Annotated in this window: 49 protein-coding genes, 2 tRNA genes, 1 rRNA gene and 1 pseudogene (1 of these 53 only partly in view); 18 read left to right on the top strand and 35 right to left on the bottom strand. The window is 67.5% G+C overall.

Annotated features, from left to right (window positions below):
• The 6 genes from CFE50_RS19225 to CFE50_RS19200 form a co-directional block, all read left to right on the top strand.
• Positions 1 to 56: transfer RNA gene (locus CFE50_RS19225), tRNA-Gln, on the top strand (it extends 19 nt beyond the left edge of the window).
• A 41-nt stretch (positions 57 to 97) separates the two neighbouring features.
• Entirely contained in the window at positions 98 to 1,039 is a 942-nt protein-coding gene (locus CFE50_RS19220; RefSeq protein ID WP_007161553.1) for a ribose-phosphate pyrophosphokinase, read from the top strand.
• Positions 1,040 to 1,300: 261 nt separating this feature from the next.
• Positions 1,301 to 1,924, top strand: a complete 624-nt coding sequence (locus CFE50_RS19215) for a 50S ribosomal protein L25/general stress protein Ctc (protein ID WP_144947607.1) — start codon at positions 1,301 to 1,303, stop codon at positions 1,922 to 1,924.
• A 34-nt stretch (positions 1,925 to 1,958) separates the two neighbouring features.
• Positions 1,959 to 2,543, top strand: coding sequence for an aminoacyl-tRNA hydrolase (pth, locus tag CFE50_RS19210; RefSeq protein ID WP_007161551.1), 585 nt, complete (start codon positions 1,959 to 1,961; stop codon positions 2,541 to 2,543).
• 42 nt (positions 2,544 to 2,585) lie between these two features.
• Entirely contained in the window at positions 2,586 to 3,686 is a 1,101-nt protein-coding gene (gene ychF, locus CFE50_RS19205; protein ID WP_007161550.1) for a redox-regulated ATPase YchF, read from the top strand.
• A 170-nt stretch (positions 3,687 to 3,856) separates the two neighbouring features.
• The gene (locus CFE50_RS19200; protein WP_286736815.1) at positions 3,857 to 4,768 is read left to right on the top strand and encodes a LysR family transcriptional regulator; all 912 of its coding nucleotides are present in this window, start codon (positions 3,857 to 3,859) and stop codon (positions 4,766 to 4,768) included.
• Here CFE50_RS19200 and CFE50_RS19195 read toward each other — a convergent pair.
• Together CFE50_RS19195 and CFE50_RS19190 are read right to left on the bottom strand one after the other, a co-directional pair.
• On the bottom strand, positions 4,741 to 5,178 hold the full coding sequence (locus CFE50_RS19195; protein ID WP_286736813.1) for a hypothetical protein: 438 nt from the start codon (positions 5,176 to 5,178) through the stop codon (positions 4,741 to 4,743). The two genes, CFE50_RS19200 and CFE50_RS19195, sit on opposite strands and share 28 nt — an antisense overlap.
• A gap of 106 nt (positions 5,179 to 5,284) precedes the next feature.
• Positions 5,285 to 6,472, bottom strand: coding sequence for an MFS transporter (locus CFE50_RS19190; RefSeq protein ID WP_286736812.1), 1,188 nt, complete (start codon positions 6,470 to 6,472; stop codon positions 5,285 to 5,287).
• Positions 6,473 to 6,573: 101 nt separating this feature from the next.
• Between CFE50_RS19190 and CFE50_RS19185 the strand changes: the two genes are divergently transcribed.
• A complete protein-coding gene (locus CFE50_RS19185) occupies positions 6,574 to 7,449 on the top strand; it encodes a LysR family transcriptional regulator (RefSeq protein ID WP_286736811.1) in 876 nt (291 codons plus the stop codon).
• A 521-nt stretch (positions 7,450 to 7,970) separates the two neighbouring features.
• Here the strand turns inward: CFE50_RS19185 and CFE50_RS19180 are convergent.
• The 8 genes from CFE50_RS19180 to CFE50_RS19145 all read right to left on the bottom strand — a co-directional run bounded on the left by CFE50_RS19180 (position 7,971) and on the right by CFE50_RS19145 (position 15,442).
• Positions 7,971 to 8,339 carry a hypothetical protein gene (locus CFE50_RS19180; RefSeq protein ID WP_145155414.1) on the bottom strand — a complete coding sequence of 123 codons (369 nt, stop codon included), beginning with the start codon at positions 8,337 to 8,339 and terminating at the stop codon, positions 7,971 to 7,973.
• Between the two features lie 104 nt (positions 8,340 to 8,443).
• Positions 8,444 to 9,352, bottom strand: a complete 909-nt coding sequence (locus tag CFE50_RS19175) for a LysR family transcriptional regulator (RefSeq protein ID WP_286736808.1) — start codon at positions 9,350 to 9,352, stop codon at positions 8,444 to 8,446.
• 54 nt (positions 9,353 to 9,406) lie between these two features.
• A complete protein-coding gene (ycaC, locus tag CFE50_RS19170) occupies positions 9,407 to 10,030 on the bottom strand; it encodes an isochorismate family cysteine hydrolase YcaC (protein WP_286736807.1) in 624 nt (207 codons plus the stop codon).
• A gap of 44 nt (positions 10,031 to 10,074) precedes the next feature.
• Entirely contained in the window at positions 10,075 to 11,670 is a 1,596-nt protein-coding gene (locus CFE50_RS19165) for an MFS transporter (protein ID WP_286736806.1), read from the bottom strand.
• An 11-nt stretch (positions 11,671 to 11,681) separates the two neighbouring features.
• Positions 11,682 to 13,523: an amidohydrolase gene (locus tag CFE50_RS19160; protein WP_286736804.1), complete on the bottom strand. Its 1,842-nt coding sequence runs from the start codon at positions 13,521 to 13,523 to the stop codon at positions 11,682 to 11,684.
• Positions 13,524 to 13,575: 52 nt separating this feature from the next.
• Complete coding sequence (locus tag CFE50_RS19155) at positions 13,576 to 14,394, bottom strand: alpha/beta fold hydrolase (protein WP_286736803.1); 819 nt, start codon at positions 14,392 to 14,394, stop codon at positions 13,576 to 13,578.
• Positions 14,391 to 15,020: an antibiotic biosynthesis monooxygenase gene (locus tag CFE50_RS19150; RefSeq protein WP_286736802.1), complete on the bottom strand. Its 630-nt coding sequence runs from the start codon at positions 15,018 to 15,020 to the stop codon at positions 14,391 to 14,393. The genes CFE50_RS19155 and CFE50_RS19150 overlap by 4 nt, the downstream gene beginning before the upstream one ends.
• On the bottom strand, positions 15,017 to 15,442 hold the full coding sequence (locus CFE50_RS19145) for a DoxX family protein (protein WP_007161536.1): 426 nt from the start codon (positions 15,440 to 15,442) through the stop codon (positions 15,017 to 15,019). The genes CFE50_RS19150 and CFE50_RS19145 overlap by 4 nt, the downstream gene beginning before the upstream one ends.
• A 285-nt stretch (positions 15,443 to 15,727) precedes the next feature.
• On the opposite strand from CFE50_RS19145, the gene CFE50_RS19140 reads away from it, so the two are divergent.
• Positions 15,728 to 16,135 (top strand): DoxX family protein, encoded by a 408-nt coding sequence (locus CFE50_RS19140; protein ID WP_286736800.1) that lies wholly within the window; start codon positions 15,728 to 15,730, stop codon positions 16,133 to 16,135.
• A 37-nt stretch (positions 16,136 to 16,172) separates the two neighbouring features.
• Here the strand turns inward: CFE50_RS19140 and CFE50_RS19135 are convergent, their stop codons facing one another.
• A complete protein-coding gene (locus tag CFE50_RS19135) occupies positions 16,173 to 17,093 on the bottom strand; it encodes a LysR family transcriptional regulator (RefSeq protein WP_241808439.1) in 921 nt (306 codons plus the stop codon).
• A 97-nt stretch (positions 17,094 to 17,190) separates the two neighbouring features.
• On the opposite strand from CFE50_RS19135, the gene CFE50_RS19130 reads away from it, so the two are divergent.
• The 4 genes from CFE50_RS19130 to CFE50_RS19115 all read left to right on the top strand — a co-directional run bounded on the left by CFE50_RS19130 (position 17,191) and on the right by CFE50_RS19115 (position 20,654).
• A complete protein-coding gene (locus CFE50_RS19130) occupies positions 17,191 to 18,417 on the top strand; it encodes an MFS transporter (protein WP_286736798.1) in 1,227 nt (408 codons plus the stop codon).
• A gap of 159 nt (positions 18,418 to 18,576) precedes the next feature.
• A complete protein-coding gene (locus tag CFE50_RS19125) occupies positions 18,577 to 19,299 on the top strand; it encodes a pirin family protein (protein ID WP_286736794.1) in 723 nt (240 codons plus the stop codon).
• Between the two features lie 211 nt (positions 19,300 to 19,510).
• Positions 19,511 to 20,098 carry a DedA family protein gene (locus CFE50_RS19120; protein ID WP_286736792.1) on the top strand — a complete coding sequence of 196 codons (588 nt, stop codon included), beginning with the start codon at positions 19,511 to 19,513 and terminating at the stop codon, positions 20,096 to 20,098.
• Positions 20,099 to 20,213: 115 nt separating this feature from the next.
• Positions 20,214 to 20,654, top strand: a complete 441-nt coding sequence (locus CFE50_RS19115) for a helix-turn-helix domain-containing protein (RefSeq protein WP_353744015.1) — start codon at positions 20,214 to 20,216, stop codon at positions 20,652 to 20,654.
• Positions 20,655 to 21,275: 621 nt separating this feature from the next.
• On the opposite strand, the pseudogene CFE50_RS22660 reads toward CFE50_RS19115, so the two are convergent.
• The 19 genes and pseudogenes from CFE50_RS22660 to CFE50_RS19020 all read right to left on the bottom strand — a co-directional run.
• A pseudogene (locus tag CFE50_RS22660) lies at positions 21,276 to 21,968 on the bottom strand (winged helix-turn-helix domain-containing protein); the annotation flags it as partial.
• Positions 21,969 to 22,149: 181 nt separating this feature from the next.
• Positions 22,150 to 23,103 (bottom strand): GlxA family transcriptional regulator, encoded by a 954-nt coding sequence (locus CFE50_RS19105; RefSeq protein ID WP_286736788.1) that lies wholly within the window; start codon positions 23,101 to 23,103, stop codon positions 22,150 to 22,152.
• A gap of 270 nt (positions 23,104 to 23,373) precedes the next feature.
• The gene (locus CFE50_RS19100) at positions 23,374 to 24,492 is read right to left on the bottom strand and encodes a metallophosphoesterase (RefSeq protein WP_241808445.1); all 1,119 of its coding nucleotides are present in this window, start codon (positions 24,490 to 24,492) and stop codon (positions 23,374 to 23,376) included.
• 98 nt (positions 24,493 to 24,590) lie between these two features.
• Positions 24,591 to 25,883: an NTP/NDP exchange transporter gene (locus CFE50_RS19095; protein ID WP_286736786.1), complete on the bottom strand. Its 1,293-nt coding sequence runs from the start codon at positions 25,881 to 25,883 to the stop codon at positions 24,591 to 24,593.
• A complete protein-coding gene (locus CFE50_RS19090) occupies positions 25,884 to 26,801 on the bottom strand; it encodes an aldo/keto reductase (RefSeq protein WP_286736785.1) in 918 nt (305 codons plus the stop codon).
• A 287-nt stretch (positions 26,802 to 27,088) separates the two neighbouring features.
• A complete protein-coding gene (gene uvsE / locus CFE50_RS19085; protein ID WP_286736783.1) occupies positions 27,089 to 28,165 on the bottom strand; it encodes a UV DNA damage repair endonuclease UvsE in 1,077 nt (358 codons plus the stop codon).
• A gap of 275 nt (positions 28,166 to 28,440) precedes the next feature.
• On the bottom strand, positions 28,441 to 29,709 hold the full coding sequence (locus CFE50_RS19080; RefSeq protein ID WP_286736782.1) for a DUF445 domain-containing protein: 1,269 nt from the start codon (positions 29,707 to 29,709) through the stop codon (positions 28,441 to 28,443).
• Between the two features lie 49 nt (positions 29,710 to 29,758).
• Positions 29,759 to 30,868, bottom strand: coding sequence for a Gfo/Idh/MocA family protein (locus CFE50_RS19075; RefSeq protein ID WP_286736780.1), 1,110 nt, complete (start codon positions 30,866 to 30,868; stop codon positions 29,759 to 29,761).
• A 279-nt stretch (positions 30,869 to 31,147) separates the two neighbouring features.
• Positions 31,148 to 32,173, bottom strand: a complete 1,026-nt coding sequence (locus CFE50_RS19070; protein WP_007161522.1) for an ABC transporter permease — start codon at positions 32,171 to 32,173, stop codon at positions 31,148 to 31,150.
• Positions 32,174 to 32,234: 61 nt separating this feature from the next.
• A complete protein-coding gene (locus CFE50_RS19065; protein ID WP_286736778.1) occupies positions 32,235 to 33,788 on the bottom strand; it encodes a sugar ABC transporter ATP-binding protein in 1,554 nt (517 codons plus the stop codon).
• Between the two features lie 442 nt (positions 33,789 to 34,230).
• Complete coding sequence (locus CFE50_RS19060; protein ID WP_027599141.1) at positions 34,231 to 35,157, bottom strand: sugar ABC transporter substrate-binding protein; 927 nt, start codon at positions 35,155 to 35,157, stop codon at positions 34,231 to 34,233.
• A gap of 128 nt (positions 35,158 to 35,285) precedes the next feature.
• A complete protein-coding gene (locus CFE50_RS19055; RefSeq protein WP_155951353.1) occupies positions 35,286 to 35,456 on the bottom strand; it encodes a hypothetical protein in 171 nt (56 codons plus the stop codon).
• Between the two features lie 111 nt (positions 35,457 to 35,567).
• Positions 35,568 to 36,662 (bottom strand): Gfo/Idh/MocA family protein, encoded by a 1,095-nt coding sequence (locus tag CFE50_RS19050; RefSeq protein ID WP_286736776.1) that lies wholly within the window; start codon positions 36,660 to 36,662, stop codon positions 35,568 to 35,570.
• 42 nt (positions 36,663 to 36,704) lie between these two features.
• Positions 36,705 to 37,715, bottom strand: a complete 1,011-nt coding sequence (iolG, locus tag CFE50_RS19045) for a bifunctional inositol 2-dehydrogenase/D-chiro-inositol 1-dehydrogenase (protein ID WP_058791981.1) — start codon at positions 37,713 to 37,715, stop codon at positions 36,705 to 36,707.
• Between the two features lie 43 nt (positions 37,716 to 37,758).
• On the bottom strand, positions 37,759 to 39,696 hold the full coding sequence (iolD, locus tag CFE50_RS19040; protein ID WP_286736774.1) for a 3D-(3,5/4)-trihydroxycyclohexane-1,2-dione acylhydrolase (decyclizing): 1,938 nt from the start codon (positions 39,694 to 39,696) through the stop codon (positions 37,759 to 37,761).
• Positions 39,697 to 39,709: 13 nt separating this feature from the next.
• Positions 39,710 to 41,209, bottom strand: a complete 1,500-nt coding sequence (locus CFE50_RS19035) for a CoA-acylating methylmalonate-semialdehyde dehydrogenase (protein WP_286736772.1) — start codon at positions 41,207 to 41,209, stop codon at positions 39,710 to 39,712.
• A 53-nt stretch (positions 41,210 to 41,262) separates the two neighbouring features.
• Complete coding sequence (gene iolB, locus CFE50_RS19030; protein ID WP_286736770.1) at positions 41,263 to 42,078, bottom strand: 5-deoxy-glucuronate isomerase; 816 nt, start codon at positions 42,076 to 42,078, stop codon at positions 41,263 to 41,265.
• A gap of 11 nt (positions 42,079 to 42,089) precedes the next feature.
• Positions 42,090 to 42,989, bottom strand: coding sequence for a myo-inosose-2 dehydratase (iolE, locus tag CFE50_RS19025; protein ID WP_286736768.1), 900 nt, complete (start codon positions 42,987 to 42,989; stop codon positions 42,090 to 42,092).
• A 25-nt stretch (positions 42,990 to 43,014) separates the two neighbouring features.
• Positions 43,015 to 44,952: a bifunctional 5-dehydro-2-deoxygluconokinase/5-dehydro-2-deoxyphosphogluconate aldolase gene (locus tag CFE50_RS19020; protein WP_286736766.1), complete on the bottom strand. Its 1,938-nt coding sequence runs from the start codon at positions 44,950 to 44,952 to the stop codon at positions 43,015 to 43,017.
• 230 nt (positions 44,953 to 45,182) lie between these two features.
• Between CFE50_RS19020 and CFE50_RS19015 the strand changes: the two genes are divergently transcribed.
• On the top strand, positions 45,183 to 46,097 hold the full coding sequence (locus CFE50_RS19015; RefSeq protein ID WP_241808458.1) for a MurR/RpiR family transcriptional regulator: 915 nt from the start codon (positions 45,183 to 45,185) through the stop codon (positions 46,095 to 46,097).
• Between the two features lie 132 nt (positions 46,098 to 46,229).
• A tRNA-Met gene (locus CFE50_RS19010) sits at positions 46,230 to 46,306 on the top strand.
• 311 nt (positions 46,307 to 46,617) lie between these two features.
• Here CFE50_RS19010 and otsA read toward each other — a convergent pair.
• Both otsA and otsB read right to left on the bottom strand, forming a co-directional pair.
• Positions 46,618 to 48,069, bottom strand: coding sequence for an alpha,alpha-trehalose-phosphate synthase (UDP-forming) (gene otsA / locus CFE50_RS19005; protein WP_241808459.1), 1,452 nt, complete (start codon positions 48,067 to 48,069; stop codon positions 46,618 to 46,620).
• 1 nt (position 48,070) lies between these two features.
• On the bottom strand, positions 48,071 to 48,829 hold the full coding sequence (gene otsB, locus CFE50_RS19000) for a trehalose-phosphatase (protein WP_027599132.1): 759 nt from the start codon (positions 48,827 to 48,829) through the stop codon (positions 48,071 to 48,073).
• Positions 48,830 to 48,956: 127 nt separating this feature from the next.
• On the opposite strand from otsB, the gene CFE50_RS18995 reads away from it, so the two are divergent.
• Positions 48,957 to 49,490: a hypothetical protein gene (locus tag CFE50_RS18995; RefSeq protein ID WP_241808461.1), complete on the top strand. Its 534-nt coding sequence runs from the start codon at positions 48,957 to 48,959 to the stop codon at positions 49,488 to 49,490.
• A gap of 13 nt (positions 49,491 to 49,503) precedes the next feature.
• Here the strand turns inward: CFE50_RS18995 and rimI are convergent, their stop codons facing one another.
• The gene (gene rimI, locus CFE50_RS18990; RefSeq protein WP_007161501.1) at positions 49,504 to 49,956 is read right to left on the bottom strand and encodes a ribosomal protein S18-alanine N-acetyltransferase; all 453 of its coding nucleotides are present in this window, start codon (positions 49,954 to 49,956) and stop codon (positions 49,504 to 49,506) included.
• The gene (locus tag CFE50_RS18985) at positions 49,953 to 50,783 is read right to left on the bottom strand and encodes an energy transducer TonB (protein ID WP_286736758.1); all 831 of its coding nucleotides are present in this window, start codon (positions 50,781 to 50,783) and stop codon (positions 49,953 to 49,955) included. The genes rimI and CFE50_RS18985 overlap by 4 nt, the downstream gene beginning before the upstream one ends.
• A gap of 171 nt (positions 50,784 to 50,954) precedes the next feature.
• On the opposite strand from CFE50_RS18985, the gene mksB reads away from it, so the two are divergent.
• From mksB to mksF, 3 genes are read left to right on the top strand one after another with little or no spacing between them, the layout of a single operon-like run.
• Entirely contained in the window at positions 50,955 to 52,217 is a 1,263-nt protein-coding gene (gene mksB, locus CFE50_RS18980) for an Mks condensin complex protein MksB (RefSeq protein WP_286736756.1), read from the top strand.
• On the top strand, positions 52,207 to 52,884 hold the full coding sequence (mksE, locus tag CFE50_RS18975; RefSeq protein WP_286736755.1) for an Mks condensin complex protein MksE: 678 nt from the start codon (positions 52,207 to 52,209) through the stop codon (positions 52,882 to 52,884). The genes mksB and mksE overlap by 11 nt, the downstream gene beginning before the upstream one ends.
• Positions 52,881 to 55,682, top strand: coding sequence for an Mks condensin complex protein MksF (mksF, locus tag CFE50_RS18970; protein WP_286736754.1), 2,802 nt, complete (start codon positions 52,881 to 52,883; stop codon positions 55,680 to 55,682). The genes mksE and mksF overlap by 4 nt, the downstream gene beginning before the upstream one ends.
• A gap of 461 nt (positions 55,683 to 56,143) precedes the next feature.
• Here mksF and rrf read toward each other — a convergent pair.
• Positions 56,144 to 56,235: ribosomal RNA gene (rrf, locus tag CFE50_RS18965) — 5S ribosomal RNA — on the bottom strand; the annotation flags it as partial.

The raw sequence follows: 56,235 nt of genomic DNA, 5'->3' as shown, positions 1-56,235 counted from the left end.
AAGGCAGCAGGTTTTGATCCTGCCATGCGTTGGTTCGAATCCAGCCGCCCCTGCCATTTTCCTTCCAAGACCCACCTCAAGCCGCAGGAACTGCAGCGTGTCCAAGATGATGGTCTTCACGGGGAACGCCAACCCCGATCTGGCACGGCGCATCGTGCGCCAGCTGCACATCCCTCTCGGTGACGTCTCCGTCGGAAAGTTCTCCGATGGCGAGATCAGCGTCGAAATCAACGAGAACGTTCGGGGCAAGGATGTCTTCATCATCCAGCCCACCTGCGAGCCGACCAACGACAACCTGATGGAACTGGTGGTGATGGCCGACGCCTTCCGCCGCTCCTCGGCCACTCGTATCACCGCAGTCATCCCCTATTTCGGCTATGCGCGCCAGGATCGCCGTCCGCGTTCCGCGCGCGTCGCCATCACCGCCAAGGTCGTGGCCGACATGCTGACCGTGGTGGGCATCAATCGGGTGCTCACCGTCGATCTGCACGCCGACCAGATCCAGGGTTTCTTCGATATTCCCGTGGACAACATCTACGGCTCCCCCGCCCTGGTGGATGACATCGAAGACCAGCGTTTCGAAAATCTGATGATCGTCTCCCCGGACATCGGCGGCGTGGTGCGTGCGCGTGCCGTGGCCAAGAGCCTGGGTGTGGACCTGGCGATCATCGACAAGCGTCGTCCCAAGGCCAACCAGTCGGAAGTGATGCACATCATCGGTGACATCCAGGACCGCACCTGCGTGCTGGTCGACGACATGGTCGATACCGCCGGCACCCTATGCCACGCGGCCAAGGCCCTGAAGGAACACGGCGCCGCCAAGGTCCTGGCCTACTGCACCCACCCGGTGCTGTCGGGTCGGGCCATCGAGAACATCGACAACTCCGTGCTGGACGAGCTGGTGGTGACCAACACCATTCCGCTGTCCGCCGCGGCCCAGGCCTGCAGCCGTATCCGCCAACTGGACATCGCGCCGGTGGTGGCCGAGGCGGTACGCCGGATCAGTAACGAAGAATCCATCAGCGCGATGTTCCGTTAGACGCGGTTCAAGACCTCGCGAGCTAGAGACAAACAAGGCGAAAAGGCCTGAGGAAGCGGAGTTTACGAAGGGTAAATGAGCATTCCGAAGGCCTTTTCAACGCAGTTTGGCCGACGCGCAGCAGGTCTTGAATTGCTTCTGGAATAGCCGCTCTGGAAGCGCCCCGTAGGCCGTGACGGTCTACCGGGGCTTTTTAGTCGGTAGGGCCGTAGAACTGGTCGCAAGTCTCGGTCTGCCGATTCCTTATCCTGGAGATTCACAATGGTTGATTTCACTCTGAATGCCGAAGTGCGTTCCGACCTGGGGAAAGGTGCGAGCCGCCGCCTGCGTCGTAATGCCGGTAACGTTCCCGCCGTGATCTACGGTGGCGACAAGGCTCCGACCTCCATCACCCTGGTCGGCAAAGACCTGGCCAAGATGCTGGAAAGCGAAGCCGCTTTCGCCAGCGTCATCACCCTGAAGGTCGGTGGCAGCAACGAAAGCGTCCTGGTCAAGGCCCTGCAGCGTCACCCCTCCAAGGGCTACGTCATGCACGCCGACTTCCTGCGCGTCGTCGCCGGTCAGAAGCTGACCGCTCACGTGCCCCTGCACTTCATGAACCAGGAAACCTCCGTGGGCGTGAAGCAACAGGGTGGCGAGATCCTGCACACCATCAACGAAGTCGAAGTTTCCTGCCTGCCGAAAGACCTGCCGGAATTCATCGAAGTCGACATGGCCAAGGTCGAGCTGGACCAGATCGTTCACCTGAGCGACCTGAACGTCCCGGCTGGCGTCGAGCTGGTGTCCCTGGCCCACGGCAGCGATCTGCCGGTTGCCAGCATCCACATGCCGCGCATCCGTGAAGAAGCTGCTGACGGCGCTGCCGAAGAAGGCGCTGCCGAGTAAGTTCTCGCACGCCTGAAAGAGAAGGGCTCCTGACATGACTGCCGTCCAACTGATCGTCGGCCTGGGTAATCCGGGCCCCGAATACGACCAGACCCGGCACAATGCAGGGGCCCTTTTCGTTGAGCGGCTGGCAGCCGCCCAGGGCGCGAGCCTGGCTGTCGACCGCAAGTATCACGGCCTCGTGGGGCGCTTTCGCCACGCGGGCAACGATGTTCGTCTGCTTATCCCCACCACCTACATGAACCGCAGCGGCCAGGCCGTGGCGGCGCTCGCCGGCTTTTTCCGCATCCCGCCGGCGGCCATCCTGGTGGCCCATGACGAACTCGACCTGCCACCCGGCACCGCGCGCCTCAAGACCGGCGGCGGCCACGGTGGGCACAACGGGCTGCGCGACATCATCGCCCAGCTCGGCAATCAGAACGGCTTCCAGCGCCTGCGCCTGGGCATCGGCCATCCGGGGCATGCCAGCCTGGTTTCCAACTTCGTGCTGGGCCGCGCACCGCGTAGCGAGCAGGACCTGCTCGACACCAGCATCGAGGCCGCCCTGGAGGTGGTACCGACGCTGCTGGACGGCGACCTGACCCGCGCCATGCAACGCCTGCACAGCCGCAAGGCCTGACCTACCCTACCCTCTTCCTTTTCTTCCGCGAGGACACACACCATGGGATTCAATTGCGGCATCGTCGGCCTGCCCAACGTCGGCAAGTCCACCCTGTTCAATGCCCTGACCCAATCCGGTATCGCGGCGGAAAACTTCCCCTTCTGCACCATCGAGCCCAACAGCGGCATCGTGCCCATGCCCGATGCGCGACTGAACGCCCTGGCGGAGATCGTCAAGCCCGAGCGGGTGATCCCCACCACCATGGAATTCGTCGACATCGCAGGGCTAGTGGCCGGTGCCTCCAAGGGTGAAGGCCTGGGCAACAAGTTTCTAGCCAACATCCGCGAGACCGATGCCATCGCCCACGTGGTGCGCTGCTTCGAAGACGAGAACGTCATCCACGTGGCCAACTCGGTGGACCCCAAGCGGGACATCGAGGTGATCGACCTGGAGCTGATCTTCGCCGACCTCGACAGCTGCGAAAAGCAGCTGCAGCGCGTGACCCGCAACGCCAAGGGCGGTGACAAGGAAGCCCTGGCGCAAAAGGCCCTGCTGGAACAGCTGATTCCCCACTTCGAGGCCGGCAAGCCCGCCCGCAGCCTAATGAAGGGCCTGGACGAAGAGCAGAAGCGCCTGGTGCGCAGCTTCCACCTGCTGACCAGCAAGCCGGTGATGTACATCGCCAACGTCGCCGAAGACGGCTTCGAGAACAACCCGCACCTGGACGTGGTCCGTGCCATCGCCGAAGAAGAAGGCGCCGTGGTGGTGCCGGTGTGCAACAAGATCGAGGCGGAAATCGCCGAATTGGACGACGACGAGGAAAAGCAGATGTTTCTCGAGTCCATGGGCATGGAAGAGCCGGGCCTGAACCGGGTGATCCGCGCCGGCTACGAACTGCTCAACCTGCAGACCTACTTTACCGCCGGGGTGAAGGAAGTCCGCGCCTGGACCGTCCGCGTTGGCGCCACCGCGCCCCAGTCGGCCGCCGCCATCCACACCGACTTCGAAAAGGGCTTCATCCGCGCCGAAGTGGTGGCCTATGACGACTTCATCGCCTTCAAGGGCGAGAACGGCGCCAAGGAAGCCGGCAAGTGGCGCCTGGAAGGCAAGGACTACATCGTCAAGGACGGTGATGTCATGCACTTCCGCTTCAACGTCTAAGCGACGGCGAAGGCCAGAGCCCCCTCCCCACTGCAAGGTGGCGAGGGGGTTTTCTTTTGCGCGGCGATTGGCTGTCGCAGTGCAAAGGCACGGCTGGCGGGGCGTCGATTTGGCACAATGACCCTCGCTCGACCGCCCGCTTGGGCTCTTTCCGCTGCCTGGATGCCGCCATGAATTTCGAAGACCTGCGCCTGTTCGTCACCACCCTGAACGAGGGCAGCTTCACCGCCGCCGCCGACAAGCTGGGGCTGTCCAAGCAATTCGTCAGCCGGCGGACCATGGCACTGGAGGAAAGTCTGGGGGTGCGGCTGCTCAATCGCACCACGCGGCGCCTGCAGGCCACCGAACTGGGAATGCTGCTCTATGAGCGGGCGGTCAAGATCCTCGAAGACGTCAACGACACCGAGGAATTGCTCTCCAGCCGGCGGACGGTGCCCCAGGGAGTGCTGCGCGTGAGTGCGCCCATGACCTTTGGCACCCTGCACCTGAGTCCCCTGCTGCCGGATTTTCTTTCAGCCTATCCGCAGATCCGCCTGGAGCTGGATCTCAACGACCGGGCGGTGGACCTGCTGGCGGAGGGCTACGACATGTCGATCCGTATCGGCACCCTGGCCGATTCCAGCCTGATCGCCAAGCGGCTGACCGAGATGCAACTGGTGACCTGTGCCAGTCCGGATTATCTACGGAAGGCGCCGCCGCTGCTGCAGCCGGAGGATCTGGCCGAGCACAGCTGTCTGCTCTATGGCCATGGTCGCCAGGTGGAATGGCGCTTCCAGCGCGGGGGCAAGCCGCTGGTGCTGCCCATGCAGGGTCAGCTCCGGGCCAACAACGGAGAGGTGGTGCGGGATGCGGCCATTGCCGGTCAGGGCATCGCGGTGCTGCCGACCTTCATCATCGGCGCGGCGCTGGCCTCAGGGGCGCTGGTGCAGGTGCTGGAAGACTTCGCCCTACCCAGTGCGGCAGTCTATGCGGTCTATCCCCAGCATCGTCAGTCGGCGCGCATCGTCCAGCTGTTCTCGGACTATCTGCGCGACCGCCTGACGGTCCGGCCGACTCACGCCACGGCGCCGCGGGTCGGTTGACGCTGGGGCCACTGCTGCAGGGTGCGCTCGGCGCCGTCGGCGGCCAGGCGTTGGCCGTCCAGGCGCTGCTGCTGGCGCTGGATCGAGGGTTGTAGACTGCGCTCGGCACCGTTTTCGGCCAGGGTACGGCGCGGATCGAGACGCTGCTGCTGGCGTTGGATCGACGGCTGCAGACTGCGATCGGCGCCGTTTTCGGCCAGGGCGCGGCGCGGGTCGAGACGCTGCTGCTGGCGCTGGATCGAGGGCTGCAGACTGCGATCGGCACCGTTTTCGGCCAGGGTGCGATCCTGCTGCTGGTGTTTCTCGATCAGCGAACCCAGGGGGCGCAGGGCGCTTTCCTCGGCCTGGGCGGATTGGGCGATGGCGGTGGTGAGCAGGGTAGCGGCGAAGAGGGCGGTGAGGGCTTTCATGGCGAGTACCTGTGTCGGGTGGGTGTGGACTCATTGTCGCCAGCCCACCCCGCGCCTAGAAATCGTCCCTCGGGATAGCGATCATCGACCGCGCTGATGATGGCGTTCAGGCCCGCGCCTGACGCTGCCGCATGAGGAACAGGCCCCAGACCGCCAGCGCCGTGGCCGCCAGCAGGCACCCGGACAGGCTCACGCCGGTCCAGCCGAAGTGTTCGTAGAGCCGCGCCGACAGCAGCGAACCCAGGGAGCCGCCGAGGAAGTAGCCGGTCATGTAGCCGGCGTTGAGGCGGCTGCGGGCTTCCGGGCGCAGCCGATAGACCACGTTCTGGTTGCTGACGTGGCTGAGCTGCACGGCGAGATCCAGCACCAGGATGCCAACCAGCAGCGCCGCCAGCGACTGCTGGGCGAAGGCCAGGGGTAGCCAGGCCAGGGTCAGGGAGGCCAGGCCGATGCTGGTGGCGAGACTGCCCTTGCCCTGGTCGGCCATGCGCCCGGCCAGGTTGGCGGCCAGGGCGCCCACGGCGCCGGCGAGACCGAACAGGCCGATGGTGCCGTCGCTGAAGCCATAGGGTTCGGCGGCGAGCAGAAAGGCCAGCGGCGTCCAGAACACCGCGAAGACGGCGAAGCCCAGGCACCCCAGCAGGGTGCGCAGCCGGTGCAGGGGCTCGTCGCGCAAGAGCTCGAACACCGAACCCAGCAGCCGTGGATAGCTCAGGCCGGCCGACTGCTGATAGCGCGGCAGCGCCAGGCGCAGGGCCAGGGCGGTGGCCAGCATCAGACCGGCCGCCACGGCATAGACGGTGCGCCAGTCGCCCAGGGACGAGAGCGCCCCGGCCACGGTGCGGGCCAGCAGGATGCCGAGGATGAGGCCGCTCATCACCGTGCCCACCGCCCTGCCCCGCTGCTCCGGCGCGGCCAGGGTCGCGGCGAAGGGCACCAGCACCTGGGCCACCACCGAGAAGAGCCCGGTCATGGCGGTGCCCAGCAGCAGCCAGGTCAGACTGGTGGCGGTGGCGCTCAGGGCCAGGCCGGCGGCGGCGATCACGCTCATGGTGACGATCAGTCGCCGGCGCTCCAGCAGGTCGCCCAGGGGCACCAGCAGCAGGAGTCCGGCGGCGTAGCTGAGCTGGGCGGTGGTGACGATGCTACCGGCCTGGGTGTAGCTGAGGTCGAAGCGCTGGGCGATGGTGTGCAGCAGCGGCTGGTTGTAGTAGTTGCTGGCCACGGCGATGCCGGTGGCGACGGCCATGAGCAGGGTCAGCCAGCGGCTGAGAGGAGGCGTGGGATTGGACATCCGCAGGATCCGGCAGGGAAAAGGCTGGTCAGTATCGAACAACGGCAGCTATCGGTTAAATGAATCGTTAAGATGGCCTTGATCTCATTTCAAGATAGCGCATGAATCTCAAGCAGCTGGAATTCGCCGTCGCCCTGGCCGAGGAATGCCACTTCACCCGCGCCGCCGAGCGCTGCCATGTGGTGCAGTCGGCGCTCAGTCACCAGATCGCCCGCCTGGAAGCCGAGTTGGGCGCCACCCTGTTCGAGCGCCTGCCGCGCCAGGTACGCATCACTCCTGCCGGTGAGGCCTTGCTGGTGCATGCACGCCAGGCGCTGGCGGCGGTGGAGCGCTTGCAGCAGGACGTGGCCGCCGCGGTCGGCGCCATTCGCGGCACCTTGACGCTGGGCCTGATCTCCTCGGTGCCGCGCCTGGATATCGTCGAGTTGCTGGCGACCTTCCATGCCCGTCATCCCCAGGTGGACATCCGCCTGCGCCAGGACAAGAGCGAGACGCTGCTGGCGGCGGTACGCGAGCGGCAACTGGATTTCGCCCTGATCGGGCTGTCGCGCCAGGTGGCCCTGGAGGCGGTGGACAGCCGCCTGCTGCTCAGCGAGGAACTGGTGGCGGTGCTGCCCGCCGCGCACGACCTGGCAGAGCGGGACAGGCTGTCGCTGCACGAGCTGGTGGATCTGCCGCTGGTGGACCTGCCCGCGGGCAGCGGCGCGCGGCGGCAGACCGACGAGGCCTTCGCTGCCCTGGGCCTGCCCCATCGGGTGCGTTTCGAGACGGGCAACATGCAGTTGCTGGAGCGCTTCGTCCGCCGCGGCCTGGCGATCGGCCTGGTGCCCCAGAGTATCGCCAGCACCTTTGCCGGCCTGGCCCGGGTGCCGGTCAGCGATGCGCCCCAGCGTAACGTCCATGCCATCTGGTCACCGCTGCCGACGCCGGCGACGCGGGAATTTCTCAAGGTCCTGGAGGAGGCGCTGGCGGATTAGCCCTCGCTTATCGGTCGGCCGTACAGCCGTTGAGACGATATGCGCGGGCTACGTGCCGGAGTACGGTCCGGTGACGGAGCCCTGGGGCGTGAGGCGCTTCTTGGTCCGCGATTCTGATGCGGCCGCGCCTTGGAGCCCGCGTAGGTTGGGTTGAGCGCAGCGAAGCCCAACATTGCCCGAGGCTGAATATCCCTGTTGGGCTTCGACGATGGAGCCGTCTCAACCCAACCTACGGTCTGATTGCAGAGCCGTAGCCTGGAAAACGGCGCAGCCTTTTCCAGGGGTGACGTCGTTGTGCGGGGCGTGCCCTCACCCCAGCCCTCTCCCGGAGGGAGAGGGAGCTAGCCGTGCAGGCGTTCAGCTCTATCTGAACCGTAGCCTGGAAAACGGCGCAGCCTTTTCCAGGGGTGACATCGTTGTGCGGGGAGTACCCTCACCCCAGCCCTCTCCCGGAGGGAGAGGGGGTTATCCGAGCCGCTGTTCAGCCGCGGCAGAACGCTCGACAACCTGCTGACCTGCCCTCAACCCTCGCTGACCGGCAGCCGGCGGACGAAGTTACCCACCCGCCAGGCCAGCTGTTCGCCCTGGCACTGCACCAGCAGGTTGCGCACCGGGTAGGACTGGCCGGCGACGCTGGCTTCGGCCTGGGCTTCGCTGGCGCCGTCCAGGTGGTTGCGGGCGAGAACCTGATAGCTGCCAGTGGAGCAGCGTGCCGCGGCTTCGCCCGCGCAGCCGGACCAGCTGCCAAAGACCCCGTTGCACTGCACCAGGTAGGCCGTGCTGCCATCCCTGAGGTAGGCGTTGTGGGAGCTGGCGCAGCCGGCCAGCAGAGCGAGGAAGCCGGCGCAGGCCAGCAGGCGGAGGGCGTTGCGGAGGATGGCAAGGTTCATGGGCGTGGCTCCGGAAGACATGCAGCCATCCTAGAAAGCCAACCCCCTCTCCCATAAATCGTACCGGCGGATAGCGCTTATCGACAGCGCTGATAGCCGCGGCGCTAGGGGTTCTCGCCCATGAATCTGATGATCTCGCCGCGCAGCCAGCGCTCGCCCGGGTCCTGGTCCTGGGCCGCGCGCCAGACCAGCGACAGCTTGGCCGGGACGATGGGAAACGGCGGTTCCTCGAGGCGCAGACTGCCACCGGCGGCCAGCGCCCGGGCGGCGTAGTCGGGCACCGTGGCGAGCAATTCGCTGCCGGCCAGCAGGGCGCCGAGGCCGTTGAAGTGGGGTACGCCCAGGGCCACCTTGCGAGTTCGGCCGAGGCGCGCCAGGTCGTCGTCGATGTTGCCGCAGAGATCGCCGGACATGGACACCAGCACATGGGGCCGGGCGCAGTAGTCGTCCAGGCTCAGGGGCGCGGGGTCGTTGTCGGCGCGGACCACCAGGGCGCGGATGTGCCTCAGGGTGCGGCACTTCGCGTTGGCCGGCAGCTGGGTGGTGTAGCTGATGCCCAGGGAGACCTCGCCACTGGCCAGCAGCCCGGGCAGGAGCAGGAAGTTGGCGTTGCGCACCACCAGCACGCAGTGCGGCGCCACCTCGCGCAGATGGGCCAGCAGCGGCGGCAGCAGGCCGCATTCGACGTCGTCGGACATGCCCAGGCGAAACACCGCGCGACTGGCGCCGGGGTCGAAGTCGTCGACCTCGCTCAAGGCATTGGACAGGCCGTCCAGGGCCGGACGCAGCCGTTCGAGAATGGCCAGGGCGCGCGGGGTGGGCTCCATCGCCCGACCGCTGCGGACCAGCAGGGGATCGTCGAAGAACTGTCGCAGGCGCACCAGGGCGGCGCTGATGGCCGGCTGGCCAAGAAAGAGCTTTTCCGCAGTGCGGGTGAGGTTGCGCTCGTGCATCAGGCTTTCGAACACCACCAGCAGGTGCAGGTCGATGCGGCGCAGGTCGTTGCGGTTCACGGCATCCCTCCGCGAAGGTCAGGCGCCGGGAGAGGCGCCTGACCTTCGTTTACCTTACTTGGCGGCCAGCTTGGCGTAGCTGGTCATCAGGTTGCGGTAGTTGGGGATGTGGTTGGACAGCAGGGCGCCCAGGCCCTCGATGTCGTTGCGCCAGTCGCGGTGCAGTTCGCAGGCCACGCTGAACCAGTTCATCAGCTGCACGCCGGCGGCGCTCATGCGCGCCCAGGCGGCCTGCTGCACGGTCTTGTCGAAGGTGCCGGAGGCATCGGTCACCACGAAGACGTCGAAGCCCTCGGCGATGGCGGCCAGGGCCGGGAAGGCCACGCAGACGTCGGTCACCACGCCGGCGATGATCAGCTGCTTGCGACCGGTGGCCTTGATGGCGGAGACGAAGTCTTCGTTGTCCCAGGCGTTGATCTGGCCGGGGCGGGCGATGTACGGCGCCTCGGGGAACAGCTCGATCAGCTCGGGCACCAGCGGGCCGTTGGGGCCCTGCTCGAAGCTGGTGGTGAGGATGGTGGGCAGGCCGAAGAACTTGGCGCTGTTGGCCAGGGCCAGGACGTTGTTCTTGAAGTCGCTGGGGGTGAAATCCTGTACCAGGGAGATCAGACCGGCCTGGTGGTCGATCAGCAGGACGACGGCATCGTTCTTGTCGAGACGGTTGTAGGGCTTGCTCATGGTGGAGTCCTCGGGGGTGGTGGTTGATGAGGTAACGGGCTGCGCTAGGCGCCGCCCAGGAGATGGCGGATGGCGATGGGCACGCCAGGGGTCTGGTACTGGCGCGCCGCCGCTTCCAGGCGCTGTTCGCCCTGGGTGACGCGGTGGTGGTGGCGCAGGTGCTCCACCCAGGATTCGTCGCAGAAGAATTCCTGCCAGAGTCGCGGTTCGGCGCTGTCCTGCAGCAGGGCCCAGGAGAAGGCGCCGTTGCGCCGGCGCATGGCGCCCACCGCCTGCATGGCCTGGCGAAAGGCCGGGCCGTGCTCGGGGGCGATGTCGTATTCCAGGGTGACCATCACCGGGCCGCGCTCGCGATCCAGGGAGTCGTCGAGGATGGGCGCCGGCCAGTGCAGCGAAGGAGCGATGTCCGCCGCCGGAGTGACCGGCAGGCGCAGACGCCAGGTCAGCCCGATGCCGGCCAGCAGCACCCCGGCCGCCGCGCTCAGCGCCAGGCTCAGGGAGAAATGACTGGCCAGGGCGCCCCAGAGGAAGCCGCCCAGGGCGCTGGTGCCAAAGAACACCAGGATGTAGACGGCCAGGGCGCGGGCGCGCACCCAACCGGGCACGGCGGTCTGGGCCGCTACCTGCAGGCTGGAGAGCACGGTGATCCAGGCCAGGCCGCTGGCGAGCATCACCGGCAGCAGCCAGGCGAAGTCGCGAATCCAGGCCAGACCCAGCAAGACCAAGGCATAGAGCGCACTGGCGCTGGCTACCAGCAGGTCACTGGACAGCCGTTCGCGCAGGCGCGGCAAGAGCATGGCGCCGCCGATGGCGCCCAGCCCGACGCAACCGAGCAGGATGCCGAAATCCAGGGCGGTGCCCTGTAGGGCCTGGCGCACCAGTAGCGGTAGCAGGGCCATGCCGGCGCTGGCACCGAGGAAAAACGCGGCGGTCCGGGCCAGCACCACCTGCAGCCGGGGGGAGCTGCGGGCATAGCGGAGGCCGACCCGGACCGCGCCCAAGAGGCGCTCCGCGGGCAGCACGGCGGCTGCAGGCGCTCGCCGCCAGGTCAGGAGCGCGACGATGACGGCAAGGAAAGAGACGGCATTGAGGGCGAAGGTCAGCCAGGGACCGGCCAGGCTGACCAGCACCCCGGCCAGGGCCGGGCCGAGGGCGCGGGCCACGTTCATGCCCAGGCTGGACAGGGCGATGGCCGCGGGCAGCTCGCTCTTGTCGACCAGCTCGGGGGTCAGCGCCGACCAGGCCGGCAGCATCAGCGCGGTGCCCACGCCCATGGCCAGGGTCAGCCCCAGCAGCAGCGGTACGGTCATCCAGCCGGCCAGGGTCAGGCCGGCCAAGGCCAGGGCCACCGCGGCCATCCACAGCTGCACGCCGAGCAGATAGCGGCGCCGGTCGACGATATCGGCCAGGGCGCCGGCCGGCAGTGCCAGCAGGAACATCGGCAAGGCCCCCGCCACCTGGACCAGGGCCACCGCCAGGGGGCTGGCGGACAGCGAGGTCATCAGCCAGCCGGCGCCCACCTCGTGCATCCAGGTACCGATGTTGGAGGCGATGCTGGCCAGCCACAGCCAGCGGAAGGTGCGCTGGCGCAGCGGTTGCCAGGGCGAGGCGGCGTTGGGCGTCACGGCGGCGGCGGTCATGGCGACGCTCCTCAGAAGCTGAAGCAGGAGCAGCCGAAAGCGCCCCAGAAGCCACTGAAGTCGCTGACCGGCACCCGGCTCTGGCGTGCCCGCTCATGGCCGTGGCCATGCACGGCGCAGGCGCCGGCGCACTGGTGCACGGCGGCCTGCAGCGGCGCACCGGCTTTCCAGTGGCCGGGTACCTTGACCACTGGCGACCAGTCCGGGGTAACCGGCAGGGGCGCAGGGCCAAGCCGATCGAATTCCTCGGCGCCGTAAACGATACGGCCGCCGACCACGGTGAGCACCGACTCCAGGTGCTTGATGGCCTCTTCCTCGACCGTGAAGAAGTCCGCCGAGAGCACCGCCACGTCGGCCAGCTGGCCCACCCGCAGTTGGCCCTTCTTGCCCTGCTCCGAGGAGAACCAGGCGCTGCCCTGGGTGAACAGCTGCAGGGCGGTGGCCCGTGGCAGGCCTTCCTGGTAGAGCGCCAGGCCCCCGACGGTACGGCCACTGACCAGCCAATACAGCGAGGTCCAGGGGTTGTAGCTGGAGACGCGGGTGGCGTCGGTCCCCGCCCCTACCGGCACGCCGGCGGCCAGCATGCGCTGGATCGGCGGGGTCTGCTCGGCGGCCTGGGCGCCATAGCGGTCGACGAAGTATTCGCCCTGGAAGGCCATGCGGTCCTGGATGGCGATGCCGCCACCAAGCGCCTTGACCCGCTCGATGTTGCGCGGGCTGATGGTCTCGGCGTGGTCGAAGAACCAGGGCAGGCCGGTGAAGGGCACGTCGCGGTTGACCCTCTCGAAGACGTCGAGCATGCGCGAGATGGATTCGTCGTAGGTGGCGTGCAGGCGGAACGGCCAGCGTTGCTCCACCAGGTGGCGCACCACCGGTTCCAGATCGGCTTCCATGGTGGGCGGCAGGTCCGGGCGCGGTTCGAGGAAGTCCTCGAAGTCGGCCGCGGAGAAGGCCAGCATCTCGCCGGCGCCGTTGTGGCGGAGGAAGTCGGTGCCCTGGTGCAGGGTGACGCTGCTGGTCCAGTTCTTGAAGTCGGTCAGTTCTTCCTTGGGTCTCTGGGTGAAGAGGTTGTAGGCGATGCGCACGGTGAGTTGGTCGGCGTCGGCCAGCTGCTGGATCACCTGGTAGTCGTCCGGGTAGTTCTGGAAGCCGCCACCGGCGTCGATGGCGCTGGTCAGGCCCAGGCGATTGAGTTCGCGCATGAACTGGCGGGTGGAGTTGACCTGGTATTCCAACGGCAGCTTGGGCCCCTTGGCCAGGGTGGCGTAGAGGATCATGGCGTTGGGCCGGGCGATGAGCATGCCGGTGGGCTCGCCGCGGGCATCGCGCTGGATCTCGCCACCCGGTGGATTGGGCGTGTCCTTGGTGTAGCCGACTACCTGCAGGGCGGCGCGATTGAGCAGCGCCCGGTCGTAGAGGTGGAGGATGAACACCGGGGTGTCCGGCGCCGCCTGGTTGAGTTCGTCCAGGGTCGGCAGCCGGCGCTCGGCGAACTGGAATTCGTTCCAGCCGCCCACCACCCGCACCCACTGGGGCGCCGGGGTGCGCTCGGCCTGGTCCTTGAGCAGACGCAGGGCATCGGCCAGCGACGGCACGCCCTCCCAGCGCAGCTCCAGGTTGTAGTTGAGACCGCCGCGGATCAGGTGCAGATGGGAGTCGTTGAGGCCGGGGATGGCGCGGCGCCCGCGCAGGTCGACCACCTGGGTGGCCGGACCGCGATGAGCCATGGCGTCACTGTCGCTGCCCACGGCGATAAAGACGCCGTCCCTGATGGCGACCGCCGTCGCCTCGGGGCGCTCGGGATCGACGGTGTGAAGCTTGCCGTTGTGCAGGATCAGATCGGCGTGTTGCATGTGGCCTCCGGGACCAGGGTCAGAAGCCCGGGCGCAGGGCGCCCAGGACGGTTCAGCGGGCGACGAAGGCCAGCAGGTCGCGATTCAGCTGCTCGGCGTGGGTCACCGCGAAGCCATGGGGCGCGCCGGCGTACACCTTGAGTTCGGCGCCACGGATCAGCTCGGCGGCGAGCTTGCCGGTGGTCGCGAAGGGCACCACCTGGTCGGCATCGCCGTGGATCACCAGGGTCGGCACATCGACCTTGGCCATGTCCGGGCGGAAGTCGGTTTCCGAGAAGGCGGTGACGCAGTCCAGGGTGCCCTTGAGCGAGGCCAGCAGGGCGATGTTGAGGATCTGGGTGAAGACGCCCGCGGAGACCTGCTGGCCCTGGTTGGTGCCATAGAAGACCGGGGCGAAGTCGGCGAGGAACTGGGCGCGGTCCTTGAGCAGACCGTCGCGGATGCCGTCGAAGACGCCCTGGTCGACGCCCTGGGGGAAATCCGGCTTCTGGCCGAACAGCGGAGTGACGGCGCCGAGCAGCGCCAGCTTGGCGACCCGCGCCGAACCGTGGCGCGCCAGGTAGCGACTGACGTCGCCACCGCCCATGGAGAAGCCCACCAGGGTGACGTCGCGCAGGTCCAGATGCTCGATCAGCTCCTTGATGTCGTCAGCGAAGGTGTCGTAGTCGTAGCCGTTCCACGGCTGGCCGGAGCGCCCGAAGCCGCGGCGGTCGAAGGCGATGGCGCGATAGCCGTGGCTGGCCAGGTGGTGCATCTGGTACTCCCACATGTCGGCGTCCAGCGGCCAGCCGTGGCTGAACAGCACGGGCTTGCCGCTGCCCCAGTCCTTGAAATAGATCTCGACGCCGTCGCGGGTGGTAAAGGTGCTCATGGTTGTTCGCCTCTAGCGGTTGGGGGAGTGGAAAAGGCGCCCGAGCGGGCGTTGAGCCAGGGCGCGCACAGGCGGCTCACCCTCGGCATGATCAGGAACACCACCAGCGGCACGATGCACAGGGTGATCAGCAGGTTGCTGGGCACCGGGCCGGCCAGCAGCGGATAGCGCGCGAACAGCGGCTGCCACAGCGGCGGGATCAGCATCGTCAGGGGCGCGATGACCAGGTAGGTCAGCACCGCCTGCTTCCAGGCGGGTGGCGGGCGCACGCCAGGGCGGGGCGGCTTGAACCAGAATTCGGCGTCGGCATGCACCTCGGGCGCATCGGCCTCGCGCAGCAGCGGCGCCACCTCGGCGATCAGCGCCTGGCGCTCTGGCGAGGCCAGCCAGGCCTGCAGTTGGTCGACGTCGGCGAAGCGCACCAGGGTGGTGAAGGCGGCGCCCTCCTCGGCCGGCGGGATGACATCCACGCCCAGATGACCGCAGGCCGCGCGGGCGGCGGTTACCGCGCGCTGCAGCCAGCGCTGGTAGGCCTGGTGCTGGCCGGCCAGGGGCTGGTGGCGGATCACCAGGGTGACGATGCGGCTGTGGGCCTGCTGCAGGTCCTGCCCGAGCGCGGCGCTCACGACAGCGCCCTGGCGAAACCGCCCTGGGCGGCGTGGCGCCTGGCCAGCCGCGCTTCCAGCGAGTAGCGACCCGGCCCGGTGAGCGCCAGGGTGCCGAACAGCACCAGCAGCAGCCAGCCGAACTGGCCCTCTTCCAGGGACCACTGCGGATGCACCACCAGCAGCGCGATCAGCAGCAGTCCCAGGATCGGCAGGCAGGCCAGGCGCGTCGCCCAGCCCAGGGCGATCAGCAGCGGGCAGAGCACCTCGGCGAAGACGGCGAAGCCCAGGGTCGGCCAGGCGCCCAGATGGAGCGGGTCCTCGATCAGGCCGAGTTGCTGGCGAAAATGCAGCGCCTTGGGCAGGCCATGCACCGCCAGGAGCAGCCCGGCGCCACCCAGGCGCAGGAACAAGAGTCCCAGATCCAGTCGCACACGTTCCATGGCCCAGCCTCCCGCAGATAGAGTCGGCCGCGAGAAGACCCCGCGCCGTCGATGGAGCGGACTTTCGCCCGGACGACGGCTGGCGGCCTTGGACGTCTGTGCTGGTTTTTGTACGCCTGTGCTGTGGCGTAGGGCTGAAAGGATTCAGGTCACAGCCAAGGCAGGATAGTCAACCTCAGAGGGACTGTTTAACCCGCGAGCGCTACTTATTCGAATGCAGAGTGGACAGTAATCTAGCCCCATCGCATCCACGCCGGATGCCGGATCTGGAAAGGACCCTCACCCATGAACACCCAAGCCCTCACCGCCACCACCGGCCGCCTGCTGCTCGCCAGCCTCTTCCTGTTCAGTGGCGTGGGCAAACTGCTCGCTCCGGCTGCCACCAAGGGCTACATCGCCGCCATAGGCCTGCCCTTCCCGGACCTGGCCTACCTGGGCGCCCTGGTGGTGGAGCTGGGCCTCGCCAGCCTGCTGCTGATCGGCTATCGCACCCGGCCGGTGGCCCTGGCCATGGCCGCCTTCACCCTGGTCACCGCCCTGGTGTTCCACAGCCACTTCGCCGACCAGAACCAGCTGATCCACTTCCTCAAGAACGTCGCCATCGCCGGGGGGCTGCTGCAGGTGGCGGCCTTCGGCGCCGGGGCCCTGAGCGTGGATGGCCGGCGGCCGGCGCGGGCGGCCCGGCTGGCCTGATCGCCCTCGCTCGTTGCGCCCGCCTGGATCCTTGGGTTCAGGCGGGCGCCGTCACATCCAGCATCCTGGCGCAGGCCTCGCGCACCAGCTCGAGGAACAGGCGCAACCGCGCCGGGTAGACCCGGGCGTAGGGATAGATGAGATAGATCGGCAGGGGCGCCGCCTGCCACTCCGGCAGCAGGTGCACCAGCCGCCCCGCGGCGACGTCCTCGCGTACCATCCAGTGCGACAGCGCCGCGCAGCCCAGCCCCCGTACCGCGGCATGCCGGGCGACGAAGAGACTCTCGGTGGCCAGCCGCGCTCGCAAGGGGATCAGCCGGCTTTCGCCAGAAGAACCCAGCTGCAGGCGCAATTCGGTCTGGTAGAACTGGGTCATGGCGATCCAGGGCAGCGCCGTCAGCTCCTCGGGCGCCCTCAGCGTGCCTGCCAGTTCCGGCGCCGCCACCAGGATGCGCTGGACATCGCCCAGGCGCACCGCCACGGTGTCCGGATCCTCCACCACCCCCACCCGAATCGCGCAGTCGACGCCATCGGCGACGAAATTCGGCGCCCGGTCGCTGAGCACCCAGTCCACCTGCATGCCCGGATAACGCCGCAGATAGGTCTCCAGCGGATCGAGCAACTGTTCCTGGCCGAAGGCGTGGGGCATCACTACCCGTAGCCGTCCCTCGGGCTCGGCATGGGCGCCGTGCAGGGCGGCGGCGAAGGCCTGCCAGTCGCCGAGCAGCTGCTGGGCCTGGCGATAGCAGCGCTGGCCGTCCTCGGTCAGGCGCAGGGCATGGGTCGAACGCTGCACCAGACGTACCTGCAGCGCCGCTTCCAGTGCCTGCAGCCGTCGGCTGACGGTGGGCTGGGTGGTGCCGAGCTGGCGCGCGGCCGCCGACAGACTGCCGGCCTCGACGATGCGGACGAAGGTCTCAAGCAGGTCGAGACGGTCATGGGAAAAGGAACTGTTCATACGGCCTACGTATACCCCCTGTACCGGACGTTCGGCTACAGGGGGCGATGGTTCTGCTGAAGAATGCGCTCATCGTCTTCCCACCGGATGAACCGCCATGACCGACATTCCACTTCCGCATAGCCAGACCTCAGCGCACCGTACCGGCCTGTCCCCTGCCCTGCTTGGCCTGCTGGCCACCGGCGCCGGCCTCAGTGTGGCCAACCTCTATTACAGCCAGCCGCTGCTGGGCACCCTGGCCAGTGCCCTGCCCGCGCCCGCTGCCGACGTGGGGCTGATCCCCACCCTCACCCAGCTTGGCTATGCCCTGGGGCTGCTGCTGCTCGCACCTCTGGGTGATCGCTTCGACCGCCGTCGCATCATCCTGGCCAAGCTGGCCATGCTGCTGCTGGCGCTGCTGGGCGCCAGCCTGGCGCCGGGCCTGCATGGGCTGCTGCTGGCCAGCCTGGTGACCGGTCTGGCCGCCACCGTGGCCCAGGACCTGGTGCCCGCCGCCGCGACCCTGGCGCCGCCGGCCGAACGTGGCCGCATCGTCGGCACGGTGATGACCGGCCTGCTGCTGGGCATCCTGCTGTCGCGGGTGGTCAGCGGCCTGGTGGGCGAGTGGCTTGGCTGGCGGGCGGTCTATCTGTTCGCCGCCCTGAGCATCGCCGCCATCGGCGTGGCGGTATGGCGCGGCCTGCCGGCCTTCGCCGCCACCACCCGACTCAGCTATCCGGCCCTGCTCGGCTCCCTGGGCGCCCTCTGGCGCCGCCATGCCGCCCTGCGCCGGGCGACCCTGGCGCAAGGCCTGCTGTCGGTCGGCTTCAGCGCCTTCTGGTCGACCCTCGCCCTCTATCTGCACGCCGGGCCCTTCCAGCTGGGCAGCGCCGCCGCCGGCGCCTTCGGCCTGGCCGGTGCCGCCGGCGCCCTGGCCGCGCCCTGGGCCGGCCGCCTGGCGGATCGCCACGGCTCGGAATGGGTGACACGCCTGGGCATCGGCCTGGCGGCCCTGGCCTTCGCCAGCCTGCTCCTGCTGACCTGGCTCCCGGGCGTGACCGGTCTGGTGCTGCTGGCACTGGCGACGGTGATCTTCGACCTGGGCGTCCAGGCCACCCTGATCGCCCACCAGGCCCAGGTCTACGGCCTGGAGCCCGAGGCGCGCAGCCGGCTGAACGCGGTGCTCTTCACCGGCATATTCATCGGCATGGCCAGCGGTGCGGCCCTGGGCAGTCTGCTGCTGGCCCGGCTGGGCTGGAGCGGGGTCGCCGGACTGGCGCTGGCCACCGCTCTGCTGGCTCTGGCGGTACGGCTCTGGCCTGGCCGTCCGCGCCCGGTTCGGTGATCGCGGACCAGGATCTGACGCCGGCCAGCCCAAGGCATCGTCAACCAGGATAGGACGACCATTCTCCTTCCAGCCCGTTAATCAAACCGCGGCACCACAGTAGGATGACTTCCATGGCGTCGGAACAGACCGCGCCCCCTGCAGACAAGGAGCATCATCATGCTGGCCATTCGCAAAGCTTCCGATCGCGGCGCCGCCAACCACGGCTGGCTCAAGTCCTTCCACACCTTCTCCTTCGCCAGCTATCGCAATCCGGCGGAGCAGGGCTTCTCCGATCTGCTGGTGATCAACGACGACACCGTGGCTCCGGGCCAGGGCTTCGGCGAGCACCCGCACCGCGACATGGAGATCTTCTCCTATGTGCTCGAAGGCGCCCTGGAGCATCAGGACAGCCTGGGCACCGGCTCGGTGATCCGCCCCGGTGACGTCCAGCTGATGAGCGCCGGCAGCGGCGTCAGCCATAGCGAGTACAACCACTCCGAGCGCGAGAGCGTGCACTTCCTGCAGATCTGGATCGTGCCCAACGTGCGCCGCGCCGAACCGCGCTACCAGCAGCAGCACTTCAGCGCCGCGGCCAAGCGTGGTCGCCTGGCCCTGATCATCTCGCCGGACGGCGCCGAGGGTTCGCTGGAAGTGCGCCAGGACGCCCGCGTCTATGCCGGGCTGTTCGACGGCAGCGAGAGCGCCAGCCTGCAACTGGCCCCCGAGCGCCATGCCTATGTGCACGTCGCCCGCGGCAGCCTGGAGCTGAACGGCGTCCTGCTGCAGGTCGGTGACGGCGCCAGGCTGCGCGGCGAACGCGAGCTGCAGCTGGCCCACGGCACCGACGCCGAGGTGCTGGTGTTCGATCTGCGGCCCAACGAACTGCCGCAAATGCCCTGACTACGATTTGCTGCGCGTCGGCCGCACTGCGTTGAAAACAGTCGGGATCGCCCGCCCGGTCGGAATGCTCATTTACCACTCGTAAACTTGAGCGCAAGTCCGATCCGCTTCCTCGACTGTTTTCGCCTTGTTTGGCTCTAGCTCGCGAAATCGTAGGCCCCGTTTGCGCTAGAAGGCCGCCTCAACGGCCTCCCCTTGCCGAGAACGCGCCATGAGCACCCAAGCCCTGACCTCCCTGGTTGCCGGTAACGCCACCCTCTGGCTGACGCTGAACGTCTCTGGCGAACAGCTGGGCCTGCCGGTACCGGCCTATCCCTCGCTGGTGGTGATGGGCGCGGCAGCCGACGAGGCCGAATTGCTCCTGGCGCTGCTGGCTACCGTGGCGGTCACCGGCGTCGCCGATCTGCTCTGGTACTGGGCCGGTCGGCGGCATGGTGCCTGGCTGCTGCGCCATCTGCCGGGGCATGTCCCGGCCGCCACGCGCCTGCCCGGCCTGCTGCTGGTGGCCAAGTTCATTCCCGGCGCCGCGGCCCTCGCCACCCTCAGCGCCGGGGCCAGCGCCATGCCCCTGCGGCGCTTCCTGGCCTACGACCTGGGCGGCGCCACCCTGTGGATCGGCTCCGGTCTGGCCCTGGGGCGGCTGTTCGAGGCGCACATCCTGGCCCTGCTCGACGGACTCCAGGCCTATGGCCCGGCGCCCCTGCTGCTCGCCGGACTGCTCGGCCTCGCCCTGCTGGGCTGGCACCTGCTGGCCCGCCGGCACGCGCGGCCGGAGCCGTCGCGACAGTATTGCGCCTAGCCGGTTGCCGTCTTAACGCTAATTAACGATAGCCAACTCGCACGTCAGACAACTGCACGGAATCATTCTCATCCAGGCGGTCGCGCCACGCGGCTGGTTTGATAGGGAGAGCGCCATGTCCATGACCGTCGATAGCACCCTGGCTCTATCCAGTACCCGACTGGTCGGTTTGGCGGCCTGGCAGGAACGGCTGGCCAAGGAAGTCCTGCTGCAGCACCTGGAGCGCGGCATCAGCGTCAGCCAGGTCGCCTCCGTCTGCGGCCTGTCGCGCAGTCACTTCACCCGCCAGTTCAAGCTCAGTGCCGGACTCGCCCCGCTGGAGTGGCTGCGCCAGCAGCGCATCCTGCGTGCCCAGCGGTTGCTGGCCGAGCGCCGGCTACCCCTGGCGGCGATCGCCCTGGAGTGCGGCTTCTTCGATCAGGCGCATCTGAGCCGGGTGTTCACCCGCGCCGTCGGGGTCCCGCCGCTGGCCTGGCAGCAGCAGGCCCTGGAGCGGCGATTGCTGGCGGAACTGGCGCAGGTGCAGCCGCAGCATCGCCAGCAGGCGGTAGCCTAGGGTCGCTCCACTGCCTTCCACCAGGATCAGCGACTTGTCCACCAGTTGCCCCAGCAGGGGAATGAACAGCGCCTCTTCCAGCCCGCGCTGCGCCGCCAGCCGCAAGGCCTGCTGACGACTGAAGCGCTCGCCGGCCTCGGCCAGGGTCGCCAGCACGGCGAATTCCGACTCGCTCAGGCTGTGCAGACTCCAGTCGAGCATGGCGCCGAGGCTGCGCTGGCGTTGCGCCGCCGTGCGCCGCCCGGCCACGCTCAGGTAATAGCCGCCGTCGAGTTGCGCCAGTACCCCCGCCAGCCCCAGGGCCGCCACCTGCTCGGCCAGGATCTCCAGCGCCAGGGGCACGCCTTCGCTGCGGCGGCAGATCTCGTCCACCAGCTGTACCTCGGCCGGCCGCAATTGCAGCCCCGGCAGGCGCGCTCTTGCACGCCGGACGAACAGCCGAAAGGCCGGCTCGCGCATGGCGTCGCGCAGCTGCCGCGCGAGTGGCGGCGCGACCGGCAGCGGCGCCAGGCGCAACACGGCCTCGCCTTCCACCCGCAAGGCTTCGCGACTGGTGACCAGCACCCTGAGTTGCGGACAGCCCTGCAGCAGGTTTTCCACCAGCCAGGCCGCGGGTTCGACCAGGCGCTCGGCGTTGTCCAGCACCAGCAGCAGGCGTCGCGTGGCCAGCGCTTCCTGCAGCGCCGGCAGGCCACTGCCGCCGGCCAGGCCTAGGTCACTGGCGAGACGGTCCACCAGCGCCATCATGTGGCCCAGCGCCGCGAGATCGAGACTCTGGATCCCGTCGGCGAAGTCTTCCGCCAGCGTGGGCAGCAGGTGCTGGACCAGCAGCGACTTCCCGACCCCTCCGGTGCCCACCACCGACACCAGGCGGCGTTGCGCGAGCAGGCGGCGCAATTCGACCAGGCTGGTGTCGCGCCCCTCCAGGGGCGTCAGGGGCAGCGGCGTCTCGGCCAGTGGCGTGAGGTCCGCGTCGCCCAGGCGCTCCACCGCCAGGGCGAAGCCATAGCCGCGCTGCCGGGCGCTGAGGATGGGATCCCGACCGCTGTAGGGCCGCAGCACCCGGCGCAGGGCCGAGATGTGCACCCGCAGATTGATGTCCTCGACGACGGCGCCGGGCCAGACCCGGGCCATCAGGGTCGGCTTGCCGAGCAACTCGCCGGGGTGCTCCAGCAGCACCCGCAGGATGTCCAGTGCACGCCCGCTCAGAGGCAGCGGCCGCTCGCCATCCAGCAGCAGGCGCCGGCGCGCATCCAGGACCAGGCCGCAGAAGCGGAAGGCACTGGCGTCTTCCAGGGACTTGGGCTCTTGCATGACCATGTCGCGCCCCCTCGCTGCGGGTCCTGCGGGCACCTGGCTCCGCAGCCCCTCGCCAGTAGGCGCCTCTCCTTGCCGATAGGTATGACCATTCTGGCCGCTGCCCAGGCAAGGCGTATGACGATCTACGGCCAGAAGCTGCCATCGATGGGCGTGATACCGCCATCCGCAGCTGCGTTCAGCTGAACTGGTAGCGGTACTGCGCCGGGGTCAGCCCCAGATGGCTCTGGAAGGCGGCGCGCATGCAGCGATCGCTGGCGAAGCCGCTGCGAAAGGCCACGGTCTTCAGCGGCAGCTCGGAGGTCTCCAGCAATTCGCGCGCATGATCGATGCGCGCCCTGAGCACGAACTCCAGGGGCGTCATGCCGGTGTCGCGCTTGAACACCCGGGCGAAGTTGCGGGTGCCCATGGTCGCGAGTTCGGCGAGCCGGCTGATCGAATAGGCCTGGTCGATGTTCGCTACGACATGCTGCTGCACCCGGGTGATGGCGGTGGTCGCCTCCGGCTCGTCGAACAGCGGACTGAACTGGGCCTGCTTACCCTGCCGCTGGGTCATCACCACCAGCACCTTGGCCACCTCCCGGGCGATGGCCTTGCCGTGGTCTTCGGCCACCAGCGCCAGCGCCAGGTCGATGCCGGCGGTGACTCCGGCCGAGGTGAGCAGCGGGCCGTCGCTCAGGTAGATCTCGTCGGCGGTCACCTGGGCGCGGGGAAAACGGCGCGCCAGACGTTCGCGATAATTCCAGTGGGTGGTCACCCGCCGGCCATCGAGCAGACCGGCGCTGCCGAGCAGAAAGGTGCCGGTGCAGACCGCCCCGTAGCGCGCGCACTGCGCGGGCACCTGCCGCAGCCAGGCCGCGACGTCGGGATGGGGCTCCAGATAGGCACCCGGCCCGCCGGGCACCAGCAGCACGTCGTAGGCCCCCGGCGGCTGCTGGGTGGTGAGCTCCGTGCGTATCGTCATGCCATTTGAACAACGCAGGGTCCGCCGCCGCCCCGCGGCGATGGTCACGATGCGATAGTGGTCGGCCGCCGGCAGATAGCGATTGGCGATGGAGAACACCTCCACCGGCCCGGCGAAATCCAGCATCAGCACCTCGGGGACCAGCAAGAAAGCCACTGTCCTCGTCATGGCGATACATCCTTATCCGTGTTGCAGTTTGTCCTTGGACGCTGGCGCGTCCGGGTGACGATAGGGACGATAGGGACGATAGGGACGATAGGGACGATAGGGACGATAGGGACGATAGGGACGATAGGGACGATAGGGACGAGGATAAGGATCTCTCCCCCGAGGACAAGCAGTAGCAAAAGGCCATCCATCTGCCTTTTGCCACGCGCGATCAGGGGCCAACGAAAGGAAGGCCTCTGGCTCAGGGTTCTTGTGGACCTGCTGTTGGCGCTACCCCCGCCGCAACCTGATCAGGGTGATCTCGCTCGGCGCGCCGAAACGCAGCGGCGGGCCCCAGTAGCCGGTGCCGCGGCTGATGTAGACGGTCAGTCGACCCAGGCGGTGGATGCCGGCCACCCAGGGTTGCTGCAGGCGCACGAAGTGCATCCAGGGCCAGAACTGGCCGCCGTGGGTGTGGCCGGAGAGCTGCAGGTCGGCGCCGGCGGCTTCGGCCTTGGGCGCCGAGCGCGGCTGGTGGGCCAGCAGCAGGCGGAACAGGCCTTCCGGGGTGCCGGCGAAGGCGGCCGCAGCGTCGCTGCGATGGCTGGGCACATAGAGCGGCGCCGAGTAGTCGGTGATGCCGGCCAGCACGAAGGGCGTGCCCTGGTGCTGCAGCACCCGATGCTCGTCGAGCAGCACGGTCAGGCCCTGGTCGCGCCAGGTGCGTACCCAGGCTTCGGCGCCGGAGTAGTACTCGTGGTTGCCGGTGATGGCGTAGGTGCCCAGGCGCGCCTTGAGCCCTTGCAGCGGCAGGAATTCGTGCTGCAGCTCGGCCACGCTGCCGTCCACCAGGTCACCGGTGATGGCCACCAGGTCGGCGTCCAGGCCGTTGACCCGGTCGACGATGCGCTGCAGATAGCCGGCCTTGATGGTCGGGCCGATGTGCAGGTCGCTCAGTTGCACGATGCGCAGTCCGTCCAGGCCGGAGGGCAGGCTCGGCAAGGCCACTTCCACTTCCTTGACCCTGGCCGTGCGGCGGGCGTTGTAGACGCTGCGCAGGGCCACCAGCAGCACCAGTCCCAGCACCGCCCAGGCACTGCCGACGCGCCAGGCGGCGTCCAGCGGCTGACCGATGAGGCTGGCCAGGGCCACCACCAGACCGCGCAGCAGGCTGAACACCGCCAGGCTGGAGAACACGCCCATGGCGATCAGCGCCGCCCAGGCCAGCAGGCGCGAGTTCATGTCCCGCGAACGAAAGCCCAGGGGCACCAGGACGAAGGACAGCAGCAGCAGGGCCCAGAAGGGTAGCTGGGCGGCCGGTGTCAGCCCGAGGTCACCGATGACGCTGAGGCCGATGAACAGGTGCAGGGCGAAGAGAACCAGATACATCATGGCGCGGGAGCGGAACATGGAGGGCCCTGAGGCGAGGAAGAGGCCTTACCTTAGCACCCCGCCGGTCGCCCCTCGGAGCCCCGGAGTGTTTCCGGCTACAACGATTCAGCCGGCATTCAGCGCTGCTCCGTCTCGCCGGCCTGGGCCGCCTGATCCGCCCGCCGGCCCAGGTAGAAGCCGAGCCAGGCCCAGAGCGCCGCGCAGCCGGCACCCACCAACGCCGGCAGCCAGGCGCCGTGGCCGAGCAGGTCCAGCAGACTCTTGGCCCAGCCGCTGGCGGCGTCACCGGCGCGATAGACCACGGTGTCGATGAAGTTCTTGGCCTTGTACTGGGTCTCGGCGTCCAGCGGCGCGAAGAGCATCTCGCGACCCGGGCGGATGAAGGCGTATTCGCCGATCCGCCTGACGATCATCAACCCCGCCAGCACGGCGAAGGTGGGCAGCAGCGCGAGGCCCAGGAAGCCGATGCACATCAGCAGCGGCACCCCGGCCAGCAGCACCCGCACCCCGAGGCGCTGGGCCAGGCGACCGGTGATCAGCACCTGGCTGGCCAGAGCGCCGGCCTGGACCACGAAGTCCAGCAGGCCGAACACCTGCACCTGGCGGGCGCGATCGGGAAACAGCTCGGCCACCAGTCGCGCCTGCTCGAAGTAGAGAAAGGTGCTGACCGTGGCCAGCAGGATGACGAAGGCGCTCACCGCCAGCAGATAGGGCGAGGCCAGCACCCGGGTCAGGCCGCTGAAGGGATTGCCGGCCACCGGGCGACGCGGACTTTCGGTCGGCGGCGCACCCGGGCGTCCGGCACCGCGGGTCTCGCGCCAGCCCATCAGATAGGCCTTGAGCCTGAGCGCCAGGAGCAGCAGCGCGGCGGCCAGCAGCGCCAGGCCCGCTTCACCGATCAGGGGCGCCAGGGCGGCGGCCAGCACCGGCCCGAGCAGCCCGCCGACACTGGCCCCGGCGGCGATGAAGGCGAATAGCCGCCGCGCCTGGGCGCCGTCGAAGACATCGGCCATCAGACTCCAGGCCACCGAGACCACGAAGAGGTTGTAGACCGAGATCCAGACATAGAAGGTGCGTGCCAGCCAGACGCTGTCGCCTAAGCTTGCGAAGCAGGCGGCGAAGGCCAGGAGGTTGAGCGCGAAGAAGCCATAGACCCAGTCGACGAAGCGAATCCGCGCCACCCGCGAATTGAGCCAGGCGAACAGCGGCACGGCGAGCAGCATCACCACAAAGGTGGCGGTGAACAGCCACTGCAGATTCTCCACGCCGCCGGCGATGCCCATGGCCTCGCGGATCGGCCGCAGCATGAAGTAGCCGGCGAACAGGCAGAGAAACAGCGCAAAGCCCGCCAGGGCCGCGGACGACTCACCGGCGCGGGCGTCGAGGACGCGACCGAGCCAGTCCTTCATCTAGGCGAACAGCCCGGCGATGGCCTCGCGCTGGCGCGCATCGGGCAGCCGCCCGCGACCGGCCTGGAGGTTGTCGACCATGTAGCGCGGGTTGCTGGTGGCGGGGATCACCGCGGTCACCGCCGGGTCGGCGAGGATGAACTTGAGCAGCAGCTGCGCCCAGCTGGTCGCGCCCAGTTCGGCCGCCAGCGGCGGCAGTGGCTTGCCGCGGGTGCCGGCGAGCAGATTGCCGCGCTGGAAGGGTCGGTTGATCAGCACGGCGATGCCCTGGTCGCGGCAATAGGGCAGCAGGCGTTTTTCGGCTTCGCGCTCGCCCACGGAATAGTTGAACTGCACGAAGTCGACCTTTTCCTTTTTCAAGGTAGCGAGCAGATCGTCCAGCGCCGCTTCGCGATAGTGGGTGACGCCCACGTAGCGCACCTTGCCGGCCTGCTGCTGTTCGCGCAGCAGGGCCAGCTGGTTGGCGGTGTCCTGCAGGTTGTGCACCTGGACCAGATCCAGGCGCTCGGTCTGCAGGGCCTTGAAGCTGGCGGCCAGTTGCGCCGCGCCGCGTTCGCGGCCGGTAGAGGAAATCTTGGTGGCGAGAAAGACCTTGTCGCGGGCCTGGGCCCGCCTGACCAGCTCGCCGGCCACCCGTTCGGAATTGCCGTAGCTGGGCGCGGTATCGATGAGGGTGCCGCCGCCGTCGAGCAACGCCTTGAGCACCTCCTGCAGCGGCGCCAGGGCGGCGTCGTTCAGGTCGACATCGAGATTGCCCGAGGTGCCCAGGCCGATGACGGGCAGCGCCTCGCCGGTGCGCGGGATCTTGCGGGTCAGCAGCGGCTCGGCGGCCTGGGCGCTCCGCCACAGCCAGGGCGCGGCGGTCACGGCCGCAGCCAGGGCGGTGGTGGTCTGCAGGAAATGGCGACGGGTCGGCATGGCGGGCCTCGCGACGATCGGATTCGGAAAGGTGACCCTTGAGTTAAGCGGTTCTTCCGGCCGATCGCCCACCCGGCTCGTTGCGGCATGTTGCGGCGCTCTCGCAGGTTGGGTTGAGCGCAGCGAAGCCCAACAGTGCCCAAGGTTGGACATCCCTGTTGGCTTCGACGCTGGAGCCGTCCCAGCCCAACCTGCGTGGCTAGCTCCCGTAGCGTGGACAACGGCGTAGCCTTGTCCACTAATGGCATTAGCGCACACCTGTGGAAAACGCTGCGCGGTTTTCCACGCTACGGGTCGGCGACATCCTGGCCCGCAAGAATCCCATGATCCGCCGGCGGCAAACGTCCATCGCCACCCAGGTAGCGGTCGTAGAAATCCCGCACCGTGACGTTCTTGTGCTTGGCTTCGAACATGATGTCGAAGCGGTCGAGGAACTGGCAGGCGTAGCGGTTGCACCAGTCGTTCCACATCATGTCGCTGTGGGCATAGAGCAGCCGCTTGCTGATCTGCTGCAACAGGAACTTGATGTCGATGCGCTCAGTAGGCGAGACGCCCATTTCCATCAGCGCCTCCGGCGGCTGGGAGTAGTGCATGGCCGGACGCACCCCGCGCCAGCTGTCGATGATGCGCGCCACCCGCGGTTCCCAGGGATCGATGTAGGCCTCTTCGTGGATCCAGCAGTGGTGGATGTCCAGCACCACCGGGGCGAGGTCGGCCAGTTGCAGGCAGTCGTCGACGCCATAGGTCTTTTCGTCGTTCTCGAAGGTGATGCAATTGCGCGCCTCACTGGAAAGACGTGGCCAGACCGCGCGGATGCCCGGCACGCCCAGGCGACCGGCGATGTGCACGTTGCACTTGAAGTCCTGGAATGTCTGGCCGTAGCCCATCAGGCGGATCATGTCGGCGTGGTATTCGAATTCCTTCAGGCTGTTTTCCACCACCTCCGGGCGATCCGAGCCCAGCACGCAGAATTGCCCGGGGTGCAGCGACAGCCGCACATCGCGGCGGCGGGCCAGCTCGCCCAGCCGGCCGAAGCGATCCTCCAGCAGCGCCTGCAATTCCTGGGAGCGATAGAAGTAGGCGAATTCGGCGTGGCTGTAGAAGGGCAGCAGGTCGCTGCTCAGGCGCAGCATGCGCAGATTGTCCGGCAGGTCGGCGACGTGCTCGACGAATCTCAGCTGGGCATCGAGGTTGTGGGTGACCACGTCCAGCAACTTGGCCTCGGCGGCGGCGCGCTCGACGCTGCCCAGCCAGCGCAGGGTGGTGGTGCGGGTGTTGAAGGCCCGCTCGACCTGCTCCAGTTCCTTGAGCGACAGGCTGCGCTCGGGGTGACGGTACATGCAGGCAAAGCCGATTCGATACATGGGACGCTCGGGTCGATGACTATAGGGATTAGTCCGCGCGGCGCCGCTTGGGTGCGGATGGGGTGATGGGTGGAGGGGTGTCACCTGGAAATGTGGTGCCTGGGCCTGCCCTCACCCCGGCCCTCTCCCACGGGGAGAGGGGGTGGTCCGGCATGGGCCTGCATCATCAGCGCAGTAGGCAGCCAGTGGAAAACGCGTTGCGGTTTTCCACGCTACGAGAGGTCAGGTGTAGGGTGGAAAACGGCGCAGCCTTTTCCACGCGTGCTCGGGCTGCCCTACCCCGGCCCGAACCACTGCGTCAGGGCATGCAGCACCAGCCCCACCAGGCCGCCCACCAGGGTGCCGTTGATGCGGATGAACTGCAGGTCCTTGCCGACGCTCTGCTCCAGTTGCTGGACCAGCTCGTCGGTGTCCCAGGCGGCTACCCGCTCGGCGATGTAGTCGCCGATGCGCTGGCGGTTGCGGTCGATGAAGGGCGGCGCCACCGCTATCAGCTGTTCGTTGATCCAGCGTCGCATGGCCTCGTCGCGACTCAGGGTCTCGCCCAGCTCGGCCAGCAGCCGGCCCAGGCGCCGGCGGATGCGCGAATCCGGCGCGGCGAGATCCGCCTGCAGCCAGTTCACCAGTTCGTCCCACAACTCCTGCAGATAACCCGCCAGCGCCGGATGCTCCAGCAGCCGGTCGCGCAGCTGCTCACCGCGCAGGCGAAAGGCCGGGTCCTCCTTGAGGCGCTCGATGAAGCCGACCAGATAGCCATCGAAATGCCGGCGCAACTCGTGCTCGCGGTCATGGCTGATCTCACCAATCAGCCGCGACACCGCCTGCACCACCTTGATCGCCGACCAGCGCCCGACCCGCTCGTCCAGGCCCAGGTACTTGAGGGTGCGCAACTCGCCGCCGATGGTGCGGGCGATCAGCGCCTGGGTGTCTTCGTCCTGCAGCAGGCGATCGATCTCCTGCAGCACCTCGTCGAGCACCGCCTGGTGGCGGCCGTCGGCGGTCAGCATGTCGAGCAGTTCGCCGGACAGCGCCGCCACGTCCAGGCGCTGCAGCCGCTCCACCGCCACCCGGCGGATGAAGGCCTGCACCCGCACCTCGCGCAGGGCTTCCAGGGAATAGCGGGCGACGCCGGTGGCCTGGCTGGCCACCGCGGTGGCGTTGTCCGGCTGACGCAACCAGCCGGCCAGGCGCCCGGCGGCGTCCAGTTCCTCCAGCTTGGCCAGCACCTGGGGCGTGGCGAGGAAGTGCAGGCAGATGAAGTCCGACAGCTTGCGCCCAACCCCGGCCTTGTTGCGCGGGATGATGGCGGTGTGGGGAATCGGCAGGCCCAGCGGATGGCGGAACAGCGCGGTCACCGCGAACCAGTCGGCGATGGCGCCGACCATGGCCGCCTCGGCGAAGGCGGCGGCGTAGCCCCAGGCCGGATGGCGGGCTTCGAGGGCGGTGGCCAGGCAGTAGAGCGCCGCCGCCAGGAACAGCAGCAGCAGCGCGATGAGCTTCATGCGCCGGACCGGGGTGAGGCCGTCGCCGGAGAGTGTGGTCATGGAAAGGGGATAATCCTCATGCAGGATGATCCCCGCATCCTACCCCAGACTAGAGTCTGACCCAGCGCTCCTCCCCTGCCGATTGCCGCGCGGCCTGGGCCAGGCGTTCCACTTCCCAGGCTTCCTGGAAGTCGACGCCGGTATGGCCGGGGTTGCCGCCCAGGGCCTCCAGCAGCGAGCGGACCTCCAGGGTCTTGAGTTCGTTGTAGCCGAGCTGGTGGCCGGGCGCCGGGCAGAAGGCGGCGTAGTCCGGCAGGTGCGGACCGGCCAGCAGGGTACGGAAACCGCCCAGGCCCGGGCGATCGCCGACCTGGTAGAGGCGCAGTTCGTTGAGGCGCTCCTGGTCGAAGCTGAGGGTGCCGCGGGTGCCGCAGACCTCGAAGGCCAGGCGATTCTTGCGCCCGTGCTTGAGCCAGCTGGTGGTCAGGGTGCCGCGGGCGCCATTGGCGAAGCGCAGCAGCAGATGGGCCTGGTCGTCGATCTCCACCGCGCGGGTGCCGCCCTGGTGGGGCCGCTGGCCATGGGCGGTGTGCAGATCGGCGCAGAGCGCCGCGACCGGGCCGAGCAGGAAGCGCGCCAGCGACAGGATGTGGCTGCCCAGGTCGGCCAGGGCGCCGCCGGCCTGGCGGGTCTCGCAGCGCCAGGTGAAGGGCCCCAGGGGATCGCCCATGAAGTCTTCGCTGAATTCGCCGCTGAAGCTGACGATCTCGCCCAGCTCGCCGCTCTGGATCAACTCGCGCGCCTGCTTGAGCATGGGATTCTGCAGGTAGTTGTAGCCGACCCGGTTGACCACCCCGGCCTGGCGCGCGGCATCGCGCATCCGCGTGGCCTCTTCCAGGCTCACCGCCAGGGGCTTCTCGCAGTAGACCGCCTTGCCCGCCGCCAGGGCGGCCAGGGCCATGGGTGCGTGCAGCAGGTTGGGGGTGGTGATGGCCACCAGCTCGACCTGGGGATCGGCGATCAGGCGCTCCCAGTCGCAGCTGCGGACGAAACCCCAGGCGTCGGCGCAGCGGGCGGCGCGCTCCGGATCGGCGTCGGCCAGGGCCACCAGCCGCGGACGGACCGGCAGGCTGAAACTGCTCGCCGCGTGATGGAAGGCCTGGGCATGGGCATGCCCCATGAAGCCGGTGCCGATCAGACCGATGCCGATGTCGCGCATGTCGTTCTCCGTCAGAGGTATGGAAAGACCCGGCCGGCCAAGCCAGTAGCCGACCGGGTAAAAGGGAGGGTGGGTGCAGGCTCGCCCTCACCCCGGCCCTCTCCCGGAGGGAGAGGGGGAAAAGCGGTCGGGTATTGGCTCGGCTCCCACCCCGCCCCTCTCCTGGAGGGAGGGGGGAAAAGCGGTCGGGTGTTGGCTCGGCGCCCGCCCCAGAGGGAGGGGGAAGAGCGGTCGGGTGCAGGCTCGGCCCTCTCCCAGGGAAAGGGAAAAGCGCCAGCCCTAGCGCTTGGCCTTGCGCTTGTTGCGGTACTGGTCGATGACCACGGCGACCACGATGATCAGGCCCTTGATGATGTCCTGGACGTAGGCGTCGACCCCGAGAAAGGTGAAGCCGCTGGCCATGGTGCCGAGGATCAGGGCGCCGATCACGGTGCCGGTGATGCGCCCTACCCCACCCGCCAGGCTGGTGCCGCCGATCACCGCCGCGGCGATGGCGTCCAGTTCGTAGGACATGCCCATGCCGGCCTGGCCGGTAGCGGCGCGGGCCGAAGCCACGACCCCGGCCAGACCCGCCAGCAGGCCGGCGATGCTGTAGACGATGATCAGGTGCTTCTTGACGTTGATGCCGGAGATGCGCGCGGCCTGCATGTTGCCGCCGATGGCATAGGTGTACTTGCCGTACTTGGTGTAGCGCAGGGCGATGTGGAAGATCACCGCCACCACCAGGAAGATGATCACCGGCATGGCCCCGGCGCCGATGGCGGTGTAGTTGTCGGACAGCATGCTGATCGGCTGGCCTTCGGTGTAGTAGCGCGCCAGGCCGCGAGCCGAGACCATCATGCCGAGGGTGGCGATGAAGGGCGGGATGCCGGTGACGGCGATGATGCTGCCGTTGATGGCACCGGCCAGCAGCCCGACCCCGAGGCCGGCCATGACCGGCACCCAGACCGGCAGGTCGGTCAGCGAGGGAAACACCGCGCGGCCGAAGTCCGAGGTCTGGGCCAGACTCGCCGCCACCATGGCCGACAGCGCTAGCACCGAGCCGGAGGAAAGGTCGATGCCGGTGGTGATGATCACCTGGGTCACGGCGATGGCCAGCAGGCCGATGATCGAGACCTGCAGGATCATCAGCACCAGGCGCTGGGAATTCATCAGGAAACTCTGGTCGCGCAGCACCCAGCCGAAGGCCTCGAAGGCCAGGCCGATGCCCAGTAGCACCAGCAGGATGCCCAGTTCGGTGGGGATGCGGCGCCGCGGGCGCGCGGTGGGTAGCTCGGCGGTTTTCTTGTCCAGGAGGGCACTCATCTTGTTCTACCTCGTTATAGGCCGGAGGCGGCAGGCAGGCACCCGCCGCGCGTGACGCGCGCTAGTGCAGTACGGGATTGCCCGAGGCCAGGTGCATGACCCGCTCCTGGGTGGCTTCGCCGCGATCGAGAAAGCCGGTGACGGTGCCTTCGTGCATCACCATCACCCGGTCGCTCATGCCCAGGACCTCGGGCAGTTCGGAAGAAATCATGATCACCGCCAGGCCATCGGCGGCCAGCTTGGCGATCAGCCGGTAGATCTCGGCCTTGGCGCCGACGTCGATGCCGCGGGTGGGCTCGTCGAGGATGAGGATGCGCGGGCGGGTCATCAGCCAGCGGGCGATCAGCGCCTTCTGCTGGTTGCCGCCGGAGAGGTTGGCGATGCACTGGTCCAGCGAGGGAGTCTTCACCCGCAGCTGCTGGCGCATCTCCTCGCAGAGCTGATCGAGGCGCTGCTGCTGCACGAAGCCGCCGCTGGCGAAGCCGTTCAGCACCGCCACCTCCATGTTTTCCCCCACCGACAGGCAGGGAAAGATGCCGGTGTCCTTGCGGTCTTCGGTAAGCAGCGCCAGGCCTTTCTGGATGGCGAGGCAAGGATCGTTCATGCGCACCGGCTGGCCGTCGATGCGGATCTCGCCGGCGGTGGCCGGGGTCACCCCGAACAGCGTCTCGGCGACGTTGGTGCGCCCCGAGCCCATCAGCCCGGCGATGCCCAGCACCTCGCCGGCGCGCAGGTCGAAGGAGACGCCGGAAAACACCCCGTCCAGCCCCAGGTCGCGCACCGACAGCAGCACCTCGTCACGCGGCGCGGTGCGTTCCGGGAACAGCTGAGTCAGCTCGCGCCCCACCATCATGGCGATCAGGCCGTCGCCGTTCATGCTGTCGGCGCGCTGCAGGCCGATGTACTGGCCATCGCGGAACACCGCGACCTCGTCGGCGATCTGGAACACCTCGTCCATCTTGTGGGTGATGTAGACGATGCCCTTACCCTGGGCCTTGAGGTCGGCGATGATGGAAAACAGGTGCGCCACCTCGGTCTCGGTGATGGCCGAGGTGGGCTCGTCCATGATCAGCACGTCGCTGTCGTAGGACACCGCCTTGGCGATCTCCACCATCTGCCGCCCGGCGATGGACAGGCTGCCCACGCTGTCTTCCGGATCCAGGGCGATGCGCAGCCGGTCCAGCAGGGCCTGGGTCTGGCGACGCATCTTGCCGTGATCCACCAGGTGCAGGGCATTGAGCGGTTCGCGACCCAGCCAGATGTTCTCGGCGATGGTCATGAAGGGCATCAGGTTGAGTTCCTGGTGGATCATGGCGATCCCCGACTGCAGCGCCTGCAGCGGCGTCTCGAAGCGCACCGGCACGCCGCGCAGCCGCACCTCCCCGGCATCGGGCTGGTAGATGCCGGCGATGATCTTCATCAGCGTCGACTTGCCCGCGCCGTTTTCGCCCATCAGCGCCAGCACGGTGCCGGGACGCACCCGCAGCTGCACGTGGGACAACGCCTTGACGCCGGGAAACTCCTTGGTGACATCGACGATTTCCAGCAGGTAGTCGCTGGGTGCGGCCGTGGCCGCAGGGGCGGGAGCTGTGGCAGGGGTGGCGGAACTGAGCATGATCACGATCTCCTCGCGGGCGCCGACCGGGCGGCGCGGGCCGCTGGTCAGTGAGGGGTGCGGGGCGCAGGGCGGGCCGTGACGGCATTCGCCAGGTGCGGGCAGGTGCCTGGCGGACAGGAGATCGGAGACCCATGCAGGGACAGGAAGCGGGATGGCATGACGGCACCTTTTATTCTTGTTGAAGGGCGCGCTCGCCGAGGCAAGCGGGCCGCTGTACGTCTTGGCTTGCTCTCGACTCTATTGGAAAATAAATTCCAGTCAATATCTTTTTGGAATTTTTAGGTGATAACGATCACCGGTCTCCGACCTGATCGGCGCCGGGTGGAAAGGCCCCGAATAGACGAAACGGGCAGTCCGCTGTCGGACTGCCCGTTTGGTGTGGAAAACCGTGCTGGCGCGGCGCCCTGCCCCTCTTGCAGGGCGGCGCCGCCGCCTCAGGTCATTTGGTCATGGCCTGGAATTCGGCGACGTTTTCCGGGGTGATCAGGCGGAAGGGAATCAGCACGTTCTGCTCGCCCGGGGTCTTGTTGATCATCTTCAGCGCCGCATCGAGGGCCCCTTCGGCCTGGCCCTTGGCGTCCTGGAACACCGAGACCGTCACCAGGCCCCGCTTGATGGCGGCCAAGCCATCCGGCGTACCGTCGACCCCGGTGACCAGCACGTCCTTCTTGCCGGCCTGGCGCAGGGCCATGGCCGCGCCGATGGCCATCTCGTCGTTGTTGGCGAAGATGGCGTTGAGCTCCTTGCCGGCCAGCAGCCAGTTGCTGGTCAGGTCCATGGACTTGTCGCGCTGCCAGGCCGCGGTCTGCTCCTCGACGATCTTGATGTCCGGGTACTTGGCCAGGACTTCCTTCACCCCGGCGGTGCGGTTGTGGGTGGAGTTGTTGGCCAGATCGCCCAGCAGGATGGCCACCTGGCCCTTGCCGCCGAGCTTGTCCGCCACGTACTGCGCCTGCAGGCGGCCGGCTTCCTTGTCGTCGGAGGTCACCGCCACCACGCCCGCCGGCAGCTTGGGATCGTCGGGGCGGCGGTTGATGTAGACGATGGGCACGCCGGCCTTGGTGGCGGCCTCGGTCAGGGTCCGGGTGGCGGCGGTGTCCACCGGATTGACGATGACCGCATCGACCTTCTGGCTGATGAAGCTCTGCACCTGGCTGAGCTGCTTGACCACGTCGTTGCGGGCGTCCTCGAATTGCAGTTGCACGCCGTCGGTCTTGGCCTTCTTGGTCATGTATTCGCGCACATAGGTGAGGTAGTTGTCGTCGAACGACGACATGGTCACCCCGACCTTGAGGTCCGCCAGGGCCGCGCTGCTGCCCAGCAGCAGCGACAGCGCCAGAGTGGCAAAGCGAGTTTTTTTCTGCATGGTTCAGGCTCCATTCGTGGGGTGACGATCAGCAAGAGGATCAGGCGGGCGCAACGGCCAGGCGCACCTCGGGCGCCACGCGGTCTAGAACCGGGCGAAGCCTGGGCGGACGCCGGACAGCGTGGGGATCAGTGGGGGCGGTAGAACACCGCGGCGCCGGGCGAGGCGCAGAGCACGGCGCCGCTGCGCTCGTGGCAGAACAGCCGGCCGAGCAAGGCGAGCAGCCGGGAGGGACGCTGCACCTCGAGGCGGTGCACGGTGGAGAGGGCGAGACGGAAGGAATGCGTGGAGTGGTTCATGTGACGGCACCTATTATTGTTGTCGGGGCGCAGGGCCCTGGTGACTCGTTTCTGCAACTGCTCTCGACTCTATTGGAAATTTAATTCCACAACAAGAGCAAAATAGAAATTTCATTCGACATGCATGGATGACTGCCGTGTGTGCCCCTGGGCACCTGCTCGCGGCTGCTCCGCCGCCGCTGCGAGGCTCTCTACCGCCAGGCTTTCACCCGTTTGGGCACTCTGCCGCGCCGCCTCCAGGATTGCCTGGCAGGCCAGGGTTTCCCGCGGCGTGACCGGCAAGGGCGCGCCCTCGGTCAGGGCGGCCAGCCAGCCTTCGTAGAACAGGTCCCAGCGGCCCCGTTCGCTGGGCACCCGCGCGCGCTCCTCGCCCACGCTCAGCCAGCCCCAGCGCTGATGTTCCTCGGCGCCCCAGTTGCCCTTTTCGCTGCGCGGGGTACGCCCCTGGCGCAGGGCCGCGGCCTGGCCATCCAGGCCATCGACGCTATAGACGCCCCGCTCGCCGACCACCCGCAACCGCTGCGGACAGCGCTGCAGGCCGCTGCCCGAAAGGTGCGAGATCACCCCCGAGCAATGGCGCAGGGACAGAAAGAATTCCCGCTCCCGGGCGGGATCGCCACGGGGGAACTGCGCCTCGGCATAGACCCGTTCGACCGGCCCGAACAGCAGCAGCGCCTGGTCCACCAGATGGCTGCCCAGTTCGAGGAGCAGTCCCGCCTCGATGCCCAGGCCCGCCGCGGCCAGGTCCGTCAGTTGCAGGCGCGACTCGAAGAGGCGTACCCGGCCCAGGCGCTTCTCGCGCAGCAGGCGGGCCAGGGTAAGCAGATCCGAATCCCAGCGGCGCGGTTGATGGATGCAGAGCGGGACGCCGAGCCGTTCGGCCAGCGCCAGCAGCTCCTCGGCCTCTGCCAGGGTCCTCGCCAGCGGCGCCGCGCAGACCACCGGCAGGCCCCGCAGCAACGCCTCCCGCACCTGCGCCGCCCGTTCGCCGAGGGGCGTGGCGATCACCAGGCTGTCCACCCCGGCGGCGATCAGACCGGCCATGTCGGCATGGCAGGTGACGCCGGGATACGCCCTGCTCAGCTCGGCGCCTTGCGCCGATGAGCTGGTCACCACCCCCACCAGCTGGGCGCCCGGGGTACTGGCGATCAGCGGTGCCTGCAGCAGGCGCCCGGGGCCGTCGTAGCCGACCAGTCCGATTCTCACGTGCGGAGCCTCCCCTGCAGGCAGCTCATCCCCGCGGGCGACCTAGTCGTAGAAGGCCGGCCGGCTGGGCAGGGTCACCGGCTCGATGGCGCCGCTGTCCTGCGCCTTGATGCAGGCGTCGGCGGTAACCGCGGCGATATAGCCGTCCCAGGACGATGGTCCGGTCAGCTGGCCGGCGGCGAGGTCGTCGATGAAGGCCTGCAGCTCCACGTCGTAGGCGGCGATGAATCTGTCCTTCCAATCCATCAGGATCTCGTTGGACAGCCGCGCCTCGCTGCGCAACTGCACCGAGGTCGGCTCCGGCAGGCGGGCGATGCCGCGCTCGCCGACGATCTCGCACTGGATGTCGTAGCCGTACTGGCAATTGACGAACACCTCGACGTCGATGCGCACGCCCTTGGCCGTTTCCAGCAGCACCACCTGGGGATCGCGCAGGTGCTCGCGCGCCGCCGGCGCCTTGCGCGGGAACACCACCTGGGCGGACACATAGTGATCGTCCAGCAGCCAGGCCAGCACATTGATCTCGTGGATCAGGGTGTCGGTGATGGCCATGTCGGTGCTGTAGTGCTCGCTCACCGTGGGATTGCGGTGAGCGGCGTGGATCATCAGCGGCGCGCCGATGCGATCGGCGTCGACCACTGCCTTGAGCTGGCGATAACCGGCGTCGTAGGGCCGCATGAAACCCACCTGCACCAGTCGCTTGCCGTGGGCCTGCTCGGCTTCGACGATGCGCCGGCAGCCCTCGGCGGTGGTCGCCAGGGGCTTTTCGCAGAACACCGGCTTGCCGGCGGCGATGGCGGCCAGCACGTATTCCTCGTGGGTCGGGCCCCAGGAAGCGACCAGCACCGCCTGGACGTCCGCGGCGGCGATCAGCGCATGGCCGTCGGCGTAGACCTCTGCGGTGATGCCCAGCTCCTGGACCACCCGGGCGGCCTGTTCGGCGTTGATGTCGGTCACCGCCACCACGCGACTGCCCAGCAGGGTGTGGCTCAGGCGGCGGATGTGTTCGCGGCCGATGGCGCCGGTCCCGATGACACCGATGTTCAAGGTCATGACTTCATTCTCCGATTTGGACTTGTTGTGGAGTGAGCGGCGCTCAGTACTGGCGGGCCTGGGCGGCTTTTTCCCTGAGCACCCGGGCGACGGCGGCGATCTTTTCGCTGGTGGAGACCTCCGCGCCGCCGACCCGCCACCAGGACAGGTAGCCGTGCAGCATGGTCTTGGGCAGCACCTTGATGTCGATCAGGGTGGAAACCGTTTGCCGTCGGGCATCGGTCAGGGCCGCTTCCAGCTCTTCCAGGGTGCGCACGCTGTAGGTCTTGCAGCCGTAGGCGGCGGCGCTCATGGCGAAGTCCACCGGCACGAAGTCGCCGTCGAGCCGGCCGGTCTCCGGATTGCGGTAGCGGAATTCGGTGCCGAAGCTGCCCATGCCATGGCCGACCTGCAGGTTGTTGATGCAACCGAAGGTCATGTTGTCGAGCAGCACCACGTTGATCTTGCGCCGCTCCTGGATCGAGGTGGCCAGCTCCGAGTGCAGCATCTGGTAGGAACCATCACCCACCAGCGCATAGACCTCGCGCTCGGGCTCGGCCAGCTTCACCCCCAGGGCGGCGTTGATCTCGTAGCCCATGCAGGAATAGCCGTATTCCAGGTGATAGGTGTTGACGCCCTTGCTCTGCCAGGCGCGCTGCAGGTCACCCGGCAGGCTGCCGGCGGCGGCGACGATGATGGCGTCGTCGTCCAGCCGCTCGTTGAGGCGGCCGAGCACCTGGCTCTGGGTCAGGGACGAACCGGTCAGGCGGACGAATTCCTCCAGCACCGCGCGCGGCAGGTCGTCGTCGATCTCCGGTACGAAGTCGGCGCCGGTGTAGCCCACTGCATAGACCCGCTCCACCTCCTGGCGATAGCGCTCGCGCGCCTCGCCCACCTGGGCGCCCCAGCCGGCACGATAGTCGGTGGCGCCCAGCGCCTCGGTCAGCGCCAGGAGCGCTTCGCGGGCATCGGCCACCACGGCCAGGCCGTCGAGCTTGCCGGCGTCGAAGGCGGCCACGTTGAGGTTGAGAAATTCCACCTCGGGATGCTGGTAGAGCCATTTCGAGGAGGTGGTGAAATCGGTGTAGCGGGTGCCCACGCCGATGATGAGGTCGGCCTCCTTGGCCAGCAGGTTGGCGGCCAGGCAGCCGGTCTCGCCGATGCCGCCGACATTGAGTTCGTGGCTGGAGACGACCGCGCTCTTGCCGGCCTGGGTCTCGGCGAAGGGAATCTCGAAGCGCTCGGCGAAGCGCTGCAGGGCCTCGGCGGCGCCGGAATACTTCACCCCGCCGCCGCAGATCAGCAGCGGCTTGCGCTTGCGCTTGAGCAGCTGCACCGCCTCTTCGATGGCGGCGGCCACCGGCGGCCGGCGATCCAGGCGGTGCACCCGCTTGGCGAAGAAGTAGTCGGGATAGTCGTAGGCCTCGCCCTGGACATCCTGGGGCAGCGCCAGGGTCACGGCGCCGGTCTCGGCCGGATCGGTCAGCACGCGCATGGCGTTGATCGCCGCGCTCATCAGCTGCTCGGGGCGGTTGATGCGATCCCAGTATTTGCTCACCGCGCGAAAGGCATCGTTGGTGCTGATCGACAGGTCGTGGAATTGCTCGATCTGCTGCAGCACCGGATCGGGCTGGCGACTGGCATAGACGTCACCGGGCAACAGCAGCAGCGGAATGCGATTGGCGGTGGCGGTGGCCGCGGCGGTCAGCATGTTGGCCGCGCCCGGGCCCACCGAGGAGGTGCAGGCATAGATCTGCCGGCGCAGCTTCTGCTTGGCGAAACCGGTGGCGGCATGGGCCATGCCCTGCTCGTTGCGGCCTTGGTGCACCACCAGGTCACCGGCCTCCTGCTCCAGCGCCTGGCCCAGACCGAGCACGTTGCCGTGGCCGAAGATGGTGAAGACGCCGGCGACGAACTTGGTCTCGACGCCATCGACACTGAGGTACTGGTTGTCGAGAAATTTCACCAGGGCCTGGGCCATGGTCAGACGTTGGGTGCTCATGGCTTCTCCCCGGTCACTTGGCGGTGGGCATGCTGAATTCGGCGCCCTTGGCGATGCTGTCGGGCCAGCGCTGCATCACGCTCTTGTAGCGGGTGTAGAAGCGCAGGCCTTCTTCGCCATAGGCGTGGTGATCGCCGAACAGCGACCTCTTCCAGCCACCGAAGGAATGCCAGGCCATGGGCACCGGGATGGGCACGTTGATGCCGACCATGCCCACCTTGATGGTGCGGGCGAAAACGCGGGCGATGCCGCCGTCGCGGGTGAAGCAGGAGACGCCGTTGCCGAATTCGTGGGCGTTGATCAGCGCCACCGCACTGGCGAAGTCCGGTACCCGCACGATGCCCAGCACCGGGCCGAAGATCTCTTCCTTGTAGATGGTCATCTCCGGGGTCACGCCGTCGAACAGGGTGGCGCCAACGAAGAAGCCGTTCTCGGCGCCGGGCACCTTGAAGTTACGGCCATCGACCAGCAGCTTGGCGCCCTCCTCCACCCCCTTGGTGATATAGCCCTCGACCTTGGCCTTGTGCTGACCGGTCACCAGTGGGCCCATGTCGGCGTCGCTTTCCACGCCGTTGCGTACCCGCAGGGCGTCGATGCGCGGCAGCAGTTTCTCGATCAGGGCATCGCCCACCTCGCCCACCGCCACGGCGATGGAGATGGCCATGCAGCGCTCCCCGGCCGAACCGAAACCGGCACCGATCAGGGCATCGGCGGCCTGGTCCAGGTCGGCGTCGGGCATCACGATCATGTGGTTCTTGGCGCCACCCAGGGCCTGGACGCGCTTGCCGCGGCGGGTGCCTTCCTGGTGGATGTATTCGGCGATGGGCGTGGAGCCGACAAAGGAGATGGCCTCCACGTCCGGATGCTGCAGGAGGGCGTCCACCGCCACCTTGTCACCCTGGACCACGTTGAACACGCCATCCGGCAGCCCCGCCTGCTTGAGCAGCTCAGCGAGCAACAGGCTGGCGGAAGGATCGCGTTCGGAAGGCTTGAGGATGAAGGTGTTGCCGGTGGCCAGCGCCATGGGAATCATCCACAGCGGCACCATCACCGGGAAATTGAAGGGGGTGATGCCGGCGCACACGCCCAGCGGCTGGCGCAGGTTCCAGTTGTCGATGCCGCCGCCGATGTTGTCGCTGTAGCTGGTCTTGGCCAGGTGCGGCGCGCCGCAGGCGAATTCCACCACCTCGATGCCGCGGGTCACCTCGCCCATGGCGTCGGACAGCACCTTGCCATGCTCGCGGGTGATGGTGGCCGCCAGCTCCTTGTGGTGCTGGTCGAGCAATTCCTTGAAGCGAAACAGGATGCGCGCCCGGCGCAGCGCCGATTGCTCCGACCACTCGGGAAAGGCCGCCTTGGCGGCGGCGACGGCCTGGTCCACGGTCTGCACCGTGGCCTGGGCGACCCGCGCCTGGACCACGCCCTCGGCGGGGTTGAAGACGTCGCTGAAGCGCTCGGCCTGGGTCGAGACCGCGCCGTTGATGTAGTGCCCGATGACGGGGGTGTCGCTCATGTCCTGAATCCTCGTGTCCTGGGGTCGCCGCTGCGGCGCGTGCGAAAGGGGGGTTACCGGGTCAGCAGCCACTCGTGCTGCGGATCGTTGTGGAATTTCCAGACGCGCCGGGGGCCGGCCATCACGTTGAGGTAATAGGATTCGTAGCCATAGGGCACGCTGACCGGGTGATAGCCGCGCGGTACCAGCACCACGTCGTGGTCTTCCACCGCCATGGCCTGGTCCAGATCGCGCTCGTCGGTGTAGACGCGCTGGAAGACGAAGCCCTGGCCCGGATCGATGCGGTGGTAGTAGGACTCCTCCAGCAGACTCTCCGCCGGCAGGTTGTCGCGGTCATGGCGGTGGGGCGGATAGCTGGAGGAATGCCCGGACGGGGTGCGCACCTCCACCACCAGCAGCGAATGGGCGGCCGCGGTGTCCGGCAGGATGTCGCAGACATAGCGGGTATTGGCGCCCTTGCCGCGGGTGGAACGCTGCATGCTCGCCGGCTCGATCAGCCGCGGTGGCAGCCGATCTGCCACCACCGGATTGCCCGGCGAGGTGCAGACGGCGATTTCGGCGGCGCTGTCGGCGGTCACCCGCGCCTCGCTGCCGGGCGGCAGGTAGGCGGCATAGGGCGAGACGTCCTCGAAGACGCTCTGGCGACCGGCCAGCCCGCGCCAGGCGAAGTCGCCCAGTTGCGGATGCCCGCCTTCGATACTGGCGCCGCCGCTGAGCAGCACGATGCAGACCTCCAGGTCACCCGCCAGCACCGGCAGGGATTCCCCCGGTTGCAGGCGATGGGCGGCGAAGCCGACATAGTCCAGGGCACCGGCCGGGACGCTGACGATGTCACGGGCGCTCCGGTCGGCTTTGACGAGCAGATTCATTGCAGGTCTCCTCAGGCAGTGGCCTGCGCCACCAGCTGGCGCAGATGGTCGTAGCCCTTCTTGGCGTATTCGTAGGCCGGCGCCACGGCCGGGTCCTGCTCGGCTTCCACCACCAGCCAGCCCTGGTAGCCGGCGGCCACCAGCACCTTGAGCAGCGCCGAGAAGTCGATGTCGCCATCCCCCGGCACAGTGAAGGTGCCGTTGAGGATGCAGTCCGGAAAGCTCCACTGGTTGTTGCGCGCCAGCTGCACCACGGCCTTGCGCACATCCTTGAAGTGCACATGGCAGACCCGGTCGATATGTTGCTGCAGTACGCTCAGGGGGTCGCCACCGCCCATGTAGCAGTGACCGGCATCGAACAGCAGGCCGACGTCCGGGGAGGTCAGCGCCATCAACCGGGCGATGTCCTCGGGCGCTTCCACATAGGCGCCCATGTGGTGGTGATAGGCCAGGCGCAGGCCCTGGCTCAGGGTAAAGGCGGCCAGGCGATCGAGCTTTTCGGCATAGGCCTGCCAGGCGGCGTCGCTGTGGAAGCGCGGCCGCTCGATCAGGGGAATACGCTGACCCTGGATGGAACCGGCCACCTCGCCATAGACCAGCACCCTGGCGCCGTTCTCGGCCAGCAGCCGGCAATGGGGACGGATCGCCTCGATCTCGGCCTCGACCTCACGGTGCGCCAGACCGCTGGAATACCAGCCGGAGACCAGCTCCAGGTCGTGCTGGCCGAGCACCTCGCCCAGCGCCCTGGGTTCGCTGGGAAACTTGCCGCCCAGCTCGAAGCCCTGGAAGCCGATTTCCTTGCCCTCGCGCAGGATGGTTTCCAGCGGGGTGTCGCCGCCCAGCGCCGGCAGGTCGTCGTTGGCCCAGGAGATGGGGTTGATGCCGATCTTGAGTTGTTGTTGTGCGGTCATGTCAGCCTTGCTCGTCAGGAGGCGATCAGGCGCGGGCGTCGCGCCAGGCCTGGATCAGGAATTCGAAGTTGCTGCGGATCTGCGCGATCAGCGCGCGGTCGTCGATCTCGCCGGCCAGCCAGGCCCGACTCGGCTGGGCGAAGATGGTCCGGCCCACGGCGAAGCCCTGGCAGCGCTGGCTGGCGCTGGCCTGCCGAAAGCCTTCGGCCAGCTCCTCGGCCGGGGCGTTGAGACCCAGCAGCACCACGCCCTGGCAATAGGGATCGCGCTCGGCGATCAACTGGTCGAGTTGCCTCCAGACGGCGGCCGGCTGCGCCTCGATCTTCCACCACTCGGGATAGATGCCCAGGTTGTACAGCCGCTTGATGGCGCGATAGAGCACGTCCGGCCGGCTGGACGCATGGTTCTTGGGCGGGATGACCTCCAGCAGGAGTTCATGACCGCTGGCCTGAGCCGCCTGGTACAGCCCCTTGAGCTGGGCCTCCTGCTCCAGCCGCAGCAGCGGCTCGTCATCGGGGTGGAATTGCACCAGGCACTTGATGATCTGCTCGCTCGGCCAGCTCAGCAGGGTGCTGCCCACCGAGCGGCCATGCTCGAAGGCCAGGGGTCGCGAATTCTGCAGTTCCACCGGCCGGGCAAGCCACCAGCCACGGCCGCTGGCGGCATTCAGGGCATCCTGGCCGAAGCGCTCGTCGGCAAGCAGCCCGACATCCGCCGCCACGCCCTGCTCCGCCAGCGCCTGCTCGACCTCGGCGATGGCCTGGACGAACAGTTGCTTGAGCGCCGGAATCCGCGCCGGATCGGCGCCCACCTGCTGGGCACTTTCCACCAGCTGGTAGCGGTGATCGAAGGCGAAGATGAACAGCTGTTGCCAGGTACGGCGGCGGACGCTGACCCGGTGCAGGCGGGTGAGCACGGGATCGAGGTCGGGCCGGGTGATGGGCACCGGGCTGTGGTGGAGGTAGTCCAGTTCGGCCAGGGTCGGCATGGCCGGGGCGCAGCCGTGGCGCGACACCACCAGTCCGCCGCAGGCATTGGCCAGCCGGCAGCATTCGGCATCGTCGCCGCCGGTCAGCCAGCCGCGCAGGAAGCCGGACATGAAGGCATCGCCCGCGCCCAGCACATTGAGCACCTCGACGCGGATGCCGCGATGGATCTCGCCGTCCTCGAGACACGCCGGGATGGCGCCGTGGAGCACCGTGCAGCCCTGGGCGCCGAGCTTGACCACCAGCGTCGCCGCGGTCACCTCGCGCACCCGGCGCAGGGCGGTGAGCAGGTCTTCGCTGCCGCCGGCGATCTGGAATTCCTCCTCGGTGCCCACCACCAGGTCGAAGCGCGGCAGGATGCGCTGTACATGGGCGCTGACCTCGGCGCTGGCGATGAAACGGGTCTCGCCATCGGCCTTGCCGGTCAGCCCCCAGAGCACCGGGCGGTAGTCGATGTCCAGCACCCGCTTCACGCCATTGCGCTCGGCATAGTCCAGGGCCCGGCTGCTGGCCTGGAACACGCCCGCGGTGGAGAAGTGGGTGCCGGTGATCAACAGCGCCTTGGCGCTGGCGATGAAGGCCTCGTCGATGTCGTCCGCGCCCAGTGCCATGTCGGCGCAATTCTCGCGGTAGAACACCAGGGGAAAGGTCTCGCGGTCCTTGATGCCCAGCAGCACCAGGGCGGTGAGGCGCTCGCGATCCACCTGGATGCCACGGGTGTCGCAGCCTTCCTGCGCCAGCGTCCGGGTCAGGAAGCGCCCCATGTGGTCGTCGCCGACCCGGGTCAGCATCGCCGACTTCAACCCCAGGCGCGCAGTGCCGAAGGCGATGTTGGCGGAGGATCCCCCCAGGTACTTGGCGAAGCTGCTGACGTCTTCCAGCGGCGCCCCGATCTGCTGCGCATAGAGGTCGACGCCCAGTCGCCCCAGGCAGATGACGTCCAACTGGCGTCCGCTGGCGAAGAAATGATCACCCATGGGTGGCTCCTGCTTATTGTTATCGGCCAACCGCGCGGACCCGAGGGGCCGAACGTGTGAGTGAGCTCAGGCTAGAACGACGCCGCGGACAAATCAACAAATTTTCCACATGAGATTTTATGGAATTTAATTTCCATAAGTGGCGTACACTGCTCCTGCCGCCCCACTTCGACGCCGCCCGGCGAATGGGTTAAGTTGCCGGCACAAGAATCCCTACCGTGAGATAGCCCATGTCCTCCGACTCCCCGGCCGACGACCCCCTCAGCAGCGTGTCGCTGGCCGATCCGCCCGGCAACGTCGAGCAGTTGCTGGCCTGCATCGCCCGTGACTACGAGGCCCTGCCGCGCCAGCTGAAACGGGTAGCCGCCTATGTCAGCCAGCAGAGCGACAGGGTCATGGTGGATCGCATCAGCGATATCGCCGGGCAGTGCGAGGTGCACCCCTCGGCCATCGTGCGCTTCTCCCAGCGCTTCGGCTTCAAGGGCTTCAGCGAGATGCAGGCGCTGTTTCGCGAGGCCTACACCCACAAGACCACGCCGGTGCAGAACTACCAGCAGCGCATCCGCAGCATGATCGCCAACAAGAGCCAGCGCGCCAGCAGTGGCGATCTGGCCCGCGAATGCATCAACGCCACCCGCTCGGGCCTGGATCGACTCGCCGAGGAACTGGACGACGCCGCCTTCGACAAGGCCGTCGACCTGCTGGTGAACGCCGAGAACATCTATGTGGTGGGGGTGCGCCGCTCCTTCGCCGTGGCCGACTACCTGGTCTACAACCTGCAGCACACCAACAAGCGCATCCACCTCATCACCGGCCTGGGCGGCGGCTATCGCGAGCAGATGCGCAGCATCGCCCAGGGCGACCTGCTGATCGCCATCAGCTTCAGCCCCTATGGCAAGGAAAGTCAGCAGTGCGTGCGCATCGCCCAGCACCACAAGGCCAAGACGCTGATCATCACTGACAGCAATCTCTCGCCCCTGGCCAAGCGCGCCGATTCGCTGCTGCTGGTCAACGAGGGCAGCGCCTTCGCCTTCCGGTCGCTGAGCGCCACCCTCTGCCTGTGCCAGGCGCTGTTCCTGGCCCTGGGCTATCGCCTGGAGTTGAAGATGGACGAGATCCAGCTGCCGCTGGACGAGGACGACTAGCCGGCAGCGAACGGGCGCAGCAGCCGGACAGGCCCTGGCAGGGCTGCGCAAACGCTTGATCGACAAACAGAAATTTCTTGAGCAGAAGGCTTGACAGCCACCAGCGCCTTGCCAATAATGCGCGCCTCGGATGGCTACGTAGCTCAGCTGGTTAGAGCATAGCATTCATAATGCTGGGGTCCGGGGTTCAAGTCCCTGCGTAGCCACCACCTATTTTCAAGGGTCAGCGTAAGCTGGCCCTTTTTTATTGCCCACGAAAAAATCCAGCCGATGGCACCGCTTTTAATCCCCTCTCCCTCTGGGAGAGGGCTAGGGTGAGGGTACCGCCGCCCCTCTCCTGAACAGCCTGCCCACCCCTCAGATAAGCCCCGCCCAAGCAGACTCAAGCCACAGGCAGCACCGCTCTTCATCCCCTCTCCCCCCCGGGAGAGGGCCAGGGTGAGGGCCCGCTTCACGCCAACCTCAGCCCCACCCATGAAAAAGCCCGGCCTAGGCCGGGCTCGATCACCGCGTAAGCAGCTTACAGCGCGACCTTTTGCTTGCTCTCCACCTCTTCCACAGCCGCCGCGTCCTGGGTGTCGATGGACTGCACCAGTGCCTTGGAGCTGAAGGCCCGCAGGTCGCGCAGGAAGTTGTCGCGCCAGGAGGCCAAATCCGCTTTACGGATCACCCGCATCATGTCTTCGTAACGCGACTTGCGCTCTTCCAGCGGCATGCGCAGCGCCCGGTCCAGCGCTTCGGCCATGCCGACATGGTCGTAGGGATTCACGATCAGCGCCGAATTGAGTTCGCGCGCCGCCCCGGCGAAGCGCGACAGCACCAGCACGCCCGGATTCTCCGGGTCCTGAGCCGCCACGTACTCCTTGGCCACCAGATTCATGCCATCGCGCAGCGGCGTCACCAGACCCACGTCGGAGGAGCGGAACAGCCCCATCACCGTGCGGCGGTCGTAGCTCTTGTTCAGGTAGCGGATCGGCGTCCAGTCCAGCTCGGAGAAATGGCCGTTGATATGGCCGGCATGGCTCTCCAGCTGACGGCGGATGTTCTGGTAGGAGACCACGTCCGCCCGCGACGAAGGCGCGATCTGCACGAACTGCACCGCCCGATGATGCTCGGGAAAATGCTCCAGCAGCTTCTCGAACGCCTGGAAGCGCTCCACCAGTCCCTTCGAATAGTCGAGTCGGTCGACGCTGACGATGGTCTTGTAGGGCACGCCCTCGATGCTGCGCGAGATGAACTGGCGCCGCGTGCGATAGGACTCGGCCTGCTTCTGGATGACGTCCGGCATCACGCCGATGGGATAGACGCCCACCCGGAAGTTATGCCCGTAGGCGGTCAGGCTACCGTCCTTCTCCAGCACGCCGCGTACCTCGCGGGTGATGTAATCCTGGAAGGCCAGCTGGTCGGTATCGGTCTGGAAGCCGATCAGGTCGTAGAAGCACAGGGTCTTGAGCAATTCGTTGTGCGGCGGGATCGCGGTGAGGATTTCCGGCGCCGGAAAGGGAATGTGCAGGAAGAAGCCGATGCGATTGCGGATGCCCAGCATGCGGCAGGCTTCGGCGAAGGGAATCAGGTGATAGTCGTGCACCCAGATGATGTCATCGGGCTTGAGCAGCGGCTTCAGGCGTTCGGCCATGGCCATGTTGACGCGTCGATAGCCGTCGTACTCTTCCCGGTTGTAGCGCGCCAGATCGATCCGGTAGTGGAAGATCGGCCAGAGGGTGGCGTTGGAGAAACCGCGGTAGTAGTGGTCGTAGTCGCGCTTGGTCAGGCCAAAGGTCACATAGTCGATGTTGTCCTTGGTCTGGGTCTTGGCCGGCCCGTTTTCCTTGACCGTCTCGCCGTTCCAGCCGAACCAGATGCCGCCCGACTTGCGCAGGGCGTCCAGTACGCCCACTGCCAGACCACCCGCGGTCGCCTTGCCTTCCTCGATCGGGGCCACCCGATTCGATACCACCACTAAACGGCTCATCCTAATCTCCTTGCTTATAATGTGGCGCGAGGTCACGGCTCAGCTGCTGCAGCCAGAGGGCCACCGCTTCCACCGAAGGCAGGCGGGTCTTGGCGACCGTCTCCCCCTCTCCTACCTTGACGGTCAGACCGCCTCGCGCATTGACGACGGTGAACCCCTCTTCATCGGTACGATCGTCACCGAGAAACACCGGCAGGCAGCCGGCAAAGGGTTCCAGTTCGAGAAAACGGGCGATGGCCTCGCCCTTGCTCGCCGCAGCGGGCTTGAGTTCAAAGACGCATTTGCCCGGTTGCAACTTGAATTCGGGATGGTCGGCGGCGATGCCTTCGGCCAGTTCGCGCACCAGGGCTTCCTTGTCCGGCGCCTGGCGATAGTGCAGGGCGAAGGCCACGCTCTTGCGCTCCAGCAGCAGGTCCGGATGGTCGGCCAGGGCCGCTTCCAGGCGGGCGCCGACCTGCGCCAGCACCGCGGCGTCCAGGGTCACCCGATGGATCTCGCCTTGGGGATCGCGCCATTCGGCACCATGTACGCCAGCCGCCGGCAGTTGCAGCGGCCTGGTGAATCCGTCGATCTCCGCCAGCGGTCGCCCGGAGACCACGGCGACGCCATGGTGGCGCGCCAGCTGCTCGAGCGCAGCGAGGGTTTCGGCGGGAATGAAAACCTGTTCCGGACGTGGCTGCAGTTCTGCCAGGGTGCCATCCAGATCGAAGAAGAAGGCCAGCGGCTGGCCCGATGAGGTGAGGCTGTCGAGGTCGATCATGAGAGGTACGACTGCCGGGTCACCGTATGGTTCGTTCACACCTTCCGGCGGTGCCGAGGAATTCCCCTTGCCGGCTCGTAGTCGGATTCAGGGAGATGCTCTAGCAGCCCTGCCTTTGGAGACCACCATGAACAAGCCCGAAATCACCAAGACCCCCGAAGAGATCGACGACATCCAGGATCGCATGGGTGACATGCGCGAACTCGACTTCAGCGATCGCAAGGACGAGCGTCAGGGCCGTGCCGGCGACGAGATGGATGAACGCGACTACGAAGGCCAGTTTCCCGAAGAGCGCGTGCGCCAGGCCGGCATGACCGGTGGCGAGACCCTGGATCATCAACCGACCATGGACGACGCCAGTCCGGAGACCCTGCTGGACGAGACAGGTGCCCGCTCGCCAACCGACTACGGCGATGCCTGGCCCAACGACAAGGAGCTGAGCGTGGTCGAGGACAGCGACATCGGCGGTGGTTCCGGCCAGGACGAGGCCGAACTCGGTCGCAGTCACCCCCTGGACGGCCAGGCCTGGGACGGCGAAGCCGACGAACCCAACGAAGCCGAGACCCAGAGAGACGCCCGCTACGCCGATCTGGACGCCAACGACGAAGACCTCGCCGGAGACACCGGTCTGGACCTGGACGAAAAGCGCGCCGATCACTGAAACCGCTGAAGGCCTAGTCGAGCAGCGTACAGGCCATCACCAGCGCATCTTCACGGCCGCCGACCGCGGGATAATAATCCCGCCGGCGGCCGATCTCGTTGAAGCCATAGCGTTCATACAGCCGGTAAGCCGCCTGATTGCTGGCGCGCACCTCCAGAAAGCACTCGTTGGCCTTGGCCTTGCGTGCTTCCTGCAGCAGGTGTTCCAGCAGCCGCAGGCCGAGACCGCGGCCCTGGCTTTCCGGTTTGATGGTGATGTTGAGCAGATGGGCCTCGTCGAGGATGACGTTGATCACCCCATGCCCCACCTGCTGCTCGCCGGCCGTCATCACCCAGCAGTCGTAGGACTTGAGCGCATCGCTGAAGATGCCACGGGTCCAGGGGTGGCTGAAGGCCTGATACTCGATCTTCAATACCGTGTTCAGATCGGCTTCGGTCATCCGCCGAAAGCTCACCGCATCGTTCATTGCTGTTCCATCCAGCGGCGCCGCAACGGGCGCATGGCTTGCCAGAGCGAGGCCTTGGCGGCCGGCTCTTCCATCAAGATATCCAGTCCCGGTACCAGCCAGGCCGGTCCCAGGGCGGTGTCCCGCTCCACTCCGGTGAGCTGCGCATCCGCAACGCCACTGCAGCGCCGCGCGGCGCCGCCGATCAGCCAGAGGCCCAGGCCTTCGCCCAGGCGTTCCTGGTGCCCCGAGACGAAGCTCTGCACGAATTCGGCCGCCGCCGCCGGGCCCTGGTCGAGTTGACCGCTGTTGAGCAGCGGCCAGCGAATGGGCTCCTCGCTGACGATCCGCGGCGTGTCCGGCAGGCCGGCAGCGCGCAGCAGATCCCGCAGCAGCAGATAGGCTGGATCGCGCGAGCCCAGGGTGTCGCCGGTGGGCAACTCCAGCAGCAGCAGGCAACGCCCGGCCTGGAGCAGCTGCAGGGCGAAGCGCGGCGCCGGCTCCCGTGGTGGCGGCGGCGCCCGCTCCGGTTCCGGCTCTGCCACCGGAGTGGCAACGGGCTTCAGCGTCGCGGGTCGCGGGATCTCGATACGCGGTCGATGCGCCGCCGGTGCCTCGACTGCCGCAGCGGCCGGCGCGGCCTTGGCCACCGGCTCCGGGCGGACCACCCGGGCGGCAACGGGCGCCTCTTCCGGCGCCTCGACCCACAGGGCTTCCGGCCGCGAAGGCGCGGCGAAGGGCAACACCGTGCGCGGCACCCAGACATCCAGCTGCAACGCCTGCAGATAGGCGCGACGACGCGCCTCGGCGGCAAGCGAGGGGCTGATGGAGGGGGCGGGGTCGGACATGGGCGGATCCTAAGAGCCTGCTCTGACACGCGGCAGGATTATGCGGGGCGGCATTGTCGCGCGGATCGCCTCAGATCGAAAGGCCGCCCTGCCCATCGGTCCCACCGCGGTCACATCGAAGGCTCTGGCGTCTGGAGTACAATGGCGCTTTTGTCTGGTGCGGTCCCCGCCATGATCGACCCCAAACGCGTCCTGCGTACCCTCGCCGAACACTGGCACCTCATCGACCCGCTGTGCGCCCACTTCGACAGCGGCACCCTGGGCCTGGCCGAGTTGCGTGCCCGCCTGGCCGAACAGCTGCCCGAGCGCACGCCGGCCGACCTCACCGCCCTCCTCGACACCTGGATCCGCCTGGACATCCTGGTGCCGGTGGCCAAGAGCCCCAATCGCTTCGAACTCAATGGCCAGATCCACGACTTCCTCGGCTATCTCAGGCGCGAACACCGGCTGGGCCTGTGCCTGGAGATCGAGGCCTACCTGCGCCACCTGGAGCGCCTCGCCGGCCACATCCGCGAAGCCTTCGACAACCGCGACGGCCCCGACCTCGTCCGCCAGTTGCGCCTGCTGGACATGCGCGTGCGCGATGTCCTCAAGAAGCTGGCCAACGACGGCCATGCCCTGGAGGGCGTCGCCGAGCGCGCCAAGACCAGCGATCGCCAGATCCCCCTGCGCCAGCGCTATGCCGAGGTGCTGGCCACTTGGGACGAATACGTCGAGCCGATGATCCAGCTGGTGGCCGCCGACGGCGCTTTCGAGCGCGGGGTGCACCGCGTCGAACAGGTCCTCCTGCACCTGCTGGGCGAACAGCAGCGCCTCGGCCAGCTGGTCGACGACGACCTGCTGTTGCGCACCCAGGCACGCATCCTGGAGATGCACAACGCCGCCCAGCTGGCCCTGAGACGTGCCCGCGAATTGCTGCTGCCGCTGCGCGAGGAAGCGCGTCGGCACAACGCCGTGACCCGCGGCGCCGCCCTGGCCCTGGCCACCATTCGGCGCAAGGGCCTCGACGCCGTGCCCCAGGCCGCCCTGCCCCTGTTCAGCCGGCCACAGAGCGTCTTTCTCGGCACCACCGCCCAGGTGGAAAGCTATGTCTACGCCCTGGCGCGCTTCGAGCCCAAGCCGGCGCGCTTCCCCAGCCAGAACAGTCGCCCGCGGGACAGCGAACGCCCGGCCGCGCCCCGTACCGCCCGCGAGATGCTCGATCTCTGCCAGGACGCCCTGCCGCTGCCCGATCTCATGGCCTGGCTGCTGGAACAGGAACCGGCCGGCGACACCGACGAGTTGCTCTACTGGTTCTCGCGCCTGTCCCGCGATACGCGCTTCCAGCGCCAGCGCCTGGATCGCCGCCACTACGACACCCTCGAACACCGCGTCAGCCTGTGCTCCTACGCCCTGACCGCCCGATCCCTCGCGAGCGACGCCCATGCAACTTGATCTCAACGAAATGACCCAGCTCGCGCCCATCTTCCGCGAGTTGTTCAAGGGTTATCACCTGTCCCGCAGCGAGCCCGAAAGCTACGCCCAGCTCAGCCAGCAGCAGGACCAGTACCGCGCGCTGTTCCGCGCCCTCGGCTTCGAACTGGTCTGCGATCCGCGCGGCTTCTACTACTTCGTGCCCGAGCAGATGGGCGCCCAGGTCAACAAGACCGCCCAGCGCCTGGCGCTGTTCACCTTCATCCTGGTCGAGCACCTGGCCGACCAGGGTCGCGACCCACTGGCCGTGCTCGACGGCGGCACCCTGGGCCGGCACGAGTTGCCGGCGCTGCTGGACAAGTACCGCGACCTCTTCCTGCAGGCCGAGGTCACCACCCAGGAAGAGCTGGAGGAAAAGATCCTGCGCCGCCTGACCCAGCTCGGCTTCGCCCTGGACAGCAACGGCACCTACCGCTTCCTGCCGCCCATGCACCGCTTTCTCGATGTCTGCCTGACCGTGCAACAGGATCGCGACCTGGCCGCCGGCCTGCATGCCAGCGACCTGCCGCTGCCGGCGCCGACCCTCGCCAGCGACGAAGACGACAGCGAGCAGGAAGGCGCCGACGAGGATGACGAAGAGGCCGCCCTGGCCCGCGCCATCGCCGCAGAACGGGAGTTCGACCTATGATCCGCTACGGCATCAGCCGCTTCGCCCTGCTCAACACCGCCGGCTACAGCCTCGGCCTCTTCCCGCTGGAACAGCCGCTGTCGGTCTACGGCGCCAACAACCTGGGCAAGAGCGCCTCGATCAACGCCCTGCAATTCCCCATCCTGGCGCGGCTCTCCGACATGAGCTTCGGCAAGTACAGCAACGAGCAGTCGCGCAAGTTCTACTTCGCCACAGACACCAGCTACATCCTCATCGAACTGCGCCTGGCCCACGGCCCCCACGTCATCGGCGTGGCCGGTCGCGGCCCGGGAGGTGGCTTCGGTCACCAGTTCTTCGCCTATGCCGGCGAACTGGATCTGGCCCACTACCAGCGCGACGGCGCCTGCCTGCGCCAGCGCGAACTCTTCGCCAGTCTGGAGCGTGCCGGCCTCAAGGCCTATGAGGTCAAACCCGAGGAATTGCGCCGCCTGCTGGTCGGTGGCCATACCAGCATTCCACTGGACCTGACGCTGATCCCGCTGCGATCCACCAGCGAACAGAGTCTCAAGACCTTCCGCGCCCTGTTCATCAACCTGCTGCACATGCGCGAGATCACCGCGGCCAAGCTCAAGCAGCTGTTTCTCGATGCCTTCGAGCACAGCCTGAGATCCGGCAGCGTCGACTACATCGCCGCCTGCGAGGAAGCCTTCCGCGACGTCCGCCGCATGGAGCAGGACTACCAGTCGCTGGTCGCCGCCGGCCCGCTGGTGGAAGCCCTGGCCAATGGCGTCGAGCAGCGCGACCGCCTGAGGGGCAAGCTGCATCGCCTCTCGCCGCTGCTCGACAGCCTGCTCGGCACCTGGCAGCACTACGCACTCGACCGTCGCGACGAACTCCTGGCCCAGACCGAACACTACCGCCAGGAACAGGACGGTCTGCAGCAGAACCAGCGCGACGGCACCAGCGAACTGATGCGCCGCGAGCGCGAGATCAGCGGCCTGCAGCGCTGGCTCGCCGAGCTGGCCCAGCTCAAGCACCGCTTCGCCCTGGTGGAGTCCACCGCGCCCCTGGAAGCCCAGCTGCTGGCCGCCAAGGACGCCCACGACGAACTGGCCGGCGCTTTGTCCCAAGCGCGTCAGTTCAGCAGCGAAGACCTCGACCAGCGCGTCCGCGAACTGGAGCAGCGCCTCAAGGGTATTCGCCAGCAACTCGACCACGCCGACAACAACAGCTACGCCCGCCTGCGCGAGGAATTCAGCCAGGCCGACGTCGACCGCCTGATGCGACTGTTCAACGGCCAGCTGTTCAGCCTGCCGCTCGGCCCCAAGGGCGTCGAACTGAGCGAAGACGGCAACTGGGTAAAGACCTTCGAAGGCATCCTGGCGCGTTTCCAGGGCGATCGCCTCGAATTGCCGGGTCTGTCCCTCGACCTGTCTGGGATAGAGCCACCCACCCTGCAGGCGCTGGCCGATCGCGCCGCCCTGCGTGACCAGAAGGACCGCCTGGAGCGCGAACTCAAGCAACTCAAGGCGCAGCAGGGCGTCAGCCTCGACCGCCAGGCTAGCAAGGCCCAGGCCGAAGCCCTCTATCAGCAGGTCCTGGATGCCCAGAAGGCCCTGGAAGACTTCCGTCGCTGCCAGACCCTCGGTGCCGAGGAAAACGAAAAGCTCGAACAGCTGGCCCAGCTGGAAGCCGCCCAGGACGAACTGAGACGCGCCGGCGACGCCTTCACCGAACGCGTCCAGCAACTCTCCGCCAAGCTGCAGCTGATCGGTCGCCAGCTGGCCGACCTGGAAGCCAAGGACCGCACCCTGGCCGACGCCCTGCGCCGCCGCCAGCTGCTGCCCACCGACCTGCCCCAGGGCACGCCCTTCATGGAAGCGGTCGACGATTCCCTGGAAAACCTGCTGCCGCTGCTCAACGACTACCAGGACACCTGGCAGGCCCTGCAGCGCGCCGACACCCAGATCGAGGCGCTCTATGCCCAGGTCCGCCTCAAGGGCGTTGCCAAGTTCGACAACGAGGAAGACCCCGAGCGCCGCCTGCAGCTGCTGGTGAACGCCTATGCCCATCGCCAAGACGAAGCCCTGACCCTGGCCAAGGCCCGCCGCGCCGCCGTCACCGACATCGCCCGGACCCTGAGAAACATCCGCAGCGACTACGACAACCTCGAACACCAGCTGCAGCTGTTCAATCGCGAGATCAATCGCAAGCAGGTCTCCAACCTGGAGAGCTTCCGCATCGTCCTGGCGCCGAACAAGGAGGCGCTCAAGCACATCGACCAGATCATCCACAGCGCCGGTCAGTATGAGGAAGGCGAAACCCTGTCGGTCTTCGATCTCACCCAGGACAGCAGCCAGGACCAGAAGAACGAGGACGCCAAGGAATACCTGGCACGCCTGGTGGCCGCCAACGGCAACCAGCTCGGCCTCAAGGACCTCTTCGAACTGGCCTTCGAGATCACCAAGCAGGGCGGCCAGCCGATCCTGCACACCGATATCGACGGCGCCGCCTCCAACGGCACCACCATGACCATCAAGGCGCTCACCAACATGTACCTGTTGCTGCACCTGATGGACCGGGAGCAGGCCGCCAAGATCCGCCTGCCCTACTACCTGGACGAAGCCGCGGACATCGACGAACGCAACCAGCAGGCGCTGATCGAAACCAGCCAGCAACTGGGCTTCGTGCCCATCCTGGCCAGCGTCAAACCCCAGGTCAGCGCCCAGGTTGCCATCGACCTCGAAGGCGGCAGCGGCCCCGGCGGCATCTACATCGACGAAGCCGACTGGAAGTACATCGCCAAACGCGACCTGGCCCTGCCCGAACCCGTTTGAACCCCTTCCAGAACGCAAAAAGCCCGGCAAATGCCGGGCTTTTTCTTTTCTTGCTCGCGTAACGCTGCGGTAGGTTGGGTCGAGCGCACCTCCAGCCATTCGATCGCGGCCATGGGCCGCTCCTACGGCATGCCTCCTTGTAGGAGCGGACGCATCGGCGGACAACCATGGCTACAACAGCCCGGCGCAGCCGGGCTGTCGTGGCTCTTAGGCTTTTACGAGCTTCAGGCAGCATCCATCTGACAGGCCTGCGCCAAGCTCTCCGCTACTCCGCTTCTAGTCCCCTCTCCCCCCGGGAGAGGGCTAGGGTGAGGGCAATCTCAACTCCGCAGCCCCAGGCTTCCATTGGCCGATTCTCTGCCCCCAGCGCCCAGGCACCCTGCCGCCCCGGCCAAACTTTTCCCGCCCTAAAGACAACACCCCCGCCAGAGTGAACTGAGCGGGGGTGCTGGGTGTTAGGCGCTTGACGATGACCTACTCTCACATGGGGAAGCCCCACACTACCATCGGCGATGCATCGTTTCACTTCTGAGTTCGGGAAGGGATCAGGTGG

Origin of the sequence: Pseudomonas sp. PGPPP4 (assembly GCF_002256045.1) — a bacterium.
Lineage (GTDB): Bacteria > Pseudomonadota > Gammaproteobacteria > Pseudomonadales > Pseudomonadaceae > Chryseomonas > Chryseomonas oryzihabitans.
Note: the sequence above shows the minus strand (reverse complement) of the source record. Positions and strands in the feature narration are given on the sequence as shown.

Excerpts from the sequence above, each read along its gene's own strand:
- iolE (WP_286736768.1), bottom strand. The coding sequence starts at position 42,989 with ATGACCGCACAACAACAACTCAAGATCGGCATCAACCCCATCTCCTGG.
- CFE50_RS19185 (WP_286736811.1), top strand. The coding sequence starts at position 6,574 with ATGAATCTCAAGCAGCTGGAATTCGCCGTCGCCCTGGCCGAGGAATGC.
- iolD (WP_286736774.1), bottom strand. The coding sequence starts at position 39,696 with ATGAGCACCCAACGTCTGACCATGGCCCAGGCCCTGGTGAAATTTCTC.
- CFE50_RS19015 (WP_241808458.1), top strand. The coding sequence starts at position 45,183 with ATGTCCTCCGACTCCCCGGCCGACGACCCCCTCAGCAGCGTGTCGCTG.
- CFE50_RS19060 (WP_027599141.1), bottom strand. The coding sequence starts at position 35,157 with ATGCAGAAAAAAACTCGCTTTGCCACTCTGGCGCTGTCGCTGCTGCTG.
- rimI (WP_007161501.1), bottom strand. The coding sequence starts at position 49,956 with ATGAACGATGCGGTGAGCTTTCGGCGGATGACCGAAGCCGATCTGAAC.
- CFE50_RS19035 (WP_286736772.1), bottom strand. The coding sequence starts at position 41,209 with ATGAGCGACACCCCCGTCATCGGGCACTACATCAACGGCGCGGTCTCG.
- ychF (WP_007161550.1), top strand. The coding sequence starts at position 2,586 with ATGGGATTCAATTGCGGCATCGTCGGCCTGCCCAACGTCGGCAAGTCC.
- CFE50_RS19200 (WP_286736815.1), top strand. The coding sequence starts at position 3,857 with ATGAATTTCGAAGACCTGCGCCTGTTCGTCACCACCCTGAACGAGGGC.
- CFE50_RS19145 (WP_007161536.1), bottom strand. The coding sequence starts at position 15,442 with ATGGAACGTGTGCGACTGGATCTGGGACTCTTGTTCCTGCGCCTGGGT.
- CFE50_RS19135 (WP_241808439.1), bottom strand. The coding sequence starts at position 17,093 with ATGAACAGTTCCTTTTCCCATGACCGTCTCGACCTGCTTGAGACCTTC.
- ycaC (WP_286736807.1), bottom strand. The coding sequence starts at position 10,030 with ATGAGCAAGCCCTACAACCGTCTCGACAAGAACGATGCCGTCGTCCTG.
- CFE50_RS19095 (WP_286736786.1), bottom strand. The coding sequence starts at position 25,883 with ATGAAGGACTGGCTCGGTCGCGTCCTCGACGCCCGCGCCGGTGAGTCG.
- CFE50_RS19100 (WP_241808445.1), bottom strand. The coding sequence starts at position 24,492 with ATGTTCCGCTCCCGCGCCATGATGTATCTGGTTCTCTTCGCCCTGCAC.
- CFE50_RS19155 (WP_286736803.1), bottom strand. The coding sequence starts at position 14,394 with ATGAGCACCTTTACCACCCGCGACGGCGTCGAGATCTATTTCAAGGAC.
- CFE50_RS19180 (WP_145155414.1), bottom strand. The coding sequence starts at position 8,339 with ATGAACCTTGCCATCCTCCGCAACGCCCTCCGCCTGCTGGCCTGCGCC.
- CFE50_RS19165 (WP_286736806.1), bottom strand. The coding sequence starts at position 11,670 with ATGACCGCCGCCGCCGTGACGCCCAACGCCGCCTCGCCCTGGCAACCG.
- CFE50_RS19075 (WP_286736780.1), bottom strand. The coding sequence starts at position 30,868 with ATGCGCGACATCGGCATCGGTCTGATCGGCACCGGCTTCATGGGGCAT.
- otsA (WP_241808459.1), bottom strand. The coding sequence starts at position 48,069 with ATGAGCCGTTTAGTGGTGGTATCGAATCGGGTGGCCCCGATCGAGGAA.
- uvsE (WP_286736783.1), bottom strand. The coding sequence starts at position 28,165 with ATGTATCGAATCGGCTTTGCCTGCATGTACCGTCACCCCGAGCGCAGC.
- CFE50_RS19065 (WP_286736778.1), bottom strand. The coding sequence starts at position 33,788 with ATGCTCAGTTCCGCCACCCCTGCCACAGCTCCCGCCCCTGCGGCCACG.
- pth (WP_007161551.1), top strand. The coding sequence starts at position 1,959 with ATGACTGCCGTCCAACTGATCGTCGGCCTGGGTAATCCGGGCCCCGAA.
- CFE50_RS19070 (WP_007161522.1), bottom strand. The coding sequence starts at position 32,173 with ATGAGTGCCCTCCTGGACAAGAAAACCGCCGAGCTACCCACCGCGCGC.
- CFE50_RS19195 (WP_286736813.1), bottom strand. The coding sequence starts at position 5,178 with ATGAAAGCCCTCACCGCCCTCTTCGCCGCTACCCTGCTCACCACCGCC.
- CFE50_RS19190 (WP_286736812.1), bottom strand. The coding sequence starts at position 6,472 with ATGTCCAATCCCACGCCTCCTCTCAGCCGCTGGCTGACCCTGCTCATG.
- CFE50_RS19055 (WP_155951353.1), bottom strand. The coding sequence starts at position 35,456 with ATGAACCACTCCACGCATTCCTTCCGTCTCGCCCTCTCCACCGTGCAC.
- CFE50_RS19020 (WP_286736766.1), bottom strand. The coding sequence starts at position 44,952 with ATGGGTGATCATTTCTTCGCCAGCGGACGCCAGTTGGACGTCATCTGC.
- CFE50_RS18995 (WP_241808461.1), top strand. The coding sequence starts at position 48,957 with ATGAACAAGCCCGAAATCACCAAGACCCCCGAAGAGATCGACGACATC.
- CFE50_RS19105 (WP_286736788.1), bottom strand. The coding sequence starts at position 23,103 with ATGACGAGGACAGTGGCTTTCTTGCTGGTCCCCGAGGTGCTGATGCTG.
- CFE50_RS19160 (WP_286736804.1), bottom strand. The coding sequence starts at position 13,523 with ATGCAACACGCCGATCTGATCCTGCACAACGGCAAGCTTCACACCGTC.
- iolB (WP_286736770.1), bottom strand. The coding sequence starts at position 42,078 with ATGAATCTGCTCGTCAAAGCCGACCGGAGCGCCCGTGACATCGTCAGC.
- CFE50_RS19080 (WP_286736782.1), bottom strand. The coding sequence starts at position 29,709 with ATGACCACACTCTCCGGCGACGGCCTCACCCCGGTCCGGCGCATGAAG.
- mksE (WP_286736755.1), top strand. The coding sequence starts at position 52,207 with ATGCAACTTGATCTCAACGAAATGACCCAGCTCGCGCCCATCTTCCGC.
- mksF (WP_286736754.1), top strand. The coding sequence starts at position 52,881 with ATGATCCGCTACGGCATCAGCCGCTTCGCCCTGCTCAACACCGCCGGC.
- iolG (WP_058791981.1), bottom strand. The coding sequence starts at position 37,715 with ATGACCTTGAACATCGGTGTCATCGGGACCGGCGCCATCGGCCGCGAA.
- CFE50_RS19215 (WP_144947607.1), top strand. The coding sequence starts at position 1,301 with ATGGTTGATTTCACTCTGAATGCCGAAGTGCGTTCCGACCTGGGGAAA.
- CFE50_RS19115 (WP_353744015.1), top strand. The coding sequence starts at position 20,214 with ATGTCCATGACCGTCGATAGCACCCTGGCTCTATCCAGTACCCGACTG.
- CFE50_RS19125 (WP_286736794.1), top strand. The coding sequence starts at position 18,577 with ATGCTGGCCATTCGCAAAGCTTCCGATCGCGGCGCCGCCAACCACGGC.
- otsB (WP_027599132.1), bottom strand. The coding sequence starts at position 48,829 with ATGATCGACCTCGACAGCCTCACCTCATCGGGCCAGCCGCTGGCCTTC.
- CFE50_RS19140 (WP_286736800.1), top strand. The coding sequence starts at position 15,728 with ATGAACACCCAAGCCCTCACCGCCACCACCGGCCGCCTGCTGCTCGCC.
- CFE50_RS19130 (WP_286736798.1), top strand. The coding sequence starts at position 17,191 with ATGACCGACATTCCACTTCCGCATAGCCAGACCTCAGCGCACCGTACC.
- CFE50_RS19090 (WP_286736785.1), bottom strand. The coding sequence starts at position 26,801 with ATGCCGACCCGTCGCCATTTCCTGCAGACCACCACCGCCCTGGCTGCG.
- mksB (WP_286736756.1), top strand. The coding sequence starts at position 50,955 with ATGATCGACCCCAAACGCGTCCTGCGTACCCTCGCCGAACACTGGCAC.
- CFE50_RS19120 (WP_286736792.1), top strand. The coding sequence starts at position 19,511 with ATGAGCACCCAAGCCCTGACCTCCCTGGTTGCCGGTAACGCCACCCTC.
- CFE50_RS18985 (WP_286736758.1), bottom strand. The coding sequence starts at position 50,783 with ATGTCCGACCCCGCCCCCTCCATCAGCCCCTCGCTTGCCGCCGAGGCG.